The 57,551-nt window shown below is 70.1% G+C and carries 46 protein-coding genes and 1 pseudogene (2 of these 47 running past the window's edge); 33 read left to right on the top strand and 14 right to left on the bottom strand.

The window, feature by feature from the left end; genetic code table 11:
- The 19 genes from ACSFA5_RS30240 to ACSFA5_RS30150 form a co-directional block, all read left to right on the top strand.
- Positions 1-7,350 carry the 3' portion of an amino acid adenylation domain-containing protein gene (locus tag ACSFA5_RS30240; RefSeq protein WP_435447741.1) on the top strand. 6 nt of this gene lie to the left of the window's left edge, so 7,350 of the gene's 7,356 nt are visible here — the last part of the coding sequence; its start codon lies off the left edge, out of view; it ends in the stop codon at positions 7,348-7,350.
- Complete coding sequence (locus ACSFA5_RS30235; protein WP_435447740.1) at positions 7,347-12,353, top strand: amino acid adenylation domain-containing protein; 5,007 nt, start codon at positions 7,347-7,349, stop codon at positions 12,351-12,353. The genes ACSFA5_RS30240 and ACSFA5_RS30235 overlap by 4 nt, the downstream gene beginning before the upstream one ends.
- A 2-nt stretch (positions 12,354-12,355) precedes the next feature.
- A complete protein-coding gene (locus tag ACSFA5_RS30230) occupies positions 12,356-13,096 on the top strand; it encodes a 4'-phosphopantetheinyl transferase family protein (protein WP_435447739.1) in 741 nt (246 codons plus the stop codon).
- Positions 13,093-13,914: a serine aminopeptidase domain-containing protein gene (locus ACSFA5_RS30225; protein WP_435447738.1), complete on the top strand. Its 822-nt coding sequence runs from the start codon at positions 13,093-13,095 to the stop codon at positions 13,912-13,914. Before ACSFA5_RS30230 ends, ACSFA5_RS30225 begins: the two co-directional genes overlap by 4 nt.
- Positions 13,907-14,845 carry an alpha/beta hydrolase family protein gene (locus ACSFA5_RS30220; RefSeq protein WP_435447737.1) on the top strand — a complete coding sequence of 313 codons (939 nt, stop codon included), beginning with the start codon at positions 13,907-13,909 and terminating at the stop codon, positions 14,843-14,845. Before ACSFA5_RS30225 ends, ACSFA5_RS30220 begins: the two co-directional genes overlap by 8 nt.
- 56 nt (positions 14,846-14,901) lie before the next feature.
- Positions 14,902-16,131, top strand: coding sequence for a polysaccharide biosynthesis/export family protein (locus ACSFA5_RS30215; RefSeq protein ID WP_435447736.1), 1,230 nt, complete (start codon positions 14,902-14,904; stop codon positions 16,129-16,131).
- A gap of 35 nt (positions 16,132-16,166) precedes the next feature.
- Positions 16,167-18,491: a polysaccharide biosynthesis tyrosine autokinase gene (locus ACSFA5_RS30210; RefSeq protein ID WP_435447735.1), complete on the top strand. Its 2,325-nt coding sequence runs from the start codon at positions 16,167-16,169 to the stop codon at positions 18,489-18,491.
- Positions 18,488-19,213, top strand: a complete 726-nt coding sequence (locus tag ACSFA5_RS30205) for a sugar transferase (protein WP_435447734.1) — start codon at positions 18,488-18,490, stop codon at positions 19,211-19,213. The genes ACSFA5_RS30210 and ACSFA5_RS30205 overlap by 4 nt, the downstream gene beginning before the upstream one ends.
- Before the next feature lie 71 nt (positions 19,214-19,284).
- Positions 19,285-20,280, top strand: a complete 996-nt coding sequence (locus tag ACSFA5_RS30200; RefSeq protein ID WP_435447733.1) for a GDP-L-fucose synthase family protein — start codon at positions 19,285-19,287, stop codon at positions 20,278-20,280.
- Between the two features lie 42 nt (positions 20,281-20,322).
- A complete protein-coding gene (locus ACSFA5_RS30195) occupies positions 20,323-21,648 on the top strand; it encodes a hypothetical protein (protein WP_435447732.1) in 1,326 nt (441 codons plus the stop codon).
- 10 nt (positions 21,649-21,658) lie between these two features.
- Positions 21,659-22,759: a glycosyltransferase gene (locus ACSFA5_RS30190; RefSeq protein WP_435447731.1), complete on the top strand. Its 1,101-nt coding sequence runs from the start codon at positions 21,659-21,661 to the stop codon at positions 22,757-22,759.
- Positions 22,756-23,769, top strand: coding sequence for a hypothetical protein (locus ACSFA5_RS30185; RefSeq protein ID WP_435447730.1), 1,014 nt, complete (start codon positions 22,756-22,758; stop codon positions 23,767-23,769). Before ACSFA5_RS30190 ends, ACSFA5_RS30185 begins: the two co-directional genes overlap by 4 nt.
- Positions 23,770-23,822: 53 nt before the next feature.
- Entirely contained in the window at positions 23,823-24,755 is a 933-nt protein-coding gene (locus ACSFA5_RS30180; RefSeq protein WP_435447729.1) for a hypothetical protein, read from the top strand.
- Between the two features lie 17 nt (positions 24,756-24,772).
- Positions 24,773-26,041: a polysaccharide biosynthesis protein gene (locus tag ACSFA5_RS30175; RefSeq protein ID WP_435447727.1), complete on the top strand. Its 1,269-nt coding sequence runs from the start codon at positions 24,773-24,775 to the stop codon at positions 26,039-26,041.
- Complete coding sequence (locus ACSFA5_RS30170) at positions 26,038-27,273, top strand: glycosyltransferase WbuB (protein WP_435447726.1); 1,236 nt, start codon at positions 26,038-26,040, stop codon at positions 27,271-27,273. Before ACSFA5_RS30175 ends, ACSFA5_RS30170 begins: the two co-directional genes overlap by 4 nt.
- A gap of 30 nt (positions 27,274-27,303) precedes the next feature.
- Positions 27,304-28,452: a UDP-glucose 4-epimerase GalE gene (gene galE, locus ACSFA5_RS30165; RefSeq protein ID WP_435447725.1), complete on the top strand. Its 1,149-nt coding sequence runs from the start codon at positions 27,304-27,306 to the stop codon at positions 28,450-28,452.
- On the top strand, positions 28,445-29,221 hold the full coding sequence (locus ACSFA5_RS30160) for a LuxR C-terminal-related transcriptional regulator (protein WP_435447724.1): 777 nt from the start codon (positions 28,445-28,447) through the stop codon (positions 29,219-29,221). Before galE ends, ACSFA5_RS30160 begins: the two co-directional genes overlap by 8 nt.
- 55 nt (positions 29,222-29,276) lie before the next feature.
- A complete protein-coding gene (locus tag ACSFA5_RS30155; protein ID WP_435447723.1) occupies positions 29,277-30,812 on the top strand; it encodes a mannose-1-phosphate guanylyltransferase/mannose-6-phosphate isomerase in 1,536 nt (511 codons plus the stop codon).
- A gap of 16 nt (positions 30,813-30,828) precedes the next feature.
- Positions 30,829-31,080 carry a DUF6719 family protein gene (locus tag ACSFA5_RS30150; RefSeq protein WP_435447722.1) on the top strand — a complete coding sequence of 84 codons (252 nt, stop codon included), beginning with the start codon at positions 30,829-30,831 and terminating at the stop codon, positions 31,078-31,080.
- A 7-nt stretch (positions 31,081-31,087) separates the two neighbouring features.
- Here the strand turns inward: ACSFA5_RS30150 and ACSFA5_RS30145 are convergent, their stop codons facing one another.
- From ACSFA5_RS30145 to ACSFA5_RS30135, 3 genes are all read right to left on the bottom strand, one after another.
- Complete coding sequence (locus ACSFA5_RS30145) at positions 31,088-32,488, bottom strand: type II toxin-antitoxin system HipA family toxin (RefSeq protein ID WP_435447721.1); 1,401 nt, start codon at positions 32,486-32,488, stop codon at positions 31,088-31,090.
- Positions 32,485-32,883 (bottom strand): helix-turn-helix domain-containing protein, encoded by a 399-nt coding sequence (locus tag ACSFA5_RS30140; RefSeq protein WP_435447720.1) that lies wholly within the window; start codon positions 32,881-32,883, stop codon positions 32,485-32,487. The genes ACSFA5_RS30145 and ACSFA5_RS30140 overlap by 4 nt, the downstream gene beginning before the upstream one ends.
- 109 nt (positions 32,884-32,992) lie before the next feature.
- Positions 32,993-33,904: a LysR family transcriptional regulator gene (locus ACSFA5_RS30135; protein ID WP_435447719.1), complete on the bottom strand. Its 912-nt coding sequence runs from the start codon at positions 33,902-33,904 to the stop codon at positions 32,993-32,995.
- A gap of 97 nt (positions 33,905-34,001) precedes the next feature.
- Between ACSFA5_RS30135 and ACSFA5_RS30130 the strand changes: the two genes are divergently transcribed.
- The 3 genes and pseudogenes from ACSFA5_RS30130 to ACSFA5_RS30120 all read left to right on the top strand — a co-directional run.
- Positions 34,002-35,240, top strand: a complete 1,239-nt coding sequence (locus ACSFA5_RS30130) for an MFS transporter (protein WP_435447718.1) — start codon at positions 34,002-34,004, stop codon at positions 35,238-35,240.
- 166 nt (positions 35,241-35,406) lie between these two features.
- Complete coding sequence (locus tag ACSFA5_RS30125; protein WP_435447717.1) at positions 35,407-35,697, top strand: nucleotidyltransferase family protein; 291 nt, start codon at positions 35,407-35,409, stop codon at positions 35,695-35,697.
- Between the two features lie 86 nt (positions 35,698-35,783).
- Positions 35,784-36,086, top strand: a pseudogene (locus ACSFA5_RS30120) (HepT-like ribonuclease domain-containing protein); the annotation flags it as partial.
- A gap of 43 nt (positions 36,087-36,129) precedes the next feature.
- Here ACSFA5_RS30120 and ACSFA5_RS30115 read toward each other — a convergent pair.
- Genes ACSFA5_RS30115 through ACSFA5_RS30105 form a run of 3 tightly spaced genes read right to left on the bottom strand, consistent with a single transcriptional unit; the run spans position 36,130 to position 38,941 of the window.
- Positions 36,130-37,263 (bottom strand): DSD1 family PLP-dependent enzyme, encoded by a 1,134-nt coding sequence (locus ACSFA5_RS30115; protein WP_435447716.1) that lies wholly within the window; start codon positions 37,261-37,263, stop codon positions 36,130-36,132.
- 11 nt (positions 37,264-37,274) lie between these two features.
- Complete coding sequence (locus ACSFA5_RS30110; RefSeq protein ID WP_435447715.1) at positions 37,275-38,264, bottom strand: tripartite tricarboxylate transporter substrate-binding protein; 990 nt, start codon at positions 38,262-38,264, stop codon at positions 37,275-37,277.
- Complete coding sequence (locus ACSFA5_RS30105) at positions 38,261-38,941, bottom strand: HAD-IA family hydrolase (RefSeq protein WP_435447714.1); 681 nt, start codon at positions 38,939-38,941, stop codon at positions 38,261-38,263. The genes ACSFA5_RS30110 and ACSFA5_RS30105 overlap by 4 nt, the downstream gene beginning before the upstream one ends.
- A gap of 72 nt (positions 38,942-39,013) precedes the next feature.
- On the opposite strand from ACSFA5_RS30105, the gene ACSFA5_RS30100 reads away from it, so the two are divergent.
- The 6 genes from ACSFA5_RS30100 (at position 39,014) to ACSFA5_RS30075 (ending at position 44,513) form a co-directional block, all read left to right on the top strand.
- A complete protein-coding gene (locus tag ACSFA5_RS30100; protein ID WP_435447713.1) occupies positions 39,014-39,967 on the top strand; it encodes a LysR family transcriptional regulator in 954 nt (317 codons plus the stop codon).
- 93 nt (positions 39,968-40,060) lie between these two features.
- Positions 40,061-41,077 (top strand): ABC transporter substrate-binding protein, encoded by a 1,017-nt coding sequence (locus ACSFA5_RS30095; protein ID WP_435447712.1) that lies wholly within the window; start codon positions 40,061-40,063, stop codon positions 41,075-41,077.
- The gene (locus tag ACSFA5_RS30090) at positions 41,074-42,171 is read left to right on the top strand and encodes an ABC transporter permease (RefSeq protein ID WP_435447711.1); all 1,098 of its coding nucleotides are present in this window, start codon (positions 41,074-41,076) and stop codon (positions 42,169-42,171) included. Before ACSFA5_RS30095 ends, ACSFA5_RS30090 begins: the two co-directional genes overlap by 4 nt.
- Positions 42,165-42,995 (top strand): ABC transporter ATP-binding protein, encoded by an 831-nt coding sequence (locus ACSFA5_RS30085; RefSeq protein WP_435447710.1) that lies wholly within the window; start codon positions 42,165-42,167, stop codon positions 42,993-42,995. Before ACSFA5_RS30090 ends, ACSFA5_RS30085 begins: the two co-directional genes overlap by 7 nt.
- Positions 42,996-43,073: 78 nt before the next feature.
- Positions 43,074-44,231: a c-type cytochrome gene (locus ACSFA5_RS30080; protein ID WP_435447709.1), complete on the top strand. Its 1,158-nt coding sequence runs from the start codon at positions 43,074-43,076 to the stop codon at positions 44,229-44,231.
- A 75-nt stretch (positions 44,232-44,306) separates the two neighbouring features.
- Positions 44,307-44,513 (top strand): dodecin, encoded by a 207-nt coding sequence (locus tag ACSFA5_RS30075; RefSeq protein ID WP_339090707.1) that lies wholly within the window; start codon positions 44,307-44,309, stop codon positions 44,511-44,513.
- Positions 44,514-44,570: 57 nt separating this feature from the next.
- On the opposite strand, the gene ACSFA5_RS30070 is transcribed toward ACSFA5_RS30075, so the two are convergent.
- From ACSFA5_RS30070 to ACSFA5_RS30040, 7 genes are all read right to left on the bottom strand, one after another.
- Positions 44,571-45,665: an ABC transporter substrate-binding protein gene (locus ACSFA5_RS30070; protein ID WP_435447708.1), complete on the bottom strand. Its 1,095-nt coding sequence runs from the start codon at positions 45,663-45,665 to the stop codon at positions 44,571-44,573.
- A gap of 52 nt (positions 45,666-45,717) precedes the next feature.
- Entirely contained in the window at positions 45,718-47,499 is a 1,782-nt protein-coding gene (locus ACSFA5_RS30065; RefSeq protein WP_435447707.1) for an ABC transporter permease subunit, read from the bottom strand.
- Positions 47,496-48,671, bottom strand: coding sequence for an ABC transporter ATP-binding protein (locus tag ACSFA5_RS30060; protein ID WP_435447706.1), 1,176 nt, complete (start codon positions 48,669-48,671; stop codon positions 47,496-47,498). Before ACSFA5_RS30060 ends, ACSFA5_RS30065 begins: the two co-directional genes overlap by 4 nt.
- Positions 48,672-48,674: 3 nt before the next feature.
- Positions 48,675-49,877: an acyl-CoA dehydrogenase family protein gene (locus tag ACSFA5_RS30055; protein ID WP_435447705.1), complete on the bottom strand. Its 1,203-nt coding sequence runs from the start codon at positions 49,875-49,877 to the stop codon at positions 48,675-48,677.
- A gap of 206 nt (positions 49,878-50,083) precedes the next feature.
- Positions 50,084-50,707: an alkylhydroperoxidase domain protein gene (locus ACSFA5_RS30050; protein ID WP_435447704.1), complete on the bottom strand. Its 624-nt coding sequence runs from the start codon at positions 50,705-50,707 to the stop codon at positions 50,084-50,086.
- Positions 50,704-51,351, bottom strand: a complete 648-nt coding sequence (locus ACSFA5_RS30045) for a CMD domain protein (protein WP_435447703.1) — start codon at positions 51,349-51,351, stop codon at positions 50,704-50,706. Before ACSFA5_RS30045 ends, ACSFA5_RS30050 begins: the two co-directional genes overlap by 4 nt.
- Complete coding sequence (locus tag ACSFA5_RS30040) at positions 51,348-52,424, bottom strand: putative FMN-dependent luciferase-like monooxygenase (RefSeq protein WP_435447702.1); 1,077 nt, start codon at positions 52,422-52,424, stop codon at positions 51,348-51,350. The genes ACSFA5_RS30045 and ACSFA5_RS30040 overlap by 4 nt, the downstream gene beginning before the upstream one ends.
- 159 nt (positions 52,425-52,583) lie before the next feature.
- On the opposite strand from ACSFA5_RS30040, the gene ACSFA5_RS30035 reads away from it, so the two are divergent.
- Genes ACSFA5_RS30035 through ACSFA5_RS30020 form a run of 4 tightly spaced genes read left to right on the top strand, consistent with a single transcriptional unit; the run spans position 52,584 to position 56,469 of the window.
- Positions 52,584-53,258, top strand: coding sequence for an SGNH/GDSL hydrolase family protein (locus ACSFA5_RS30035; RefSeq protein WP_435447701.1), 675 nt, complete (start codon positions 52,584-52,586; stop codon positions 53,256-53,258).
- Positions 53,255-53,935 (top strand): cell division protein FtsQ, encoded by a 681-nt coding sequence (locus ACSFA5_RS30030; protein ID WP_435447700.1) that lies wholly within the window; start codon positions 53,255-53,257, stop codon positions 53,933-53,935. Before ACSFA5_RS30035 ends, ACSFA5_RS30030 begins: the two co-directional genes overlap by 4 nt.
- 6 nt (positions 53,936-53,941) lie before the next feature.
- A complete protein-coding gene (locus ACSFA5_RS30025) occupies positions 53,942-55,360 on the top strand; it encodes an MBOAT family O-acyltransferase (RefSeq protein ID WP_435447699.1) in 1,419 nt (472 codons plus the stop codon).
- A 56-nt stretch (positions 55,361-55,416) separates the two neighbouring features.
- The gene (locus tag ACSFA5_RS30020) at positions 55,417-56,469 is read left to right on the top strand and encodes an alginate O-acetyltransferase AlgX-related protein (protein ID WP_435447698.1); all 1,053 of its coding nucleotides are present in this window, start codon (positions 55,417-55,419) and stop codon (positions 56,467-56,469) included.
- Between the two features lie 6 nt (positions 56,470-56,475).
- Here the strand turns inward: ACSFA5_RS30020 and ACSFA5_RS30015 are convergent, their stop codons facing one another.
- Entirely contained in the window at positions 56,476-56,970 is a 495-nt protein-coding gene (locus tag ACSFA5_RS30015; RefSeq protein ID WP_435447697.1) for an arsenate-mycothiol transferase ArsC, read from the bottom strand.
- A 110-nt stretch (positions 56,971-57,080) separates the two neighbouring features.
- Between ACSFA5_RS30015 and ACSFA5_RS30010 the strand changes: the two genes are divergently transcribed.
- A protein-coding gene (locus ACSFA5_RS30010) for a bifunctional acetate--CoA ligase family protein/GNAT family N-acetyltransferase (protein WP_435447696.1) crosses the window boundary here: on the top strand, positions 57,081-57,551 show its beginning. It continues 2,250 nt past the right edge of the window; the window shows 471 of its 2,721 coding nt (coding positions 1-471); its start codon is at positions 57,081-57,083; its stop codon lies beyond the right edge, outside the window.

Below are 57,551 nucleotides of genomic sequence, written 5' to 3'. Positions count from 1 at the left end.
ATTCAAACTGTTTCGACGGCGCACCGCACCGCACCAGATCTGCTTCTGGGCGAGCTCTTCGTGCCGCGCGTCAATTCAGGGACACCGGATGCCCCGCACGCGCGCCACGCCGGCTCGCTCTCGCTGAACCACTCACCGACCGCCGGCCTGCTGCCCGACACCCTGTTCGCCGGCGCCTGGCTGCTGCTGCAGTCGCGCTGGCTCGGAAGCCTCTGGCCCGTGCTGCACGAGGCTGGCAGCGCGCACCGGGGGTCCATCACCGTTGCCTACGACGCCACGCGCGCAGCAGGCGACTGGCTGAGCGAACTGGACCAGGCGAGGCGCGCCGCGCATGGATCGGCGCCAGCCGCGGACCAGCCCCACGCGCTCTGGCTGCGCCAGGACATGGGCGCTGCATATATGAGCGCCACGAGCGCCGACGCCGTGCTGCGCCTGCGCTTCGACGCCGCGCAGGCCTGCCTTCACGCCGATGCCGCAGCCAGCCTGATGGACGCCGACGCACTCGCCCCCCTGCTCGCCGCCCTGGCCGACACCGCCGCCGACCTGCAGGCGCGCCCCGGCGCCGCCCTGGGCGACATCCGCACCCTTGCGGGCGCCGACAGCGCCGACCAGCTGGCCGCGTGGAACACCGCCGTCTCGCCGCTGGACCGCTCGCTCACCGTCACCGGCATGTTCAGCCTGCAGGCCAAGGCCGCGCCGCATGCCGTCGCCCTTGCGGAAGGCGACATGCGGATGAGCTACGCCGAACTGGACACCCGCTCCGACGAGCTCGCCCACCGCCTGCAGCGCCTGGGCGTGCGCGGCGGCGACGCCGTGGGCCTGCTGCTCGACCGCTCGATGGCCGCCATCGTCGCGCTGCTTGGCATCCTGAAAGCGGGCGCGGCCTATGTGCCGGTGCCGACCGACTTTCCGGCCGAACGCATCGCCTACATGCTGGGCGAGGCGCGTGCACACCATGTGATGACGACGCAGGCGCACCACCACCTCGTGCCCACGGAGCGCGGCGAACACGCTGTTCTGCTGCTCGACGAATACGCCAACAAGGCAGAACGCAGTTCCTGGAATTTCCCGGCCATCGACGCCGAATCGGTGGCCTACGTCATGTACACCTCGGGCTCCACGGGCACGCCCAAGGGCATCGAGATCTGCCACCGCGCCATCCTGCGGCTGGTGGTCGGCGTGGACTACGTCGTGCTCGCCCCGGGGCGCGCCGTGCTGCACGCCGCGCCGCTGGGCTTCGACGCCGCCACGCTCGAGATCTGGGGCCCGCTGCTGAACGGCGGCTGCTGCGTGATCCACGAGGAGCGCGTGCCCACCGGCGCCGGCCTGGCGCGCGCCGTCGCGCGCCACGACGTGCACACCGCCTGGCTCACGGCGGCGCTCTTCAATGCCGTGGTCGACGACGACCCGGCCCACCTCGCGGGCCTGCGCCACCTGTTCACCGGCGGCGAAGCGCTCTCGGTGCCGCACGTGCGCCGCGCACAGGCCGCGCTGCCGGCACTCGCGCTCAGCAACGGCTACGGGCCCACCGAGTGCACCACCTTCGCGGCCACGCACCGCATCCCTTCCCCGCTGCCCGACGGCCTGCGCTCGGTGCCGCTCGGGCGGCCCATCAAGGACACCGTGCTGCGCGTGCTCAGCCCGTCGATGGCCTTGCTGCCCACCGGCTTCGTCGGCGAGCTCTGCATCGGCGGCCACGGCCTGGCGCGCGGCTACCTGCGCCAGCCCGAACTCAGCGCCGAGCGCTTCGTGCTCGATCCGTTCGGCGGGCCGGGCGAGCGCCTCTACCGCACCGGCGACCTCGCACGCTGGCTGGGCGACGGCACCCTCGAGTTCATCGGCCGGCGCGACGGCCAGGTCAAGATCCACGGCCACCGCATCGAGACCGGCGAGGTCGAGGCGGCCATCCTGGCCCACCCCGCCGTCCAGTCGTGCGCCGTTGTCGCGCGGCCCGACGGCAGCGGCGAGCTGCGCCTGGTGGCCTACCTCGTGGCACGCGGGCAGAAGGTGTCGTGGGACGCCCTGCGCACGCACCTTGCCGCCCGGCTGCCGGCTGCCCTGGTGCCCAGCGCCCAGGTGTGGCTCGCGCAACTGCCCGTCACACCCAACGGCAAGCTCGACCGCAAGGCCCTGCCCGAACCGGCCGCCGAGCGGCCCGACCTCGCCCAGCCTTTCGAGGAGGCGCACGACGCCGTCGAACAGCAGGTGTGCGACGCCTTCGCCCGCGCGCTGCGCATCGGCAAGGTCGGGCGCAACGACAACTTCTTCGACCTCGGCGGCGATTCGCTGCTGGTGCTGCAGGTGCTGGCCGACTTGCAGCGCGGCACCGGCATGGCGCTGTCGACCAATCTTTTCTTCCGCAATCCCACGCCAAAAGCAATGGGTGCGCGGATGCAGCCGGCGGACGACAAGCCCGCCACGGCCGCTGCGGCGGGGTTCCAAGCACAACCGACCGCAGCGGCCCCTTCTTCGGCAGCGGCGACGCGCCCGGGCACCGGCCTCGACGACGCCGTGGCGCTGATCGGCACCGCCGGGCGCTTTCCCGGCGCGGCCGACGTGGAGCAGTTCTGGGCCAACCTGGTGGCCGGGCGCGACACCATCAGCTTCTTCGACGACGCCACGCTCGACGCGGGCGTGAGCCAGGCGCTGCGCAGCGACGCCACCTATGTGCGCGCACGCGGCGTGATCGACGGCATCGAAGACTTCGACGCCGCCTTCTTCGGCATCGGCCCCAAGGAAGCGCAGCTGATGGACCCACAGCAGCGCGTGTTCCTGGAGATCTGCTGGGAATGCATCGAGCGCGCCGGCTACGTGCCCGACGCGGCACCCGGTCCGGTCGGTGTGTACGCCGGCATGTACAACGCCACCTACTTCCAGCGCCACGTGAGCACCCGGCCCGACCTGGTGGAGCCGGTGGGCGAGTTCCAGGTGATGCTGGCCAACGAGAAGGACTACATCACCACGCGCGTGGCCAACCGGCTCAACCTGACCGGCCCGGCCGTCAGCGTGCACACCGCCTGCTCGACCTCGCTGGTGGCCGTGGCCCAGGCCTTCCATGCGCTGCGCACGGGCCAGTGCTACATGGCGCTGGCCGGCGGCGCTTCGGTCACCTGCCCGCCGCGAAGCGGCTACCTCTACAACGAGGGCTCGATGCTCTCGCCCGACGGCCACACGCGCAGCTTCGACGCGCAGGCCCAGGGCACCGTGTTCAGCGACGGCGCGGCGGTGGTGCTGCTCAAGCGCCTGGCCGACGCGCAGGCCGACGGCGACACCATCTACGCCGTGCTGCGCAGCGCCGCGGTGAACAACGACGGCGGCGCCAAGGCCAGCTTCACGGCGCCCAGCGTCGACGGACAGGCCGCGGTGATCCGCGCCGCGCTGGCCGCGGCCGACATCGACGCGCGCAGCATCTCCTACGTGGAGGCGCACGGCACCGCCACGCCGATGGGCGACCCCATCGAGGTCGAGGCCCTGGCCGTGGCCTACGCCGAGCACACCGACGCGCGCGACTTCTGCACCCTCGGCTCGCTCAAGAGCAACGTCGGCCACATGGTCACGGCGGCCGGCGCGGCCGGGCTCATCAAGACCGCGCTGGCGCTGCACCACGAGGTGCTGCCACCGACCGTGCACTTCACTGCGCCGAACCCGGTGATCGATTTCGCCAGCACCCCCTTCCGCGTGAGCAACCAGCTGCAGCCCTGGCCGCGCGCCGACCTGCCGCGCCGCGCGGGCGTCAGCTCGTTCGGCGTGGGTGGCACCAACGCCCACGTCATCGTGGAAGAAGCACCGCCGCGCGCAGCCTCCCCTTTGGCCTTCGGCGACCAACTGCTGTCGCTGTCGGCCCGCTCCGAGGCCGCACTGGCGGTGGCCACCGAACAGCTCGCCGCGCACCTCGAAGCCGAGGCCGGCCTGCCGCTGGCCGACGTGGCGTACACGCTCGCCGTCGGCCGCAAGGCGCACGCATTCCGCCGCGTCGTCGTGGCCAGCGACACGGCCCAGGCCGTCGCTGCATTGCGCACGCCCGATTCGTCCTGGCGCGCCAGCGGCCGCACTGCCTCGCGCGCGCCGCAACTGGTGCTGATGTTCCCCGGCCAGGGCGCGCAGTACGCCGGCATGGGCCGGCACCTGCATGCCGCCGACCCGGTGTTCGCCGCCGCCTTCGACGACTGCATGAACGCCTTCGAAGGCGCGGTCGACTTCGACCTGCGCGCGCGCATGTTTTCCAGCGACCCGCAATCGCTGGCGCCCACCGCCGCCACGCAGCCCGCCATCTTCGCGCTCGAATATGCGCTGGCCCGGCGCGTGCTGTCGCTGGGCGCGCGCCCGCAGGCGCTCATCGGCCACAGCGTGGGCGAGTTCGTCGCGGCGGTGCTCGCCGGCGTGATGCGCCTCGAAGACGCCGCGCAACTCGTGGCCCGGCGCGGTGCGCTCATGCAGGCCCAGCCGCCCGGCGCCATGCTGTCGGTGCGCCTGGGCGCGGCCGAGTTGCAGGGCCGGCTCGGCCCGCTGCTGTCGCTCGCCGCAGAGAACGGCCCCACCGCCTGCGTGGCCGCCGGCCCCTTCGATGCCATCGCGGCGCTGCAGGCAGCGCTGGAAGCCGACGGCATTGCCAGCCGCGCGCTGCAGACCTCGCACGCCTTCCACTCCGCCATGATGGACGCGGCCGTCGCGCCCTTCGAGGCGCTGGTGAACGGCGTGGCGCTGCATGCGCCGCACACGCCGATTTTCTCGACCATGACCGGCCGCCTGCTCGAAGGCGCCGAGGCCACCAGCGCCACCTATTGGGCGCGGCACCTGCGCGGCACGGTGCATTTTTCGCCTGCGGTGCGCAGTGCCATGGCGCAGCTGGCGAACCCGCTGTTCGTGGAAGCCGGCCCGCGCAACATGCTCAGCACGCTGGTGCGCCAGCACGGCGCCAGCGGCGTCGTGTCGTTGCTGCACGGCGAGCCGGCCGACGAGGCCCGCACCCTGCACCTGGCCCTCGGGCGCCTGTGGACCTGCGGCGCCGACGTCGAGATGTCACGCCTGTGCGCACGCGCCGGCGCACAACGCGTTCGCCTGCCCACCACGCCGTTCGAGCGCAAGCGCTTCTGGGTCGACATCGCTGCAGTCCCTGCCACAGGGACGCCTTTCACCGCGAGCGCGCCCGCCGCCGCCACGGCCCCCGTTCCTGCTTCTTCCATTCCAACCATTCCATCGGAGCCGATCGTGACTGCTACGCCTTCGCCACAACCTTCTGCCGCCTCGTCCGTGGATGCGCGCCTGCGCACGCTGTTCGAAGACATCTCCGGCCTCGACATGGCGCAGGCCGAAGGGCACGCCCCCTTCGGCGAACTGGGACTGGATTCGCTCACGCTGACCCAGGCCGCCACGCAGATCAAGAAGCACTTCAAGGTCAACCTCAGCTTTCGCCAGCTGATGGAAACCTACCGCAGCTTCGACACGCTCGGCGCCTTCCTGCGCGCCAGCCTGCCGCCTGAAGCCGTAGCGGCGGTCGCTGCCGCGCCTGCACCGGTTGCCGCGCCCTCGGCCGTTGCCGTGCAGCAGCCGATGGCCCTGCCGGTCTACACGCCGATGCAAGCGGGCGTTTCGGCTGGCGGTCCGTTGAATCAACTGATTTCGCAGCAAATGGAATTGATGCGCCAGCAGCTCGCACTGCTGTCGGGAACGGCGCAACCCGTGCCTGCGACGGCGCCGCAGCCCGAACCCGCGCCCCAGCCGTCGACACCCGAACCCGTGGCTGTCGCCGCCCCGGCTGCCCTCGACGACGACGCGCTGGCCAAGGAACCCGTGCGCTACGACGTGAAGAAGGCCTTCGGCGCCATCGCCCGCATCCACACGCAGCGCACCAGCGAGCCCAGCGGCCGCCAGAAGGCGCGCCTGGCGGCCTTCATGCGCCGCTACGTGGAGCGCACGCAAAAGAGCAAGCAGTTCACCGAAGCCAATCGCACGCACATGGCCGACCCGCGCGTGGTCAACGGCTTCCGCCCGGTGACCAAGGAGATCACCTACCAGATCGTCATCGAGCGCTCCAAGGGCTCGAAGATGTGGGACCTCGACGGCAACGAGTACGTCGACGCGCTCAACGGCTTCGGCATGAACATGTTCGGCTGGCAGCCCGAGTTCGTGCAGGACGCCGTGCGCAAGCAGCTCGACGCGGGCTACGAAATCGGCCCGCAGCACCCGCTGGCGGCGGAGGTCACGGCGCTGATCTGCGAGCTCACCGGCAGCGACCGCGCCGGCCTGTGCAACACCGGCTCGGAGGCCGTGATGGCCGCGCTGCGCATCGCGCGCACGGTCACCGGCCGCAGCACGGTGGTGGTGTTCACCGGCTCCTACCACGGCACCTTCGACGAGGTGCTGGTGCGCGCGGGCAAGGCCGGCAAGGGCCTGTCGGCCGCGCCGGGCGTGATGAGCGGCATGTTCGGCGACATCCGCGTGCTCGACTACGGCACGCCCGAGGCGCTGGCCTTCATTCGCGAGAACGCCGACGACCTGGCCGCCGTGCTGGCCGAGCCGGTGCAGAGCCGCCGGCCCGACTTCCAGCCGCGCGAGTTCCTGCACGAGGTGCGCGCCATCACCGAGCAGCACGGCTGCGCGCTCATCTTCGACGAGGTCATCACCGGCTTTCGCGTGGGCCTGGGCGGCGCGCAGGAGCTGTTCGGCGTGCGCGCCGACCTGGCCACCTACGGCAAGGTCATCGGCGGCGGCTTCCCGGTGGGCGTGATCGCCGGCAAGCGCGAGTTCATGGACGCGCTCGACGGCGGCCCCTGGCAGTACGGCGACGACTCCATTCCCGGCGTGGGCGTGACCTACTTCGCCGGCACCTTCGTGCGCCACCCGCTCGCGCTGGCCGCGGCCAAGGCCTCGCTCACGCACCTGAAGGAAGCCGGTCCCGCGCTGCAGGCCGGCCTTAACGCCACCACCGCCGCCATGGCTGCGGAACTCTCGGGCTGGTGCAAGGAGGTGGGCGCCCCCATCGCGATCCGCCATTTCGCGTCGCTGTGGCGCGTGAGCTGGCTCGAAGACCACCCGCTGCAGGACCTGCTGTTCGCCATGATGCGCAGCCGCGGCGTGCACATCCTGGACAACTTCCCGTGCTTCCTCACGAGCGCGCACACCGCACAGGACATCGTCTTCATCCAGCGTGCCTTCAAGGAATCGGTGGACGAGATGCAGGAGTCGGGCTTCCTGCCGCGCCGCGCCGCCGTGGTCACCGGCTTCGACCCGCGCAAACCTGCCGAAGAAGGCTCGGTGCTGGGCCGCGACGTCGACGGCCAGCCCTTCTGGTACGTGCCCGACACCTCCTCCCCCAGTCACCACCTCCTCAACGGAAAGGCCGCCGCATGAACGCCGTTCTCAAACCCACCGCTGTCGGTGACGCCATCGAATGCATCGTTGCGACCACGGAATCGCAACGTGAGGTGTGGCTCGGCGCCACGCTGAGCACCGAGGCCTCGATGGCCTACAACGAATCGGTTCTGCTGCGCCTGCGCGGCCCGCTCGAGCGCGAAGCGATGTCGCGCGCCATGACGCTGCTGGTCGAGCGGCACCAGTCGCTGCGCGCCACCATCTCGCCGGACGGCACCTGCATGCTGGTCAGCCAGCCCGGAGAGGAACCGCTGCGCCAGGAAGACCTGAGCGGGCTCGAGCCCGAAGCCCGCGCACGCGCCCTGCGCACGGCCCACGCAGCGGCGGTGTGCACGCCTTTCTCGCTGGAACACGGCCCGCTGTTTCGCGCCGTGCTGTTCCAGCTGGGCGACACCGAGCATGAACTCGTCATGTCGGCGCACCACGTGGTGTGCGACGGCTGGTCCTGGGCGGTCATCACCGAGCAGCTGGGCCACCTGTATGCGCAGGAGACCGGCGTCGGTCTGAAGCTCAAGGCCGCGCCCCTGTTCGCAGACTTTTCGGCCGAGGAAAGCACCGAGGCCGCGCTTCCCGCCATGCAGGCGCACGTGGACTACTGGCTGGAGCGCTTCTCGGGCAGTTCGCTGCCGGTGCTGGAGCTTCCGCTGGACCATCCGCGCCCGGCCACGCGCACCTTCAATTCGCGCCGCGCCGAGCGCCTGCTCGACCGCCGCCTGGTCAGCGCCCTGCGCACCACCAGCACCCGGGCCGGCGTGAGCCTGTTCACCGGCCTGCTCAGCGGCTTCGTGGCCACGCTGCACCGCCTCACGGGGCAGGACGACATCGTGGTCGGCATTCCGGCTTCGGGCCAGCTCGCGCACGACATGCCCGGGCTGGTCGGCCACTGCGTGAACCTGCTGCCGCTGCGCCTGGCCGCCGGGGCCGACCTGCGCTTCGATGCGCTGATGGAGGAATGCAGCACCGCCGTGCTCGACGCCTTCGACCACCAGGCGCTCACCTACGGCGCGCTGCTGGGCGAGCTGTCGCTGGAGCGCGACGCGAGCCGGCTGCCGCTGGTGAGCGTGGCTTTCAACGTCGACCCCGACGTGGCCGCCAGCGCGCAGTCGTTCCCGGGCCTCGAGGTCACGCAGGACACCATCGCGCGCCAGTACGAGAACTTCGAGATCTTCCTGAACCTGCGCCCGCTGGACGGCGGCCTGCAGATCGAAGCGCAATACAACACCGACCTGTTCGACGACGTCAGCGTGCAGCGCTGGATGGACATGTTCGAGTGCGTGCTCCAGTCGGCCGCCCACAACCCGGGCGAGACCATCGGCCGCCTGGAGGTGCTGTCCGCCGAAGGCGCGCGTGCGCTGGTTGCGCTGCAGCCTGCGCGCGTGCCGCTGGAAGGCGCACCGCTGGCGCACGCCGGCTTCATGGCGCGCGTGCTGCTGCAGCCCGACCACCCGGCGGTGCGAGACGGCGCGCGAAGCTGCAGCTACCGCGAACTCGACGTGCTGTCCAACCGCCTGGCGCACGCCTTGCGCGCGCGTGGCGTGCGCCGCGGCCAGCATGTGGGCCTGTGCCTGGAGCGCAGCATGGAGATGGTCGTCGCGATGATGGGCATCCTGAAGGCGGGCGCGTCCTATGTGCCGCTCGATCCCGCATTCCCGCAGGCACGGCTGGACTACTACGCGAGCGACGCCAAGCTCGGCCTGCTGCTCACCACCTCCGACATCGCGGCCGCGCCGCGCGACTGGCGTGCCGATGCGGGCGAGCGCATCTTCGAGATCGACCGCGACACCGCCTGGCGCCAAGCCAGCGCCGAGGCCCTGGCACCGAGCGCCGACGACGCGGGGCCCGACGACGCCTCGTACGTGATCTACACCTCCGGCTCCACCGGCCTGCCCAAGGGCGTCATCGCCCATCACCGGGGCGTGGCCCACCTGCTGCAGTGGATGCAGCGGCAATCGGGCCTGAGCCCCGACGACCGCATTGCGGCGGTGACCACCCTGTCGTTCGACATGGCCGTGCCCGACCTGCTGCTGCCGCTGGCGGCCGGCGCCGAGCTGGTGGTGGTGCAGCGCGAGGTCGCCATGGACGGCAACCGCCTGTCGAAGATGCTCGACGACGAAAAGATCACGCTGCTGCAAGCCACCCCCGGCATGTGGCAACTGCTGATGGACGCCCAGTGGCGCGGCGCTCCCGGCTTTCGCGGCTGGACCGGCGGCGAAGCGCTGCGCCCCAGCCTTGCGCTGGCGCTGTGCGAGCGCATGGAAGGCCTGTGGAACGGCTACGGCCCGACCGAGACCACCGTGTATTCCACGGCCTGGCGCGTTCGCCCCGAAGAGATCGCGTCGCGCGGCGTGTCGATCGGACAGCCCGTGGACAACACCGAGATCTGGATCCTGGACGCCAACCTGCAGCCCTGCCCCGTGGGCGTGCCGGGAGAAATCTGCATCGCCGGCGAGGGCGTGTCGCTGGGCTACCTCGACCGGCCCGAGCTCACCGCGGAGCGCTTCGTCACGGTGCGCGTGCTGGGCACCGCGAAGAAGATGTACCGCTCCGGCGACCGCGGCCGCTGGCGCAACGACGGGCTGCTCGACCACCTCGGGCGGCTCGACTTCCAGGTCAAGGTGCGCGGCTACCGCATCGAGCCCGGCGAGATCGAGGTGCGCTGCACCGAGGTGCCGGGCGTCTCGCGCAGCGTGGTCGTGGCCCGCGAAGACAACCCCGGCGACGTGCGCCTGGTGGCCTACCTGGCGCTCACGCCGGGCGCCAGCTTCGACCTCGACGCGCTGATGGTGCACCTGCGCAAGCACCTGCCGGCCTTCATGCTGCCGCAGCACGTGGTGACGCTCGCCGCCCTGCCCTGCCTGGCCAACGGCAAGGTGGACCGGGTCGCGCTGCCGCCGCCGCAGGCCGCGTCGCGCGACGAGGTGCGCCGCGGCGCGGCCCCGCGCAACGACCATGAGCGCAAGGTGCTCGCCGCCATGGAGAAGGTGCTGAGCCTGCCCGGGCTGGACATGCACGACGACTTCTTCACCATGGGCGGCCACTCGCTGCTGGCCGCGCGCCTCACCACGCTGCTGAGCCGCGAGTTCCAGGTCACGCTGCCGCTGCGCTCGCTGTTCGAGGCCCCCACGGCGCAGAAGCTGGCGGTGGTGATCCAGGGCCTGCAAGGCGCGGGCGTCGGCCTGGAGGCGCCCATCGGCTTGGCCGCCGGGCGCGGCAGCGCACCGCTCACGCTGCCGCAGGAACGCATCCGCTTCATGGAAGAGCTGCACCCGGGCCGCTCGGTCTACAACGCGCCGTCGGCGCAGCGCCTGGTCGGACAACTCGACGCGCAGCGCTTCGAGGCTGCGCTGCGCGAAATGATCCAGCGCCAGCCGTCGCTGCGCACCCGCATGGGCACCGACCCACAGGCCGGCAAGCCGCTGCAGCTGATTGCGCAGTCCGTGGAATTCTCCCTGCCGCTGGTCGACCTGCGCGGCCTGCCGGCCGACCAGCGCGAGGCCGAACTGGCCGAGCGCATGCAGGAGCTGGCCGACCGCCCCATCGACATCCACAAGGCGCCGATGGCCCACGCCACGCTGTTCCAGCTGGACGACAACGAGCATGTGTTCATGTTCGTGCCGCACCACCTGGTGTGGGACGGCTGGTCTTTCGACCTGCTGCAGAACGAGCTGTCGGCACTGTACGACGCGGCCGAGCGCGGCCGCCCGCACAACCTGCCGGCGCTCGCCACCACCTACGGCGACTACGCCGAGTGGCTCGCGACGTGGATGGACAGCCCCGCTTGCGAGGCGCAGGTCGAGTTCTGGCGCCGCCGGCTCGACGGTGCCAGGGCCGCACGCATGCCCCGCACCGACATGCCGCGCCGCGCGGGCAAGAGCGGCCAGGGCGGCGCGCACTGGATCACCATCGACCTGCAGACCACGCAGCGCCTGCGCGAGATTGCGCGCGACATGGACGTCACGCTCAGCATGCTGACCTTCGGCGTGTACGCGCTGACCATGGCGCGGGTGATCGGCACCGACAGCATCGTCATCGCCAACCCGGTGCGCGGGCGCCAGCAGGCCGAGACCGAAGACGTGATGGGCTTCTTCAACAACGTGCTGCCGGTGTCGCTCGCCGTCGACCTGGCGCGCCCGCTGCCCGAGTTCATGCGCTACGTGAAGCAGGAGCTGCTGTCGATGATGAACAACCAGCAGGTGCCGTTCGAGCGCCTGATGGCCGAGCCGGGCTATGCCAGCCAGATCAAGACCTCGGGCCCCTACCAGGCGATGTTCTCGTTCCAGGACGCCCGCGAGCGCGCCCGCTCCATCGGCAGCCTGCAGACCCGCCAGGTGCACGTGATGCAGCACGGCGCCACCGACGACATCGGCGTGTGGCTGATGGACAAGCCCTTCGGCCTGGAAGGCTCGCTGATCTACAACGCCGACGTGTACCTGCGCGAGACCGGCGCGCAGCTGCGCGAGCGCTACCTCGAAGTGCTGCGCCGCGTGGTGGAAGACCCGCACGCCACGCTGGCCGACATCGCGAGCGCCGAAGGCTCGACCAGCGCGGCCTACTTGCGCAAGATGGCGGCCGTCGAGCCCGACAAGGCAGACAAGGGCCTGCAGGCACCCGCGGCCGAAAGCGCGCAGCGCAAGGCCAGCCAGAGCCTGATGAACCCCGAGCACGCGCCGCTCGCCCAGATCTGGGCCGGCGTGATCGGGATCGACGTGGACGACATCCGCGCCAGCGACAACTTCTTCGACCTCGGCGGCGACTCGCTGCTGGTGCTGCGCGCGGTGCAGCAGGCGGCGCAGACGCTGGGCCACCGCGTGGAGCCGCGCCGCTACCTGTTCGAGAACCTCGGGCAGATCGCCTCCTCGCCGCGCAGCGCGCCCGAAGGCGTGCCGTCCGACCTCGCCGAGCTGACGTCGGGCACTGTGGCCAACGCGCAGCGCGGCGGCCTGCTCAGCCGCACCTTCGGCGGCTGGCTGCGCAAGGGCTGATCATGAACAGCTCCGCCTACGCAATGTCCATCGACGCGCCGGTCTGCCGGTACGTCGACCTGGACAGCTTCACCGACCTGCTGCCCGCGCAGCTGCTGTCGGAAGAAGAGTGCACGCGCGCCGCAAGCTTCCGCTTCCCGGCCGACCGGCAGCGTTTCGTGGCCGCGCACATTGCGCTGCGCCAGGCGCTGGCCGAGTACACGGGCCTGCACCACGCGGCGCTGCACCTGGCGACCGGCTCCTTCGGCAAGCCCTCGCTGTCGGGCCACACGCGCACCCAGTTCTCGTTGAGCCACAGCCGGGGCCTGGCGCTGATCGCCATCGGCGGGCGCGGCCCGCTGGGGGCCGACGTCGAGTTGCTGCGCCCGGTGCCGGACGCGGCGGCGCTCGCGGCCGAGCACTTCACGCGGCGCGAGCAGGAGGCGCTGGCCGCGCTGCCCGCGCACGAGCGCGAACGCGCGTTCCTGACCTGCTGGACGCGCAAGGAAGCGTGCCTCAAGGCCATCGGCGTGGGCCTGCTGCTGTCGCCGCAGAGCTTCGAGGTGGGCGTGACGCCGGATTGCCGCAGCGTGGAGCTGTCGGTGGCCGGGCGCATCTTGTGGCTGGTGCTCGGGCCCGCGCCCGAACGGCTGGACTGCGTCGGCTCGCTCGCGGAGTGGCGCCAGACCGAGGCCCGCGCGGGCGCCACGGCCGCATCGGGTTCCTCGGGTTCCTCGAGCCGCATGGCGGAGGCCCACGCATGAGCAACGCCACGCCACTGATGTTCGGGCCGGCCTCGCGCCAGGTCTTCGGTGTGTTCCACCCCGCGGAGGACCACCGCGCCGAGAACACCGCGGTCCTCGTCTGCCCGCCCTTCGGGCAGGAAGGCCTGCGGACGCACCGCTTCTTCAAGGTGCTGGCCGAGCGCTTCGCGCGTTCGGGCATCGCCGCGCTGCGCTTCGACTTCTACGGTTCGGGCGATTCGCCGGGCGACGAGAGCGAAGGCGAGCTCGACGGCTGGCGCCGGGACCTGTGCGCCGCGCACGACGAACTGCGCCGTCGCGCGCCGAATGCGGCCATCGTCTGGATCGGCGCGCGCCTGGGCGCCACCCTGGCCGTGCTGGCCGCGCGCAGCGGGCGCTGCGACCCGGTGCGGCTGGTGCTGTGGGAGCCGGTGATCGACGGCAAGCGCTACGGCCGCCTGCTGCGCGAAGAGCACGTGGCGGCCATCGACACCACCTTCTGCATCCCCGACCTGGCCTGGCGCCGCAGCCTGCTGAGCGAACCCGACGTCCTGCCCGAGGAAGCCCTGGGCACGTCGCTCTCGCCTGCCTTGCGGGCGCAGCTGGCGGCGCTGGTGCCCGAGTCGCTGCCGCTCACGGCGCTGCACGACACGCTGGTGCTGGCCGGGCCCGACGACGCACACACCGCGCAGTGGGCCGCCGACCAGCAGTCGCGCCACATGCCGGTTCGCCTTGCGTACTTCAGCCACCAGCTCGACTGGACGTCCGACCCCTACCCCAACAGCGCGATGGTTCCGGCCGAAGCGCTCAACCGTCTGCAGGGAGCTCTCCATGAATGACATGACACAGACGCCGGTGCGCTTCGGCCCCGGCGATGCGCTGGTGGGCATGCTCACAGCGCCCACCCACCAGGCGCCCGGCGACGTGGCCTGCCTGATGTTCAACATGGGGGCCAACCACCGCGTGGGCCCGCGCCGCATCAACGTGAAGCTGGCGCACATGCTGGCCGCGCGCGGCGTGAGCAGCCTGCGCTTCGACCTGGGCGGCATCGGCGACAGCGACGCGCTGGACACCGCACCCGACGTGCAGACCCGCGCGGTGCACAGCCTGGAGGCGGCCATGGACCTGGGTGAACGCATGCTGGGCGCACGGCAGTTCACCATCGTGGCCATGTGCTCGGGGGTCGAGCAGGCCATGACGGCGGCTGCCGCCGATGCGCGCGTGGTCGGGGTCTCGCTGTTCGACGGCTTCGCCTTTCCGGAACGTCGCTCCCGCTGGGAGCGCACCGTGCGCCGCGCGCTGGCCGCGCCCGCGCACCCCGCGTTTCCGGGCAAGGCCAAGCGCTGGCTGCAGCGTCACTTCCTCAAGGCCCACTCGACCAAGCCGATGCCCGGCTACTTCGCGCCGGCGCGGTCGGCCGCGGAAAACGCGGCCTGGTTCGCCGCGACCCTGAAGCGCCTGGTCGAACGCAAGGTGGCGGTGCAGATGCTGTATTCGGGCTCGCTGCACGTGAACGACCGCGGCCGCGACCAGCTCGGCAACTTCGCCCGCGAGCCGTACACCCAGGCGCTGCAGTACGAATTCATGCGCGAGGTCGACCACACCGTCTGCACGGAGCGGGGACAGCAGCTGTTCCTCCAGTCCGTGGGCGACTGGGTGAGCGAGCGCTGCTTCGGGGCCGCTGCCGCTGCCGGTGCCGAGCGGCGCAGCCCGAGCCGCCCGCTCGCGAGCGCCGAGCACGCCATGCCCACCACCTGGGCCGCGCCCTGACGCGCGCCGGCCCCCATCCAGTCACCCACCCTCAACCGGCCGTCAAGGAGATCACCATGCAACGCCCAGATCCAGCGACGCAGTCATGCGGCTCGCGCCCCCTCCCCGCCTGGAGCCAGGCCAAGGCCAACGCCCACAACGACGACCGGCTGCGATGGCTGGGCCTGGGCCTGGGCCTGCTGCTGTCGCTCGGGCTGATGGCGCTGTCCGGCTGCGCGCCGGGCTTCGGCGGCGTGACCCCCCTGGGCTTCACCCCTTCCACGGGCGACAGCACCGCCTCGGCCGAGGGCAACAAGATCATCCCGATCACGCCCGACCTGATCCGCTCGCAGATGGCGCGCAAGCCCACCAGCGTGCCCGACAGCGTGAAGCGGCTGTTCACCACGGCGCCGGTCTACACCATCGGGCCGGGCGACGTGGTCGGCATCATCGTGTACGACCATCCGGAGCTGCTGCCGAACGCCGGCGCGGTCATCGCGCAGCAGTCCGACCCCACCGGCGTCAGCGTGGCGCCCGGCTTCATCGTCGGCGCCAACGGCGAGATCAGCTTTCCGTACATCGGCCGCACCAAGGTGCAGGGACTGACCGAGACCGGCGCGTCGGAGCTGGTGGCGGGGCGCATCAAGGCCTTCATCAAGGACCCGCAGGTCACGGTGCGCATCCAGTCGTTCCGCAGCCAGCGCGCCTACGTGCAGGGCGAGGTGCGCACGCCGGGCCTGCAGATCTTCACCGACGTGCCGATGACGCTGTCGGAGGCCATCAGCCGCGCGGGCAGCTTCACCACGGCCGGCGACCGGGCCCGCGTCACGCTCACGCGCGGCGGTGTTTCCACCGTGGTCGACCTGCCGATGCTGCAGTCGCTGGGCCTGGAAGGCAACAGCATCCCGCTGCGCAACGGCGACGTGATCAACGTCGGCACCCGCGAGGACAGCCGGGTCTACGTGATGGGCGAAGTGCGGTCCCCGTCGTCGCTGCAGATGCGCATGAGCGGGCGCCTGAGCCTGAACGAGGCGCTGGGCGACGCGGGCGGGCCCGACCTGCTGTCGTCCGACCCCGGCCAGATCTACGTGGTGCGCAACGCGCCGGACAACCTGGACGTGCAGCAGATCTTCGCCCTGAACGCGAAGAACCCGGCGGCGCTCGCGCTGGCCGACCGCTTCGAGCTGATGCCGCGCGACGTGGTCTATGTCGACCACGTGCCGCTGGTCACCTGGAACCGCGTGATCAGCCTGATTCTTCCGGCCGCCCAGGTCGTGAACCTCGGCCGCGACACCGCGCGCCGCTGAACGCACACACCCCGCAACACGTAAAGGTGAACTTCATGAACGCGCGCTGGCAAGCTTCTCTTCCCGTACCCGCTGCCGCCCCCATGACGGTGGTGGAGACCACGGCCTGGCCGAGGGAGTCCCGCTTCAGGGAGTACCTCGACGTGCTGATCGACAACCGCTGGCTCATCGGCACCATCACGGCACTGGCGCTGCTGGTGGGCGTGAGCTACGCGCTGTTCGGGCCGCGCGTGTACGAGGCCAACATCCTGATCCAGGTCGAGGACCCCGAGCGTTCGGCCGGCAACTTTCCGGGCGACGCCAACGGCGCCGGGGCCATCAACACCAAGACGCCGACCGCCGGCGAGACCGAGATCCTGAAGTCGCGCATGGTGCTGGGCCAGGCGATGGAGAACACCAGGCTCTTCATCGGTGCCAGGCCGCACTACATCCCGGTGGTGGGCGAGTTCATCGCACGGCATTCGAGCCAGCTCTCCACTCCTGGCGTCTTCGGCATCGGCAATTTCGTCTCGGGTACCGAGCGGATCGCCGTGGCGCAGATGGACGTGCCGGCCGCGTTCGAGGGCAAGAATTTCACGCTGATCGCGGGCGACGGCGGCAACTACACGCTGAGCCAACCCGACCTGGAAGCGCCGCTGAAGGGCACCGTCGGCGTGCCGCTGGACGCCGCGGTGCCCGGCGGCACCCTGCACCTGCTGGTGGGCTCGCTCGATGCCCGGCCCGGCGGCGCGTTCGACCTGGTGCGTTACTCGAAGCAGCTCACCCTGCTGGGCCTGCAGAAAGACTTGCGCGTGGTCGAGAAGGGCAAACAGTCCGGCGTGATGGACATCAGCCTGCAGGCCGAGAACCGCGGCCAGCTGGCCGACGTGCTCAACGAGATCTCGCGCCTGTACGTGCGCCAGAACATCGACCAGAAGACGGTGCAGGCCGAACGCGCGCTGGCGTTCCTGGGCACCGAGCTGCCCAAGTTCAAGGCGCAGCTGGAGCAGTCGGAAGACAGCTACAACCAGTACCGCAACCAGAACGGCACCATCAGCCTGGACGACGAGGCGCGCAACGCGCTGTCGCAGAACGTCGACCTGCAGGCCAAGCTGCTCGACGCGAAGCAAAAGCGCCTGGACCTGGTGGGGCGCTTCACTTCCGCGCACCCGGCCGTGCAGACGCTGGACACGCAGATCGCCTCGCTGAAGAAAGAGCTCGGCTCGGTCGACGGGCGCATCCGCCGCATGCCCATGCTGCAGCAGAACTCGCTGCGCATGCAGCGCGACATCAAGGTCAACACCGACCTGTACGCCACGCTGCTGAACAGCTCGCTGCAGATGCGCCTGGCCAAGGAGGGCAAGGTGGCCAACGTGCGCGTGCTCGACCAGGCGCTGCTGGCCGAGAAGCCGGTGCGGCCCAAGCCGCTGATCGTGGTCGCGCTGGCGCTGGCGGGCGGCCTGTTCTTCGGCGGCGCCGCGGCGCTGGCGCGCAAGAACCTGAAGCGTTCCATCGGCAACCCCGAGGACATCGAGACCGTCACCGGCCTGAACGTGTACAGCACCGTCCCGCTGAGCACCCAGCAGCGCGTGCTCGACCGCGCCATCCGCGACGGCAAGCCCGGCATCAAGGTGCTGGCCGCGCTGCACGTGGAAGACCCCGCGCTGGAAGGCCTGCGCCGCCTGCGCACCGCGCTGAAGTTCGTGATGCTGGGCGCGCCCAACAACCGGGTGCTGATCTCCAGCGCCACCCCGGGCGCCGGCAAGACCTTCGTGTCGTCGAACTTCGCCACGCTGCTGGCCGCCTCGGGCCAGCGCGTGCTGCTGATCGACGCCGACCTGCGCCGCGGCAGCCTGAGCGAGGAGTTCGGCCTGCAACGCAAGGACGGGATGGCCGACGTGCTCGCCGGCGGCGTGCCGCTCGAGCAGGGCATCCACCACCACGTGCTGCCGAACCTGGACGTGATGAGCGCGGGCACCCTGCACCCCGACCCCGCCGGCCTGATGACCAGCGACGCCTTCGCGCACACGCTGCAGACGCTGTCGGCGCGCTACGACGTGGTGATCGTCGATGCGCCCCCCACCCTGCTGGCCTCCGAGACCGCGGCGATGGCGCCGAGCATGGGCACCTTGCTGCTGGTGGCGCGCGCCGACAACAGCGAGATGGGCGAGCTGCTGGAAAGCGCCAAGCGCCTGGCCCATGTGGGCGCCGCGTTCCACGGGGTGGTGTTCAACGCGGTGGACACCTCGCAACGCCAGCACCGCAGCTACAGCTACGGCTACTACGGCTATGCACCGGCCCGCCGCGATCCCGCCGTTGCAATGGACGTGGCCGACACCGTCATGCCCAAGCGCATCGAACCGGAGCACGCCACATCATGAACACGCTTCGATCCAGCTCCTCCGCGCGCCAGGGCACCGGTGGTGCGCCCGGCGCACCCGGCACCCTTGCGGCCAACACGTCCGTGTACGGCCCGCTCGGCGGCGCGGCCTGGCTGCGGCATGCCAAGCGCGCGGCCGACATCCTGATGGCCGGCTCGTTCTTCCTGTTCTTCGGCTGGGCCTATGCGCTCATCTGGCTCGGCGTGTTGTTCACGTCGGGCGGGCCGGCCATCTACATGCAGCCGCGCTACGGCCGGGACGGCCGCGTCTTCAAGTTCTACAAGTTCCGCTCGATGGTGGCGGAGTCGGACGCGGTGCTGGCGCGCCACCTGCGCGAGAACGAGGCCGCCCGGCGCGAGTGGGCGGTCTACCAGAAGCTGCAGGACGACCCGCGCATCACCCGCTTCGGCGCCATCCTGCGCAAGTACAGCATCGACGAGTTCCCGCAGTTCTGGAACGTGCTCAAGGGCGACATGAGCATGGTCGGACCGCGCCCCTGCATGTTCACGCAGAAGGACCTGTACGGCGACTACTGGGCCCACTACTGCGCCGTGCGCCCGGGCATCACCGGCCTGTGGCAGATCAGCGGGCGCAACGAGATCAGCTACCGCCGCCGCGCCGCCATGGACGCGGAGTACGTGGCGCGGCTGTCGCTGTGGCGCGATCTCGCGATCCTGCTGAAGACCTTCGGCGTGGTGACCGGCGCGCGCGGGTCGCGCTAGGCGGCCCCCTCCCCGCGCACCCGCTTCGATTTCGTCTCTCCGGTTTCTTCAACCTCTTCACGAAAGCTCCTATGCGTATCTTTGTTGCAGGTCACCGCGGCATGGTGGGTCAGGCGGCCACACGGCGCCTGAGCGAACTGGGCCACGACGTGGTCACCCGAACGCGCACCGAACTCGACCTTCTGGACCAGGCGGGCGTGGCGCGTTTCTTCGCCACGGAGCAGATCGACCAGGTCTACCTGGCGGCGGCCAAGGTGGGCGGCATCCACGCCAACATGACCTACCCCGCCCAGTTCATCTACGAGAACCTGGTCATTGCCACCAACGTCACGCACCAGGCATTCGTGGCGGGCGTGAAGCGGCTGCTGTTCCTGGGCTCCAGCTGCATCTACCCGCGCCTGGCCGAGCAGCCGATCCGCGAGGAGTACCTGCTCAACGGCCGGCTGGAGCCCACCAACGAGCCCTATGCGATCGCCAAGATCGCCGGGCTCAAGCTGTGCGAAAGCTACAACCGCCAGTACGGCGCCACGCACGGCATCGACTACCGCAGCGTGATGCCGACCAACCTGTACGGCCCCGGCGACAACTACCACCTGGAAAACAGCCACGTAGTGCCGGCGCTGGTCCAGCGCTTCCACCTGGCGAAGATCAGCAATGCGCCCAGCGTGCTGATCTGGGGCAGCGGCCGCGCGCGGCGCGAGTTCCTCTACGTCGACGACATGGTCGAGGGCTGCCTGGAGGTGATGAACCTCTCGCGCGCCGAGTACGAGCAGCAGACCGACGCCATGCGCGGCCACATCAACCTGGGCACCGGCATCGACGTGTCGATCGCCGAGCTCACCGAACTGATCCGCGAAGTGGTGGGCTACACCGGCAGCATTCGATACGACCTCGCGCAGCCCGACGGCGCACCGAGAAAGCTGCTCGACGTGTCGCGCGCCGCCACCCTCGGCTGGCACGCGAAGGTGGCGCTGGCCGAGGGGCTGCGCCGCACCTATGCGGACTACCAGAAGGCCATCCGGCCGATCGAGGAGTCCGAGCACGTGCAGGCCCCCGCGCACGTCTGAGCCCATCCGCTCAGCCCCCGCCCCATCACCGACAGGCTCACCATGCGAACCCTTTCCTTCTGGTCCGGCATCGTTTGCGCGCTGCTTTGCGGCCTGGTCGACCCGGTGTGGGGCTACGCGGCGGTGGCCGCGCTGTCGCTGGTGCAGCTGTCGATGCTGGGCGCCCCGGGCGCCAGCGTGTTCCTGCTGATCCACTACGCGGCGATCCTCACGTACTTCTCGATCGCGCCGGCGATGCAGATCTCGAACGACGTCGGGTTCTGGGACGCCGGCGTGCTCGGCACCGCGGCGCACACGCAGGCGCTGGTGCTGCTGCTGCTGTACATGGCCGGCGTGGAGGCAGCGCGGCTGGGCGTGCCCGATGCGCCGGCGCGAGCGCACCGCCACACCGTGGTGCATCCCGCGGGCGCGGCTCACCCGGCGCTGCTGCTGATGAGCTGCTCGCTGGCCGCATTCGCGGTGCTGCTGGTTCGCCCCGATCTCAACTTCGTGGCACGCGGCATCGTGGGCGACGAAGAGAGCGTGCCGGTCGACCTCATCTTCTATTCCACGCTGCCCAAGCTGATCGTGCTGGTGTGCTTCGTGGCGCTGGCGATTCACGCGGCGCGCAGCAAGACGGTGTGGTCCTGGTGCGCCGCGAGCCTGGCGGCGGCCCTGGCACTGATTGCGGCCAACCCCGTGAACACCGCGCGGCAGGTGCTGCTGATCGGGCTGCTGCCGCTGCTCATCCACGCCTTCGGGCGCGGGCGGCGCTGGCTGCTGGCCGCGGTGGTGTTCGGCGCCATCGCGGGCCTGGGTCCGGTGCTGAACCTGATCTCGCGCGGCAGCCTGTGGGGCGAAGAGCTCACGACCTTTCCGTTCAGCCAGGACTTCGACGCCCAGTACGTGGTGGCCGGCATCCTGGAGCGCGCGCCCATTCCGGACCTCGGTTGGGGCCGCTACCTGCTCTCGGCCGTGTCCTTCTTCCTGCCGCGCGACCTGAAGATGTTCCCGGACTTCGACCCGCTCGGCTGGTCGGCCATCCTGGGCAATTTCTCGCAGAGCAACCTGTCGCTGCCGCCGTTCACCACGGCCTACTTCGACTTCGGCCTGGCGGGGCCCGCCCTGCTGGGGCTGGCGATTTCGGCGGGCTTTCGCTGGGTCGACCGGGCCGTCGATCCCGACGGCCCGCTGTCAGGGCCCTACCTGTCGGCCCTGGTGCTGCTGGCCGCCTACGTGCCGTTCATGCGCGGACCCATCCTCGGCTGGGGGCCGTTCGCGGTCTCGGGCCTGATCGCGGCGCTGATCGCCGGTGTGCTGAGTTCGCGCGCCCGCCATGTCCGGCGCGCGACCCTGCGCGCGGTGCAGCGCGATGTCTCGAACGTCTGAGGACGCACACATGGCCACCTACCTGTACTACGACACCATCCGCCTGAACCAGGCGGCCGGCGGTGTGCTGAACGTGTCCGAGGTGCTGCTGCGCAACATGCGGCTGTCGCGCGACGACCGGGTCGAGGCGGTCAGCGAACGGCACCCGCGCCTGTACGAAGCGGCGCGGCGCCTGGGACTCAGCCGCTTCCTGTTCGAGACGCTGCTCTACAACTTCCACGGCCTGCGCAGGCTGCTGACGGGCGAGCAGGTGTTCTCGGTGTTTCCGAACTACTTCCTGCCGTTCGCGCTGTTCGGGCGCCACAGGGATTCGCTCGTCATCGTGCACGACCTGCAGTACAAGGCCTATCCGCAGTACTTCAGCCGCGCCAAGCGCCTGTTCCTCGACTGGAGCCTGTGGCGCGCGGCGCGCGGCGAAGCGGACGTGGTGTTCATCAGCAAGAGCAGCCAGCAGGACTTCGAACGGTACTTCGGGCGCTGCGCGCATCCGGCGGTGATCTTCAATCCGGTGGACGTGCCGCGCGCCGTCGCGGCGCCCAAGCCGGCGAATCCCGCCAACCCGGGTGGGGCGGCCAGCGATCGCTACCTGATCGCGGCCTACCACTACTACCCGCACAAGAACTTCGGCGGCATCCTGGCCCTGTTCGAACGCATGAAGCGCGCGGGCCTGGTCGACTGTCTCGACATCACCGGCAACGGGGCGGCCGATGTGGAGCGCATGGTGGCCGCGCTCGCGCCCGAGGTGCGCGGCGCCGTGCGGCACCGGGGGCTGGTGTCGCGCGAGGAGCTGATCCGGCTGTACCTCGGCGCCACGGCGTTCATCTCGCTGTCGACCTTCGAGGGCTTCAACCTCTCGGCCGCCGAGGCGGCCACGCTGGGCGTGCCGCTGCTGCTGTCGGACATTCCCGTGCACCGCGAGCTCTTCGCGGGCTACGGCTTCTTCGTGGGCAGCGCGTCCAGCGACCCCTACCGGCTCGCCAAGTACCTCGCGGGGCACGAACGCACGCACCCGGTCTGGCCGCATGCCGCCGTCTGCGCGCCCGCGGCGGTGGCCGGGCGCTACCTCACGCTCAAGCGCGGCGCGGTCTCCCTCACCCGGGCCTTGCCATGAAGACCTTTCCCGCCGTGATGGTCCGCGTGGTCGCGGCGCTGCTTTTCGGGGCGGCGCTGGTGGCGGTCATCGCACAGCCGAAGGCACCGCAAGACGCGCCGAAGGGCACGCCGGCGGCCCCGCCCTCGCAACCCATGCAGTCCGCGCAGCCCGGCGCCTCCGTGCCCGGCCTCGGCGTGATGGTGCACTACCTGCCCGACAAGCAAAGCATCCGCGAGGTGATGCGCTTCGACGTCGAGTCCTTCGCGAACCAGCTCGCCGAGATGCGGGTGTCGCACCTCATCCTGACACTGGGGCAGAACAACGGCCAGTACATCGCGCCCAACTCGGCGCTCGAGGTGCTGTGCCCCGCCAGCGCGAAGAACCGCCCGCCGCGCGACCTTCCGCTGGAAATCGGCCAGGCCCTGCGCAGCCGCGGCATCGCAATGATTCTGTACCTGCCGTTTCGCGCCCCGCAGGCCGACCGCTACCTGATGGAGTGCCTGGGCGACGTGAACGAGCAGCAGCCGCCGCCCGCGAAGTTCATCGCCGCCTGGTCGAGCGTGATCCGCGACTGGTCGGAGCACTACGGCCCGCTGGCCGCCGGCTGGTGGTTCGACGGCACCTACAACACCACGGGCGTGACGACGGCCGGCTGGGAACAGCTGTGCGGCGCCGCACGCAGCGGCGCGGCCAACCGCCTGCTGGCCTTCAACTCCGGCGAAGGCGCGCAGCGCTTCAGCCTGAAGTCGGCGCCCTGCCAGAACCTGATGGCGGGCGAATACATGGAGCCGCCCGCGCACCCGGTGCCGCCGCCCTCTGAACTCATGTTCCACGTGCTCACGCCGCTCACCGCTTCCTGGGGACGCGAGGCGCCGGCGCGCTTCACGGCCGGGCAGTTGCGCAACTGGATCTCCGAGGCGGCCGCCGCACGCGGCCTCCTCACGCTGGACATGCCCGTGGATGCCACCGGCCGCTTCATGCCCGCGCACGTCGCGCTGCTGAAGAGCGTGACCGCGCGCAAGCCCTGAACACCACCGAATCTGTCACACGTCCATTTTTCAAAAACCACCCCTCGAACACCATGAAACCCTCCCTGCCCTTCATCGTCGTGGAAGACCGCCAGAACAAGACGCTCGCGCTGTGCCGTGAATCGGCGGTGCTGGCGCAGGAACAGCTGTTCGTGCTGTCGAAGACCGACGCCGGCGCGAGCTACGAACGCTTCTGCAAGTCGTACGTGCACCTGTCGAGCAACTCCGCCGAGTTCGAGAAGATCTGCTTTCGGCGCTACTTTCTGCTTGCGCAGTTTCTGGAATCCAGCCCCGAGGTGCGCGAGTTCGTGCTGATCGACAGCGACGTGCTGCTCTTTCAGGGCGCCGCCGCCCACATTGCAAGCCTGGTGGGCAAGGCCGACTTCTCGGGCTCGTCGATGCAGTCGGCCGACGGCTGGAACCCCTGCCAGATCTCGCCGCACGTGAGCTACTGGACCGCCAACGGGCTGCGCCGCTTCGTGGCCTATGTGCTCGACAGCTACGCCACGCCCTCGGGCCGGCGCAAGCTGCGCGAAATTGCCGCGCGCTTCGCGGCGCGCGGCGTGCGAGGCGGTGTGTCCGACATGACGCTGCTGTACCTGTGGGCACGCACCACCGGCAACGACGCGCCCATCAACCGGGTGCTCGACGGCACCGTCATCGACCACAACATCAACGGCATGCAGAACCTGCTGCCGCGCGAGTTCAGGGTTCGCGGCGGCGCCAAGCGCATTGCCTACAGCGACGGCAAGGCGTGGCTGACCACCGAAGCCGGCCAGGCGACGCGCGTGGTCGCGCTGCACTTCCAGGGCAGCGCCAAGATGGCCATGCCCTATGCGCTGCGCGGCCACATGCACACCGTGGCGGCCGTGACCTACGCGCTGCAGATGGCGCGCCGCGGCAAGAACTACGCGTTCAGGGCGGCTGCGTTCACGCGCCGGCTGTTGGACACGCGCCGCGTGGCCCACGCTTCGACCGGCAAGTGACGCGCCGCAGCGACGCCATGAAGCCTTTCAACCCCTCCCTCACCCTGCCCGGCGCACGCATGGCCTGGCTCTCGGGCCTGGGCGCGCTGGCTTCGCGGCTGTATGTGTACCTGTCGGGTTTCGTGGCCGTCTTCCTGATGGCGGCGACCATTCCGCCGGCGCGCTTCGGCGAGTACTCGGTGTACCAGTCGGTCATCGAGGTGGCGCTGGTGCTGGGCACGCTGGGCAGCTCGCTGCTGTTCTCGCGCCACGCGGCCGGCGGGCCGCCCGGTGCGCCGGGCGTGACGCGCGGCGACATGGTGCGCACCCTGTCCATCGGCCTGCCGCTGGCCGCGGTGCTGGTCACGGTGATCCTGGCGGTGCAGCGCCTGCCGGTGGGCGATGCGCCCTTCGCGCTGGTGGTCGCCACGCTGGCGATCTTTTCGTTCAACAGCCTGCGCCTGTCGTTCAGCCGCGGCCTGGGCCATGCGGGCCTGCTCAACCTGGAGGCCGGCATCCGCTCGACCATCCTGGTAGCGGGCGTGAGCCTGTGCGCGGCGCTGAAGTTCGACCTGGGCGTGGCGCACCTGCTGCTCATCAACCTGTTCGCGCTGGTGGTGGTGTGCGTGGCCGTCGGCCTGCCGGGCAACGGCGCGGCGCCGCCGGCCGGGCCGGCCGCCATCGGCCTGGCCTCGCAGGGCAGCGCCACGGTGTATTCGCTGCTCATGTTCCTGCTGCGCAAGTCGGACCTGCTGGTGGTGGCGTACTTCATGCCGCTGGGCTACGTGGGCGCCTTCAAGCTCGCCTTCCTGCTGGCCGAGGCGCCTTCGCAGTTCGTGCAGGCCTTCCTGTTCACCAAGACGCGGGCCATGCTGGAGGCCGACCCGAAGCACTTCGGCGACGCGCAGCTGGGGCTGGCGCGCCATTCGTTCCTGCTCGGCTGCGGCCTGTTCGTGGGCCTGGGCTGCGTCATGGCGGTGGCCGCGCCGCTGCTCAAGCTGGGCGACGAGGCCCGCAGCATCTTCCTTTGCATCGCGCCGTATTACCTGCTGCGCACCTACACCATCCACCACGAGATGGTGCTGTCGCTGAAGACCTCGATGGGGTCGCTCGGCCGATGGGCGCTGCTGGAGGTGGCGCTGCGCTTCCTCTCGTACGGCGTGGTGATTGTGCTGTTTCCCGGCAAGCCGCACTACGTGTTCCTGCTGGCCTGCGTGTCCGACTTCGTGCTGTACGAGACGCGCATGCGCCTGGTCTTCGGCTTCTTCCCCATCCAACGGCTGCTGCGCGCGAGGTCGCTCACGTGAAAATTCTTCTCTACTCGATGAACTTCACTCCCGAGCTGGCCGGCATCGGCAAGTACTCGGGAGAAATGGCGCAGTGGCTGCATGCACGCGGGCACGACGTGCGCGTGATCGCCGCGCCGCCCTTCTTTCCGCAGTGGTCGGTGTTCGACGGCTACTCGGCCTGGCGCTACCGCAAGACGGTGTGGAACGGCATCACGGTATGGCGCGCGCCCACCTGGGTGCCGAAGAAACCGCGCACGCTGGCGCGCATGGCGCACCTGTTCTCCTTCATGCTGTCGAGCATTCCGCTGCTGTTCGCGCAGATGCGCTGGAAGCCCGACGTGGTGTTCGTGGTGGAGCCGCCGCTGTTCTGCGCGCCCTCGGTGCTGTTCTTCTCCAAGCTGGTGGGCATCAAGTCGTGGCTGCACATCCAGGACTACGAGGTGGACGCCGCCTTCGGCCTGGGCTGGCTCAGCGGCGAGCGGGTGCAGCGCTTCGCACGCTCGGCCGAGCACTGGCTGCTGGGCAAGTTCAGCCGGGTGTCGACCATTTCCACCGCCATGGTCGACAAGGCCCGCGGCAAGGGGGTGCCCGACAGCCGCGTGGTGCTGTTTCCCAACTGGGTGGACGTGAAGTCCATCCACCCCACGCCGGCCAACACCTCGCCCGACGGCTACCGCGCCGCGATGGGCATTCCGCAGGACGCGGTGGTCGTGCTGTATTCGGGCAGCCTGGGCAGCAAGCAGGGCATCGAGCTGCTGGCCGAGGCGGCGCAGTTGCTGGTGTGCTCGCACGACATCCACTTCGTGTTCTGCGGCAACGGCCCCAGCCGCGCGTCGCTGAAGGACGCCTGCCTGCGCCTGGCCAACGTGCACTTCCTGGACCTGCAGCCGGCCGACCGGCTCAACGAACTGCTGGGCATGGCCGACATCCACGTGCTGCCGCAGCGCGCCGATGCCGCCGACCTCGTCATGCCCTCGAAGCTGGGCGGCATGCTGGCCAGCGGGCGCGCCGTGATCGTCACCGCGCATGCCGGCACCGAGCTGAGCAACGTGGTGTCGGGCCGCGGCGTGGTGGTCGAGCCCGGCGACGCGGCGGCGCTGGCCGACGCCATCGAGCAGCTCGCCATGTCGCGCCAGACGCGCGAGGAAATGGGCGCGGCGGGCCGGCGTTTCGCCGAGTCCGCACTCGACCAGGACGCCATCCTGCAGCGGCTCGAGCGCGAGTTGCAGCGCTGCGTGGCCGTCGGCTGACCCACCCCCACCACCCACGGAGCACCGACCATGAGCCTGCACGACAAGATCCTGGTGACCGGCGGCGCCGGCTTCATCGGCAGCCACACCTGCGTGGCGCTGATCGAGGCGGGCTACCAGCCGGTGGTGCTCGACTCGCTCGTCAACAGCGACGCGCGCTCGCTGCAGCGGGTGGCCTGCATCACCGGTGTGGCGCCCGTGCTGGTGCGCGGCGACGTGCGCGACGCCGCCCTGCTCGACCGCGTGCTGGCGGACCCGGCGATCCGGGCGGTCGTGCACCTCGCGGGCCTGAAGGCGGTGGGCGAATCGGTGGCCGACCCGGTGAGCTACTACGACGTCAACCTCGCCGGCACGCTGGCGCTGGTGCAGGCCATGGCGCGCGCCAGCGTGCGCACGCTGGTGTTCTCTTCTTCGGCCACGGTCTACGGCGACGCGCAGCACTCCCCCATTCCAGAGAGCGCGCCTTGCGCTGCAGTCAACCCCTACGGCCGCACCAAGGCCATGGTGGAAAGCGTGCTGGCCGACCTGGCGCACGCCGACCCGCGCTGGGGCATCGCCTGCCTGCGCTACTTCAACCCGGTGGGCGCGCACGAAAGCGGCTTGCTCGGCGAGCGTCCGCACGGCCCGCCCGCCAACCTCATGCCCTACATCTCGCAGGTGGCGGCCGGAGAACGCGAGTTTTTGCTGGTGCACGGCACCGACTACGACACCGTCGACGGCACCGGCGTGCGCGACTACGTGCACGTGATGGACGTGGCCGAAGGCCATGTGGCCGCGTTGCGCCACGCCACGCGCAGCCCGGGCCTGCTGATGAGCAACCTCGGCACCGGCCGCGGCGCCTCGGTGCTGGAGGTGGTGGCCGCGTTCGAACGCGCGAGCGGCCGGCGCATCGCCCTGCGCCTGGGGCCGCGCCGCGCCGGCGATGCACCGGCCTACTGGGCCGACGCGCGCGGCGCGCGCGACGTGCTCGGCTGGCGCGCGCAGCGCGACCTCGACCAGATGTGCGCCGACAGCTGGCGCTGGCAGGCCATCAATCCGCACGGTTTCGACGACCCGGTGGCGCCGCGAATGCAGCCACAGCCACAGCCCGCCTGGGCTCCCGATACCGGGGTCGTCCCGGTCTTCGCCGCGGACATGCCGCGCTTCCACACATCCACCCTGGGGCACTCCAATGTCTGACAACGTACTTCAATCCTTCGGCGAACAGAACGACGGCCGCTCGGGGTATCCGCCGGGCATCCTGCCGCCGGCCGCGCCCCTGTGGCCCGGCTTCCTGACCGGCCAGCAGGACGCCCCGGTGCGCGTGCTGCTGGTCGACGACGACGAGTTCATGCGCCGCGTCATTGCACAGGAACTGCTGTCGGACCTGCGCATCCAGCTCGAAGGCCAGGCCGGCAGCCTGCGCGACGGGCGCCGGCTGATCGCCAGCCACGAGTTCGATGTGCTCATGGTCGACCTGCGGCTGGGCGACGGCACCGGCTTCGACCTGATCCGCGAAGCCCGCAAGCTCAACAGCACGGCCGAGGTCATCGTCATCACCGCGCTGGAGGACGAAGCCCACGTGCTGCAGGCCTTCGAGCTCGGCGCCACCGGCTACCTGCTGAAGGATGCGTGGCTGCAGAGCTTTGCGCAGGCCGTGCTGCAGGTGGTCAACGGCGGTGCGGCCATCACGCCGCGCCTGGCCCGCCGGCTGCTGTCCCGGCTGAGCCACCGGCCCGCCGGCGCGCCGCCCTCGGTGGAGGCGCCCCAGCGCGAGGCCACGCTGACGGCGCGCGAATGCGAGGTGCTGCGCTTCGTGGCGCGCGGCCATGTCACCGAGGAAATCGGCACCCAGCTGGGCATTTCGGGGCAGACCGTCAATGCCCACATCAAGAACATCTACAAGAAATTGCACGTGCATTCGCGCGCGCAGGCCGTGAGCTATGCGGCGTACTCCGGGCTGATCTGAGCCCGCCTCCTGCCCCCACTCCCCCACACACCAACCTTCTCCTACGCAGGCGATCATGAACAACACACCCATCCACCCCGTGGTTCTTTGCGGCGGCAGCGGCACGCGGCTGTGGCCGTTGTCGCGCAAGGCGCTGCCCAAGCAGTTCGCACCGCTCATCGGCGGCAAGAGCCTGCTGCACATGACGCTGGAGCGCCTGAGCGTGCTGAACCCCGACATCACCTGCATCGCGGCGGAAGACCATCGCTTCCTGGTGAAGGAAACGGTCGAGGCCGCGCAGACCACGGGCCGGCAGATTCTGGAGCCGGTGGCGCGCAACACCGCCGCGGCCATGGCCTGCGCCGCGCTGCTGGCCGCGCCGCAAGACCTGCTGCTGTTCGCGCCGTCGGACCACCACATTCCCGATGCGGCGCTGTTCGCGCGCACCGTGCGCGCAGGCGTCGATGCGGCGCTGGCCGGAAAGATCGTCACCTTCGGCGTGGTGCCGAGCTTTCCGAGCACGGCCTACGGCTACATCGAGGCCGGCCAGCCGTCGGGCGACGGGCACAGCCAGGCCGTGGTGCGCTTTGTGGAGAAGCCCACCGCCGAGGTGGCGCAGACCCTGCTGCTGCACGGCGGGTACAGCTGGAACGCGGGCATTTTCCTGGTGCAGGCGCGCACGCTGATCGCGGCACTGCGCGGGCATTCGCCCGACATCCTGCTGGCCTGCGAGCGCGCCACGGCGGCGGTGTCGACCGACGGCAGCTTCCTGCGGCTGGACAGCGCGGCCTTCCAGGCCTGCCGCAGCGACAGCATCGACTACGCCGTGCTCGAAAAGCACAAGGACATCGCCGTCGTGAAGTTCGAAGGCATGTGGAGCGACGTCGGCAGCTGGAACGCGGTGGCCGCGCTGCACCCGGCCGACGAGGCGGGCAACCGCCTGAGCGGCAAGGCCCGCGCGCTGAACTCGCGCAACACCTTCATCCACGCGCCGCACCGCCAGGTGGTGGCGCTGGGCACCGACGGCCTGATCATCGTGGACACCCCCGACGCCGTGCTGGTGGCCGGCGCGGGCTGCGCCGAGCAGGTGGCCGAGGTGGTGCGCAAGCTCTCGCTGGACGGCTGCGCCGAGGCCACCGAACACCGCCGCGTGGTGCGGCCCTGGGGCGCCTACGACAGCGTGGACAACGGCGAGCGCTTCCAGGTCAAGCGCCTGACCGTCAAGCCCGGCGCCAAGCTGTCGCTGCAGATGCACCACCACCGCGCCGAACACTGGATCGTGGTGCAGGGCACGGCCAAGGCCACGTGCGACGGCGTGGTGACGCTGGTGCGCGAGAACGAATCGATCTACCTGCCCTCGGGCGCGGTGCACCGGCTGGAGAACCCGGGCAAGACGACGCTGGAGGTGATCGAGGTGCAGACCGGCGGTTACCTGGGCGAGGACGACATCGTGCGCTTCGACGACACCTATGGGCGGTGTGCGCCGGTGCACACGCTGGCGGATGTGATGCCGGCTGTGCCGGTCGCGCCGGTGGCCCAGGTGGCGGCGGTGTCTTCGGTGTCCGCCGGGTCGGGCGCGAATGCGGTGTGGCATGCGCCCGTGGCGCACTGAGTCTCCGGCCGCGCCCATGGCCAGGTTCTTCGGCCTGGCTCTGGTGTGCGTGTTCGCCGCCGACCCCGCGTGGGCGGCGTCCGGCGCCATCGAGTTCCTCAAGGAAATGCCGGAGAAAGGGAGCGTTCGCCAGGGCGCGGTGGTCTATGTCGACGACGGACGTTGTCCCGCGGGCGAGGTCAAGAAAATCACCGGGGGGAACCAGATGACCGGCGTTGCCCGCAAGGTCGAATGCGTGAAGCGGCCGCCGACGGACGCGCCGTCCTGAAAGGCGCTCAGGCGCTGCCTGGCCCCATCGACCGCACGGCCTCGTCCCAGGCCGCGAGCAGTTCGGGCCGGCGAAGCCGCTTCGCCGCCTGCCGCAGGTGCGGATGGTTCGCCACGCGTGTCAGCAGTTGCAGCTTCTGCCGGGGCGTGAGGCCGCTGGCCACGATGGGCGCCAGCCACTGCCGGGCCGCCTGCGCCGCCACGTCGCGAACCACCTTGGCCGCACCGGCGACCTGCAGGCCCAGTTCGTTGCAGAACGCCTGCAGCCGCGCGGGGCTCAGGATGGCGTCTTCATGCTGCTTGCCGGCGCTCGGCGTGAGCCGCAGCGCATGGCCGCGCGCGCCGTTGTAGAGCACCGTCGCGGTGATGTCGTAGGCAGGCGCCAGCGCGGCGTGGTGCCGGTCGCGGTAGAGCAGCCCGATGTTCTTCAGGTGCATGTCGGCATTGCCGAGCAGCTCGTTGACCTCGATGCGGCGCAGCAGCTCGTGCACCGCCGGCTCGCCGCATTCGGGCAGGCTCAGCAGCACCGCCGCAATCGCGAGGTAGGACTCCGTGTACTTCTGCTCCGGCGGCACGCCGAAGACCTGCGCGAAGTCTTCGAAGTGGAACTTGGCGCGCCGGTCGTTCTGGGCACGGTCGAACCTTGTCACGGCCAGGAACTGGCCGTCGACCTCTTCGCCCAGGTCGTAGCGGTGCGGCGCGGCCAGCGCCGACAGGGGCACCAGCTCGAAGCGGCACACATCGACGCCGGCCAGCCCCGCCAGCGTCATGCTCAGGTTCTCGAGCTGCGGCATGCGCGCGTACTCGGACGACGGCAGCTTGGCGATGATGGCGGCATCGCCCTGGGACGTGCGGCCCACGAAGCGGCCCTCGGCGTTCTTGTTGACGCCGATCTTGGGCTGCACGCCCGAGATCGACAGCGCGCCCTGAAACGGCTCGGCCCAGACCGAGGCCTCGAGCGCGTCCTGGTTCTGCGTGACCAGGCGCTGCAGCGTGGCGCGCGAAATGTCTTCCCACTCCGCAGTCACCGCGCCTGGCATGTTCTTGCCGCAGGCCGCGATCATGCCCATGTGGTCCAGCGGATCGATGTCGGCTTCCTCGGCCACGAAGCGGCGGAACACGCCTTCGGGCAGCAGGTTCTGAAAGAACGGCGGCAGCTGGTAGTCGCCCTTGCCGCCCAGCACCGTGTTGAATTCGGGCCGGGTCACGTCGAGCCAGAACGACTGCTGCTGCGCAGGGTCGGCCGCGCGCATGGACTCCGACAGCACATCGGCGTCGTCCCACGCAAGCCGGGCGTAGCTCTCGTCGGCGACGAAACGCATCACGGGCGGCGAGGCGGGCTGCTGGTACTTGAACAGGCAGCCGATGCGCCGCCCGTACAGCTTGATCACGAGAACGGGCACGTTCATGGGCGGCTTTTCCGTGTGGCGCGAGCGACGCGGGTCACGGGGGCGGCGCCTCCCTCCTTCAGGCTGGCCAGCCTGCGCTGCACCGCCGACAGCACATGCGACGAGTTGCCAGGGGATGCCGCAGGCATTGCGCCGGTGCTGCCTGGAGGCAAGGCCGCATCGGAAAGACCGAGCTCGGGCAGTCCGCGCTTGAGCGCCCTAGGCACGGTCGCCAGGTCGAGCTGCAGCACCTCCATCACGGCCAGCAAGGTCGACACCTGCACATCGTTGCCCTTGAACAGCCGGTACACGGCCTGGCGGCTGACGCTGGCCTGCTCGGTGAGTTGTTGCCGCGTCAAGCCGCTGGCCAGCCGGGCGGCTTCCAGGCGTTGGGCGAGGTCGAGGGAGGTGCTCATGGCGTTGCGTATTCGGTCTTGGTAGGCATAACTTATCGCATTCGCAACATTCAAGCAAGTTGCGTATTCAATAAGTTTTTATAAATTTATCGTATTCGATACGACCAGGTCAGCGAATTTTCAGCACCGCGCTCAACCGCTCGACCAGCACACTCACCTTGGGAAGCGATTGCCGGCTGCGCAGCCACACCAGGCTGAGCGGCAGTCCGTCGGTCGACGCCTCGGGCAGCAGCTCGACCAACGCGCCGCTGGCGAGTTCGTCCGTGATGAGCCACGTGGCCAGTTGCCCGATGCCCCAGCCGGCAGTCACCGCAGAGGCCAAAGCCTCGCCGTGCCCCACCACCAGCCGCGCATCGACCGCGCGCTGCTCGACGGGCCGGCCCGGCGTGGCGAACAGCCACGGGCTGATGCGGCCGTCGCCTCGCCCGTACACGACCAGGTCGTGCCCGGCCAGATCGTCCAGGCTCGCGGGCCTGCCGCGCGCGGCCAGGTACGAAGGTGACGCGCAGAAGATCAGCCGCTCCAGCCCCAGCTGCCTGTAGCCCAGCGCGGCCACCGAGGGCACCGGACCGCCGATGCGCACGGCAATGTCGACGTTGTCTTCCGCCAGGTCCACGAACCGGTCCGAGAACGACAGGTGCGGGCGCAACTGGGCATAGCGCTCCACCATCGGGCGCAGCAAGGGAAGCACTCGCAGGCGCCCGAACGAGACCGGCAGGTCGAGCCGAACCTTGCCCGCGGGTTCGCTCTGTCGCTCGGTCGCCAGCACGATCTCGGCCGCCTCGAGCTCGCCGAGCACCATGGCACAGGTCTGGTAATAGACCTTGCCCGCCTCGGTGAGCGCAAGGCTGCGCGTGGTGCGCTCGAACAGCCGCGCGCCCAGGCGCTGCTCCAGCCGCGCCACGCTCTTGCTGACGGCCGAGGCCGTCAGGTGCAGACGCTGCGCCGCGCTCGCGAAACTGCCCGCGTCGGCGGTGCAGACGAAGGCTTCGATGCCCTTCAGGCGCTCGGTAGGGTTCATGCGGCTTTATTCAGGAAATTGGGGAAGTAATCACAGGAAATCTTATCGCCAACGCTCCCTTTCATCACGAATAAGCTCAGGGTTTACCAGAACCATCATGCCGATCCAGCCCTCCTCACCTTCCCTCGGTTCATCGCCGCAGCGCAGCGGCGCGACCGCCCAGCCGGCGGGCGGCATGCTGTCGATCGTGATCCTGGCCGTCGCGGCCTTCGTGATCGTGTCCACCGAATTCCTGATCGTCGGGCTGCTGCCCGCCATGGCGGCCGACCTCGGCGTGTCGGTGCCGCTGGCCGGCCAACTGGTCACGCTGTTCGCGTTCACCGTGATGCTGTTCGGCCCGCCGCTCACCCTGCTGCTGTCGCACCTGGACCGCAAGCGGTTGTTCATTTCGATCATGGTGGTCTTCGCCTTCGCCAACGCCCTGGCGGCGATGGCGCCCAACCTGTGGGTGCTGGGCATTGCGCGCTTCATTCCCGCCCTGCTGCTGCCGGTGTTCTGGGGCACGGCGAGCGAAACGGCCACGCGGCTGGTGAAGCCGGCCATGGCCGGCACGGCGGTGGCGCGGGTCTACCTGGGCATCACGGCGGCGTTGCTGTTCGGCATTCCGCTCGGCACGCTGGCCGCGGGCACCATCGGCTGGCGCGGCGCGTTCTGGGCCTTTGCGCTGCTTTCTCTGCTGACGGCCGTGTTGCTGGCCGCCTGCATGCCGGCGCAGGCCCGGCCCGAGCGCATGCGCATCGGCCAGCAGATGCGCATCCTGCGGGAGCCCGCGTTCCAGTGGCATGTGGCGCTGTCGGTGGTCGTGTTCACAGCCATGTTCACCGCCTACACCTACCTGGCCGAAACCCTCGAAAAACTCGCGGGCGTCGCACCGGCGCAGGTGGGCTGGTGGCTGATGGCCTTCGGCGCGGTAGGCCTGCTGGGCAATGCGCTGGCCGGAAAAATGATGGACCGCTCGCCCTTGCGCGCGACCGTCCTTTTCACCGCGCTGCTGGGGTTCGGCATGGCCGGCGCGGCGCTGGCTGCGGGCGGCACCATCACGTGGCTGGTCGTGGCACTGGCGGCATGGGGCATTGCGTACACCGCGCTGTTTCCGGTCAACCAGGTGCGCGTGATGAAGGCCGCACCCCAGGCGCAGGCCTTCGCGGGAACCATGAACGTGTCGGCCGCCAACGCCGGCATCGGCCTGGGCGCGGTCTTCGGCGGCCTGGCGATCCGACACCTCGGGCTGGCCAGCCTGGGCTACACGGCGGCGGGCATTGCCGCGCTGGCCGTGGTCATGGCACTGGCCATGGGACGCATGGCGCGGCGGCAGGCGGATGCAGGCGCGCGCTGAGTCGATTGCTGGCGCCCGGCCGGTTCAGACGACAGATTTTGAGAGGTCGCACCAAGCCACCGACGTGACACGCAAAATCAAGGCGTTGTGAGTCTCGAAGATAGTTTCTGAAACGCTATTCCCGATTCACTACCATTGCGATGAGTTTCGATAACAAGGGATCTCCATGCGACCTTCGGTTGCGCTTGACATGAAGCGAAGTGCCGTGCGCGAAGCGGTGAAACGCTTTCGCACGGCGAATCCGCGCGTCTTCGGTTCGGTGCTGCATGGCACCGACCTTGAGGGCAGCGACCTCGATCTGTTGGTCGATGCGCTACCGGGTGCCACGTTATTGGACTTGGGCGGTCTGCAGGACGACCTGGAAGCGCTGCTCGGCATTCACGTCGATTTGCTGACACCCGGCGACTTGCCGCCGAAGTTCCGGGCCAAGGTGCTCGCGGAGGCGCAGCCGGTATGAATGAAAACCGGCTTCCTGATTACATCGATCACATACAGCGGGCAGCAGCGGATGCATGCAGCTTCGTGTAAGGGTCGACCAAGGACGACTTCCTGGCTGACAAGCGCACCCAGCAAGCCGTCATCATGAGTCTGGTCATCGTCGGCGAGGCCGCCACGAAGGTGATGGAGAGCCATGCCGCGTTCACTCAGGCGCATCCCGAGGTGCCGTGGCGAAACATGCGCGGCATGCGCAATCGCATGGCCCACGGCTACTTCGACATCGACCTCCATGTGGTGTGGGAGACAGCACAGCAATGGCTGCCAGAGTTGCTGAAGCAACTGCCCATCGTGCGCCAGGATGCCGACGCGCTAGACAGTGACGGCCCTGAACCAAGCAAGCCATGTTGATTGGCTAAGCCACTTCTGCCCCGTTTGGAAAACCAGGGTGCGGTCACCACCCGTGGAACCGCCCCCACGTCTGCAGCCCGCCGTCTTCAGACAGCGCGTGGTACTCCGGAAACTGCGCCCCCGTCGCGCACGCATGGTTCGGCAAGATGCGCAGCCGCGTGCCGATCGGAAAGCGCGCGGCGATGTCCGTGTTCGCAGCGCCCTCTTGCGACACGATGCCGTGCTCCTGGTTCGCGCCGCCGAGCACATAGCCTTCGAGCACCGCACCGTCGAGCGTGCACACCTGGCCGTAGCCGAAGTCGCGCTTCTGCTTCTGCGTGCCCCGGTCGCGGCTCATGGCCATCCAGCCGGCATCGACGATGGCCCAGCCCTTCTCTGCCTGGTGGCCGATCACGGTGGTGAGCACGCTCAGGGCCAGGTCTTCTTCGGTGCACACGCCCACGTTGCGCATCACGAGGTCGAAGAACACGTACACGCCCGCGCGCACCTCCGTCACGCCTGCCAGCGCCTCGGCCATCAGCGCCGTGGGCGTGGAGCCCACGCTGACCACCGGGCATGGCAGGCCCGCGTCGCGCAGTCGTCGAGCGGCGCGCACGCAGCCTGCGCGCTCCTGCTCGGCCATGGCGCGCAGGGCTTCGGGCGTGTCGAGTTCGTAGCTGGAGCCCGCATGCGTCATCACGCCGCCCAGGCGCATGCCGCCGTCGTGCAGCGCGCGCGCCACGTCGAGCAGCGCGCCTTCTTCCGGCTTGATGCCCGAGCGGTGGCCGTCGGTGTCGACCTCGATCAGCACCTCGAACACCTCGCCGTTCGCGCGGCCGAAATCGGCGATGGCGCGGGCCGACGCCACGCCGTCCGTGACGATGACCAGCGTGCAGCCGCGCCGGCGCAGTTCCATCGCATGCGGCAGCCGGTGCGGCGCCATGCCGACGGCATAGAGGATGTCGGTGAAGCCGCCGGCAAAGAACTGCTCCGCCTCTTTCAGCGTGGACACGGTGATGCCCTGCGCGCCGGCCTCGCGCTGCGCCTTGGCGACGTCGATGCACTTGGTGGTCTTCACGTGCGGGCGAAAGCGCACGCCCAGCGCGTTCATGCGCTGCTGCATGCGTTCGATGTTGCGCTGCATGCGCGTGCGCTCGATGAGCGCGGCGGGGGTGTCGAGGGTCTCGAGGGTGTTCATGAAGTCGTCCATCAGTCCAGGTACTCGCCCTTGGCCTTGAGCGCAGGCACATCGTCGCGCAAGCCGCGTGCGATGAGCGCCGACACGGCCGCGGGCTGCAGCGCATCGGTGGTGGGCAGGTCCACGCCCACGCTGTGCATCTGCTTGCGAAATTCGGGGTCGGCGGCGGCGCCGGCCAGCGCGGCACGCAGCTTCTGCAGCGCGGGTTCGGGCGTGCCGCGCGGCGCGAAGACGGCGTTCCAGGCGCGCACGTCGAGCGCATAGCCCGCCTCGGCGGCCGTGCCCACGTTCGGAAGCTGCGGCAGCCGCGCCGAAGACAGCACGGCCAGCGCCTTGATCTTGCCGCCCGCCACCTGCGGCAACGCGGTGGTGGTCTGGTCGCACATGAAGTCGGTCTGCCCGCCCATCAGGTCGTTCATGGCCGGGGCCACGCCCTTGTAGGGAATGTGCGCCACGTTCTGTTTCAGCGACGACAGCAGCAGCACGCAGCCGTAGTGCGAGATCGACCCGACGCCCGCGCTGCCGAACGAGGCCTTCGCCTTGCTGGTGCCCAGCCAGGCGACGAACTCTTTCAGGTTGTTGGCCGGCAGGTCGGCGCGCGCCAGCAGCAGCATGGGCGCCGAACCCGCCAGGCCCACGGGCACGAAGTCGGTCTCGGGGTTGTAGGGCAGCTTCTTGTAGAGCGCCACGTTGGCCACGTGCGTGCCGATGGTGCCGAAGCCCAGCGTGTAGCCGTCGGGCGCGGCCCTCGCCACCTTGGCGAGGCCGATGGTGCCGCCGGCCCCCGCCACGTTCTCGATGACGACGGTCTGCCCCATCTGCTTGCCCATGTGCAGCGCGAAGCCGCGCGCCAGCGCGTCGCTCGGCCCGCCCGGCGGAAAGGGAACGATCAAGGTCACGGGGCGCTGCGGGAAGGCATTCGTCTGCGCCAGCACCGGCGCATGCAACGCGAGCGCGGCCGTCGCCGCAAGCAAGCCGCGAACGAGCGCGGCCTGCTTCATGCCTTGCTCCCGAACGACTGCAGCCACGGCAGCGCCGGTGCCAGCGTGTTGCCTTGCACTTCGGGCGACGGCGCGCCCTGCGGCAGCGACAGGCCCACGCGGTTGTGCCAGCAGGTGCGCAGGCCGACCGCCGAGGTGCCGAACATGTCGTAGCCCGAGCCGGCGACGAAGGCCGCGTCCGCCGCTTTCACGCCCAGCTTGTCGAGCGCCATCTGGTAGGGGCGCGGGTCGGGCTTGTAGAAGCCGGCCTCCTCCGAGGTGACGACCACGTCCCAGTCGATGCCGAGCCGCGCCGCCGCCAGGTGGCCGAGCCGCTTCGAGCAGTTGGTGACCACGGCCAGCTTGCAGTGCGGCTGGAGCGCCAGCAGCAGCGCGCGGGCGCCGTCCCACACGGGCAGCGTGTGCCATTGGGCTTCGAGCGCGTCGGGCGCCGAATCGGCCATGCCGGTGTTGCGCGCGGCATCTTTCACCAGCTGCTCGTAGGGCACGTAGGCGCCGCAGCCATAGGTCAGGCGCAGGTACTCGGCGCGCCAGGCGCGGCCCTTTTCTTCGGAGCCGGCGGCGGCGTTCCACACGGTCCAGGAATCGAGCAGCGCGGTGAGCAGGTCGAACAGCACGGCGCGGGGGTAGGACGCAGGGTTGTGCGGGTGGTCTTGCATGGCGGCGGGGGTGTGCATGAGCACGGACTGTACGTTTCAAGACGCTGCCTGTGCTTCAATGCGCGATCATCAATCGTTAAGCGCAAGTTAATGATCCAGGTCGAAGACATGCAGCTCGCGGCAGCCCTGCTGCGCGAGCCTTCCCTCAGCGCCGCGGCCCGCGCGCTCGACGTCACGCCGCCCGCGCTGTCGATGCGGCTGCGCAAGCTGGAGGCCACGCTGGGCCTCTCGCTGGCCACCCGCACGTCACGGCGCCTGGCCCTCACGCCCGAGGGCGAACGCTTCGCGCGAGAAGCCGCCGCGCTGCTCGGCCAGATCGAAGGCCTGCGCGATTCGATGCAGCGCGACGACCAGCGCCTGACCGGCACGCTGCGCATCGCGGCGCCCTTCGGCTACGGCCGGCAGTACATCGCGCCGATGCTGGTGCGCTTCGCCCGCCTGCACCCCGGCCTGCACCTGCAGCTGGACCTGCGCGAGACACCCTGGCCCGACCGGCACGACGCCGACGCGGTGATCCATATCGGCGCGGTGCGCGACTCGTCGTGGGTGGCGCGCACGCTGAGCGCCAACGAGCGCTGGCTGTGCGCCAGCCCCGAGTACCTGCGGCTGCACGGCACGCCCCGCGCGCCGCGCGACGTGATGGGGCACGACTGCATCTGCATCCGCGAGAACGACGAAGACGTGACGCTGTGGCACCTGCGCCCGGCGAAAGCCAAAGCAACTTCCCGCTCGGGCAAAGGCAGGGGTCAAGCCACCGTGAAACGCACCGCCGCCCGCGAGACCCTGCGCATCTCGCCCGCCTACGTGACCAACGACGGCACCGTGGCCCGCCAGTGGGCCGAACAAGGCATGGGCCTGGTGCTGCGCTCCGAATGGGACGCAGCCGAGGCGGTGGCGGGCGGCACCCTGGTGCGCGTGCTGGCCGACTGGCAGTTCGACAGCGCCCCGGTCACGCTGCTGGTGCCCAGCCGCAAGGGCCGCACGGCACGCGTGCAGGCCGTGGTCGCCTTCCTGGTCGAGAGCTTCGGCGCCGACGGAAAGTAGCTGCGCGCATATCCATAGCCGCATTCATTCGTTGTTGGCGCAAGGGGGCGCGCCAACACTGCGGGCTTCCAATATTCCGGTGGAGAAGCTCCGATGAACGTTCCCTTCGAACACTTGCCGCCCTCGCGCCGCAGCGTGCTGCAGGCCGGTGCCGCGGCCGCCGTGGTCGGCTCCGCGGCCCTGCTCGGCACGTCGGCCTGGTCGCAGCCTCGCAAGCTCACCTTCGCCTGGAGCCAGGCCGGCTTCTGCCTCGCGCCCGTGCCGGTGGCGCTGGAGCGCGGCCTGTTCGAGAAGAACGGGCTCGACGTCGAGTTGCTCAACTGGGCCGGTTCGTCCGACCAGATGCTGGAAGCGCTGGCCACCGGCAAGGCCGACGTGGGCGTGGGCCTGATCCACCGCTGGGTGAAGCCGCTGGAAGCCGGCTTCGACGTGAAGGTGGTGGGCAGCGTGCACGGCGGCTGCCTGCGGCTGATCGGCGCCAAGGCCTCGGGCATCACGTCGGACGTGGCCAGCCTGAAGGGCAAGACCATCGGCGTGTCCGACCAGAACAGCCCCGCGCGGCAGTTCTATGCGATTCACCTGGCCAAGAAAGGCATCGACATCGACAAGGACGTCGACTGGCGCGTGTACCCCGCCGACCTGCTCGACGTGGCCGTGAAGAAGGGCGAGATCCAGGTGATTGCCGACGGCGACCCGAACTTGTTCCTCATCGAGAAGCGCAACCCCGGCGTGTTCACCGAGCTGGCCAACAGCGCCAAGGGCGAATACGCCGAGCGGCTGTGCTGCATCGTCGGTGCGCGCGGCGAGTTCGCGCGCAACGACAAGCCGCGTGCCGCCGCCGTGGTGCGCGCGCTGGCGCAAGCGTCGGACTACGTGGCGGAAAACCCGAACGAGGCCGCCAGGATCTATTCGAAGTACGCCCCCAAGGTGCCGCTCGAAGACCTGCAGAAGCTGCTGGCCGAGCTCACCTACAAGCACCATCCGGCGGGCAAGGCCCTGCGCAACGAGGTCGAGGCCTTTGCCACCGACTTCCGCAACGCCGGCATCCTGAAGAAGAGCACCGACGTGACCCGCTTCGCCAACCAGGTTTCGCTGGACGTGCTCGCATGACGACCGCCGAACAACTCCTGGATGCGCCGCTGGGGCGGCACGGCGATGCGCCTGCCACGACCGCGTCACGCCCGCAACGCGCACCCGCTGCCTCGCCCAAGGCCGCGGACACCGTCGTGCTGCGTCCCGCCGTCCCCACCGGCATCTGGGCTACCGGCCTGCTGGCCGCCGCCGCCTGGCTCGCGCTGGGCCTGCTCACGCTGCTGTGGCCGAACAAGGCGGTCGGTTTCAGCGACTGGGCCTTCACCGAAGAATTCGGCATTGCCACGCTGGTGGTGGCCGCCCTGCTGCTGGCCATCGGCCTGCTCGGCTCGCGCGCGGGCAAGGTGACGCAAACGCTGCGCCCGGCCGGCCAATGGCTGGTCGCGCTGGCCGTGGGGTTCGCGGTGTGGGAGGTGGCCACCGCCAAGCTCGGTGTGCTGCCCTCGCCCTTCTTCGCGCCGCCGCAGAGCCTGATCGACGTGGTCAACGAAGACTGGCAGCGCCTGGGCCTGTCGACCGCACATTCGCTGCGCCTGCTGGCCAACGGCTTCGTGCTGGGGGCGCTGGTCGGCTTCGTCACGGGGGTGCTGATCGGCTGGTCGCGCATCGCGGGGTACTGGGTGCATCCGCTGCTGCGCTTCCTGGGGCCGGTGCCCGCGTCGGCGCTGCTGCCGCTGGCCTTCTTCTTCGCGCCGTCGAGCTACGTGGCGGCCGTGTTCCTGGTCGCGCTGGCCACCTTCTTTCCGGTGGCGGTGCTCACCTGGTCGGGCGTGGCCTCGGTCAACAAGAGCTACTACGACGTGGCGCGCACGCTGGGCGCGTCGGAGCGCTTCCTGGTGCTGCGCGTGGCCGTTCCGGCCGCCCTGCCGCAGGTGTTCGTCGGCCTGTTCATGGGCCTGGGCGCCTCGTTCTCGGTGTTGATCACGGCCGAGATGATGGGCGTGAAAGCCGGCCTGGGCTGGTACCTGCAATGGGCCCAGGGCTGGGCCGCCTACGCCAACATGTACGCGGCGCTGTTCGTCATGGCCGCGCTGTGCTCCAGCCTCATCACGCTGCTGTTCAAGGTGCGCGACCGCGTGCTGTCGTGGCAGAAAGGAACCGTCAAATGGTGAACGCCGTGCTTCCTCCCACGCCTGCGCCCACAGTCACTGCGCCCACGGGCACAGCGGCCACCGCCGTCAAGGGCGCCCACATCGACATTCGCGGCGTCAGCCACTGGTTCGAGGTGGCGGGCGGCGTGCTGCAGGTGCTCGACGGCATCGACCTGCAGGTGCAGCCCGGCGAGTTCGTGGCGCTGTTGGGGCCCAGCGGCTGCGGCAAGTCGACGCTGCTGCGCCTGGTGGCCGGGCTGGAGCCCGCCACCACCGGCACCATCACGCAGGACGACCAGACCATCACCCGCCCCGACCCGTCGCGCATCGTCGTGTTTCAAGACCCGACGCTCTACCCCTGGCGCAGCGTGTGGGACAACGTGGCGCTGGGCCTGCAGGCGCGCGGCGTGCTGAAGGAACAGCGCGGCCGGGTCGACGAGGCGCTCAAGCTCGTGGGCCTGACCGATTTTGCGAAAGCCTTTCCGCACCACCTGTCGGGCGGCATGGCGCAGCGCGTGGCGCTGGCGCGTGCACTGGTGAACGACCCGCAACTGCTGGTGCTCGACGAGCCGCTGGGCAAGCTCGACTCGCTCACGCGCATCGCCATGCAGAGCGAGCTGGTCAACCTGTGGCAGCGTGCGGGCTTCTCCGCCCTGCTGGTGACGCACGACGTGGAAGAGGCGCTGTTCCTGGCCAACCGCGTGATCGTGCTGAGCGACCGCCCCGCGCGCATTGCGGCGGAGATCGTGGTCGACCTGCCCTACCCGCGCCACCGCGGCGACGCTCGCCTGGCCGAACTGCGGCACGAAGCGCTGAAGCACCTCGGGCTCGACGCCACGTGGTGAGATGAGCGTCGCGCCGGGCCGCCTACAGCGAGCTGAAGCTCAAGTTCGCATCGCGGTGCGAAGCACGGAGGCATGCCGTTGAGCAGCGTTCCCGAGGCCGATTGGCTCAACCTGCTGATCGGCCTGCTGCAAGGGGCGCAACTGCAACTGCTGCGCGTGCTCGATGCACTGGGGCTGGTCGTGCAGGCGCACGGCCAGCCGGCTTGGCCGTGGGCCCGGCGGCTGTCGGGCGAGAACCTGTTGATCGACCTGGGCCAGGCGCGCCGGCTCGGCATCACGGTCGTGGTGCTGGCAGCGGCCTTGCTGGTTCTGTTGGTCGCGCTGGCGTGGCGCCGCCGCCGTCTGTGGCTGGTGGCGCTGACGACACTGCTGGTCGTGCTCGCGCCCTGGCCCGACGCCAGCGTGGTGCTGGTGCCTGCGTACCCGACGAGCTTTCAGCAATCTCCCACGGGTTTCACCGCCGCCAGCATCGATCGCGGGCGCGTGCTCTATGCCGCGCAGTGCGTGGCCTGCCACGGCACCGACGGCAAGGGCCAGGGGCCGCTGGCCGCGGCGCAGCCGGTGTGGCCGCCCAACCTCGCCGGCCCGCTGCTGTGGCGGCGCGCCGACGGCGACGTGCTGTGGCATGTGCTGAACGGCGTGCGCGACCGGCACGGCGCCACCACCATGCCCGGCTTCGGCCCCGCGCTGCGCGACGAAGACGCCTGGGCGCTCATCGATTTCATGAAGGCGCAGGGCGCCGGAGAAAGCCTGCGCGCGGCCGGCCTGTGGACCCAGCCCATTGCGCCGCCCGACATGGCGGTGCAATGCAAGGGCAAGCCGCAACGCATGCTGAGCAGCTGGCGCGGGCAGCGCCTGCGCATCGTGGCGGCCGGCGGCGAGCGGCTGCTCGAAGACCCGCGCATGGTCACCGTGTTCCTGAAGCCGGATGCGCGCGCAGCCGATGCGCAACTCGGCGATTGCGTGGCGGATGCCCCGGCCGCGTGGTCGGCCTTCTCGCTCATCGCCGCCACCGACAAGCTTGCCGGCACGCAGCTCATCGTCGACCGCGACGGCTGGCTGCGCGCGCGCGGCGAGCCCGGCAAGGGCGAATGGAGCGACGACGACCTGCTGTGCCGCACCGATTCGCCGGTGCGTGCCGATTCACGACCCTTGCCGCCCGACGGCCTCGGCGCGCTCATCGCCCGCATGGACGCCGAGCCCGTGCGCTTCGTCAAGGGCGGCTTCGTCCATTGAGGCCCGCACCAGGCAACGACAGGACTACGATGTTTTCCGGGCCGCTGGCCCATCAACCTGAAGGAGACCCCTCTCATGTCCAACCACGTCTACAAGACCCTCGAACTCACCGGCTCGTCGCCCACCGGCATCGAAGACGCCGTGCAGACCGCCATTGCCAAGGCGCACGAGACGGTGCGCAACATCCAGTGGTTCACCGTGACCGAGACGCGCGGGCATGTGGTCGAAGGCAAGGTGGCGCACTGGCAGGTGTCGCTGAAGATCGGGTTCACGCTGGAGTGAACAAAAAAAGGCGCACGGCCTGAACGGCCGCGCGCCCTTCCTTGACAACGCCCCTGATCAGCGCGCCAGCAACTGGTTGAGCTTCTGCTGCGCGTATTCCTCGTTGGTGGTGCCGTCCGGTGCCTTGGCGCCCCAGAAGTCGGCGTTCCACTTGATGGCCTTCTTCTCGACCTCGGGGCTGTTGGTCCAGTAGTCGCGCAGCTTGGGGTCGGCGGCCGCGTACACGCGCGGCGACGGCAGCGCCACGCTGGTGGCTTCGGCGACACGGGCGGCGCGCTCGGCGTCCAGGCGGTACGACAGCAGCTTGAGCGCGGCGTCGTAATGCGGTGCGTCCTTCGGAATCGAGAAGAAGTCGTAGTAGGTGAAGGCCTGGTCCCAGGTCAGCTCCAGCGGCGCGTTGGCGTCTTCCTTCTTCAGGCGCGCCACCGGGCCGGTGTACGACAGGCAGGCGGAGGCTTCCCCGTCGAGCAGCAGTTGCGGCGCCTGCGAATTGGTCAGCCACCACTTGACCACGTGCGGCTTGATCTCGGCGATCTTGCGCAGGGCGCGGTCGAAGTCGACCGGGTAGATCTTGTCGGCCGGCACGCCGTCGGCCAGCAGCGCCGACTCGAACACGAAGCGCGACCACTGCGGCAGGCAGCGCTTGCCCGGAAAGTCCTTCACGTTCCAGAAGTCGGCCCAGGTCCTGGGGTACTTCTTCGACGGAAACGCCTCCTTGTTGTAGACCAGCGCCACGCCGATGACCTGCAGCGCCACGCCCTTGGGCCGCACGGCCTCCTTGGGCAGCGACGCCACGGTCTTCTGCGCCTCGGGCGAGAGCTTCTTGTAGTCGATCTCGGCCAGGTAGGGGTCGAGCTGGCGCACCTCCTGGTCGAAGATGAAGCTCAGGTCCCACTCGGTGCGCCTGGCCTCCACCTGCGCCTTGACGCGCGGCCCGCCGCGCGCCTCCTGCACGGTCAGCACCTTGATGCCGGTTTCCCTGGTGAAGGGGTCGTACACCAGGCGGCGCAGGTTCTCGCCGTAGGTGCCTCCCGGGTCCTGCGTGACGACTTCCTTGGCCTGGCTCCAGGCCGGGCCGACGCCGCAGGCGCTGCCCAGGGCGATCGCCAGGGCGAGCAGGGTCTGCAGCGGGCGGGGATTCGATGGCTTCATGCGGATGCTTTCTTTCTTCAAATGACAAAAGGACATGGAGCGGCTCGGCGCTTCAACTGCGCTTGCGCGCGGCCCAGGCCGAGCGCGCGAGGAACAGGCCGGCGACGATCAGCACCACCTCGAAGGTGGCCACCACCGCCGGCACGGGGTCGAGCTTGTAGTTGACGTTGCCCCACAGCCGCAGCGGCAGCGTGGTCATGCGCGCGCCGCTCAGGAACATGGACAGCACCAGGTCGTCGAACGAATGCAGGAACGCGAAGAACGATGCCGCCAGCACGCCCGGGCGAATGGCCGGCAGCGTGACGAACCAGAACACCCGCAGCGGCGACGCGCCGTGCACGGCCGCGGCCTGCTCCTGGCGCAGGTCCACCGCCTGCAGGCTGGCCGCGACGATCACCAGCACCAGCGGAATGCCGCCGATGGCATGCGCAGCCGCCAGGCCGGGAATGCTGCCCGCGAGACCCGCGCGCAAGAACAGGCTGTACAGCGACAGGCCCAGCACCACGCCCGGCACGATCAGCGGGCTGACCAGAAAGGTCATCCATGCCGTCTTGCCCGGCAGCGACGAGCGCACCAGGCCGAACGCGGCCGCCGTGCCGAGCACCACCGAGATGCCGGTGGCCAGCAGCCCGACCGCGACCGAAGTGCCCAGCGAAGACATCCACACCGGGTCGGACAGAAACTTTTCGTACCAGCGCAGCGAATACGCGGGCGGCGGAAAGCGCATGTAGGCCGAGTCGCTGAACGAGATGAGCGCGGCAACGGCGATGGGCAGCAGCAAGGTCAAAAAGGCCACGGCCGCCAGCGCCCCCGACACCGCCCGCCCGAGCCACGCCGGCACCGCGCCGAGCAGGCGCAGCAGCGGCCAGCCGAGCAGATCGGCGGCGCGCTCCAGCACGGCGCGCCGCCATGAAGCGACGGGGCCTTGCGTCGCTTCACGGCTGGGCTTGCTCGAGCGCTGCCCGCCCCAGATGAACTCCAGCCCCAGAAAGCGCGCCGCCACCGCGACCACCAGCAAGGTCACCACCAGAAGCACGGCGGCCAGCGACTGCAGGAAGCCGCCGCTCGCCAGAAAGTCCGCCTGCTGCGTGATGTGCATCGCGAACATCTGGTCGGCCGGGCCGCCCAGCAGCGACGGCGTGATGAAGAAGCCCAGCGCCGAGATGAACACCAGCAGCACGCCCGCCAGCAGCCCCGGCAGCGTCTGCGGAAACAGCACGCGCCAGAACACCGCCAACGGCCCTGCCCCGCTGGCCGTGGCCGCGCGCTGCACCAGCGGATCGATGCGCGCCAGGCTGCCGCCCACGGTCAGCACCATCAGCGGCAGCAGCACCGCACCGATGGCGATGAGCACCGACGCGCGGTTGAAGATCAGCGGCAGCGGCGCATCGACGATGCCCAGCCCGACCAGCAGCTTGTTGATGGGCCCGTTGCGCCCGAGCAGCACCATCCACGAGTAGTTGCGGATCAGCACCGAGATGAAATAAGGCAGCACCACGGCGGCCGTCAGCACCAGCTTCCAGGTGCCGCGCGCGCGGTGGATGAGCAGCGCGGTCGGGTAGCCGAACAGCGCGCACAGCGCTGCCACCGCCGCCGCGATGCCGAAGGTGCGCACCAGCGATTCCCAGTACAGCGGCACCGCGAACACCCGTGCGTAGTACGACAGACCTGCCTCGCCCGCCACGCTCAGGTGCAGCAGGTCGGCCAGCGGCAGCACGTAGAAGAAGGCGAAGAACAGCAGCGCGGGCGCGAGCAGCCACGCAGGGTTGCGCAGGTCGACGCGGGCCGTCCAGCGCGGGCCCGTGGCCACATTCGATGCGCTCGATGCGCTCACGCCAGCACCCAAGCGTCGCCGGCCTGCCAGGCCAGGTGCACGGTGTCTCCGATGGCAGGCCGACGGCCGTCGCGCGGGTCCAGGCAACGCACCTGCACCTTGCCGCCGCCGGGCAAGGCGGCGTCGATGCGCAGGATCTCGCCGAGAAACACGGTCGATTCGACGGTGGCCGCCAACGTGCAATGCCTGTCCTCGGTGCCCGGGGCCACCAGCGACACGCGCTCCGGCCGCACCAGCACCTTCACCTGTCGACCCACGGCCAGCGGTGTGCCGCCGTGCCTCGCCTCGAAGCTGTGGGCATCGCCGGCCTGCAGCACCGCGGCATCGCCTTCCACGCGCAGCACGCGCGCATCGAGCACGTTCGACTCGCCCACGAACCGCGCCACGAACTCGTTGCCGGGCTCCCGGTACAGCGCACCTGGCGTGCCGACCTGCACGATGCGCCCCTGGTCCAGCACGGCGATGCGGTCGCTCAGCGCCAGCGCCTCGCCCTGGTCGTGCGTGACGAAGACGATGGTGGTGCCCAGCGTGCGGTGCAGCGCGCGAATCTCGATCTGGATGGCCTCGCGCAACCGCCGGTCGAGCGCGCTCAGCGGCTCGTCCATCAGCACCACGCGCGGCCGGCGAACGATGGCGCGCGCAATCGCCACGCGCTGCTGCTGGCCGCCGCTGAGCTGCGCGGGCAGCCGCCCGGCGTACTCGCCCAGGTGCAGCAGCTCCAATGTTTCGCCGATGCGGCGCGTGCTCTCGGCGCGGCCCAGGCCCGCCATGCGCAGCGGAAAGCCGACGTTCTGCGCCACCGTCATGTGCGGAAACAGCGCGTAGTGCTGAAACACCATGCCGAAGCCGCGCTGGTGCGGCGGCACGCCGCGCACCGAGCGGCCGTCCACCAGGATGTCGCCCTCGTCCACCGCCGCGAAGCCTGCGATGGCGCCCAGCAGCGTGGTCTTGCCGCTGCCGCTGGGGCCGAGCAGCGTGACGAATTCGCCGGGCTCGATCTGCAGGCTGACGTTGTCCACCGCGGTGAAGCGGCCGAAGCGGCGGCTCAGGCCGTGAATGGCGATGCGGCTGCCGATGGACGACGACGACGCGGCGCTGCGCACGCCGGTTGCCGCACGCAGGGCACGGGCGGCGGGTGTGCCCAGGGGAATGTCGGTGCCGATGGAACTCATCTGTCAGCCGTAGCCATATGGGTTGGGCGCGTCGCCGGCCAGCAGCCACGCGCCGATGCTCTGGTGCCGGTAGTCCAGCGGGTCGTGCAGCGTGTGCACGCGCACGTTGCGCCAGTAGCGGTCGAAGCCGTGGCGCGATGCGGTGGCGCGCGCGCCGACCAGTTCGAAGATCTGCGAGGTCACGTGCAGCGCGGTGCGCGCCGCCTGCGTGCGGGCCGAGGCCACGTCGATGGCCAGCGCGGCGCGCTCTTCGGCCGTCAGCGCGGCGCCGCGCTCCCAGGCCTGCTGGAAGCGCGCGTTGGCGTGGTTCGACAGCGCCGTGGCGGCCTGCAGGCCGGACCACATTTCGCCGGCGCGCAGTTGCAGCATGCGGTCGTCCTGCGCGCGCTCCACGCCGGCCTGCGGCCAGGGCTGGGTCTGCGTGCGCAGGTACTCGATGGCCGCGCGCAAGGCGCCCAGCGCGTTGCCCAGGTAGATCTCGGTGAGCACGACCTGGCCGATGAGGTTGCGCAGCGTGGCACGCGCGCTCGACGCCACGCCAGGCGAGCCGAGCACCTCGTCGTGCGCGATGCGCACATGGTCGAACTGCACGCTGCCGCTGTCGGTCTGGCGCTGGCCCATGTTGTCCCAGTCGTCGTTCACGCGGATGCCCGCGCGCGACGTCGGCACCACGGCGAACACGCGGTCGGTGGGCTCGGGGCCCAGCACCACCGACACGTTGAGCACGTCGGAGTCGGTGGCGCCGGAGCAGAAGGCCTTGACGCCGTCGATCTCGAGGCCCTCGGGCGTGCGCACGGCGTTCAGGCGCGTGTCGCGCGCGTTCACGGCGTTGCCCCAGAACCAGCGGTGTTCCACCGCCTGGCCGAGGAAACGTGCCTGCTGCGCCTGGGAGCCGAACAACAGCACGCTCGCGACCTGCAGGTGCTGGAAACCGAACAGGTGCGCCAGCGAACTGTCGGCCTGCGCAAGGCGACGCAGGATGCGCAAGATCAGCGGCCACGCCGCCTGCTGGCCACCGAACGCGGACGGAATGGCCAGCGTCAGCAGGCCGCTCTGGCGCAGCAACTGCCGCTCGGCGAGTGCGGTGCCGCCGGCACGGTCGCGCTCGGCGGCGGTGGCGGCCAGCGACTCGGCCAGTGCGTTGACCGTGGAAGTGAATTCTCCGAAGTCTTCGGCGAAAGGGTCCGAAGAAGCGGAAACAGACAAGGGGGAGGAAGACAAAGAAGACAAGGCGATTCCGGCGAGCCGCAAAGGCGGCAGTGGAGCGGGGAAACGAGGAAGCGAGAAGCCGCCAGGCGATGAAGCCACGGAGTCTAGAAACGGAAGTGTTCACCTGGAACGAAGAAAAGCGCATGAGCACATGCGAACTTCGTTGCGGCCAGGCGCGCACGCCCGGCCGGCCTGTGATGCATTCAGGCAGCCGGCGCGTTTTCCTGCGGCTCGCCCAGCGACAGCATCAGGCGGTTGGCCCAGTTGAAGAACGCCGCGCCGTGGATCACGTCGGCAATGGCCAGGTCGTCCAGGCCTTGTGCGCGCAGGCTGTCGATGTGCGTGCCGTCGAAGGTCGAAGGCGTGGACGACAGCGCCACCGACGCGGCGACGATCGCGTTCCAGCGCTCGCCGAGTTCGGCCAGCTCGCCATTCACGCCTTCGTCGAGCAGGCGCTGCACGTCGTCGGTGCGGTGCGAAAAATGCGAGGCGAAGCGCGCATGCACCGACGCGCAATAGATGCAGCCGTTGTAGCGCGAGGCCGCGGCGGCCGACAGTTCGCGCTCGGCGCGCGGCAGACCGGCCTCGGGGTTGTAGAAGATGTCCTTGTCGGTGCGGGTGCGCGCGCCCAGGATGTCGGGGTCGCGCGCCAGCAGGCGGAAGTACGGCGACTTGGCGCGCGCGGCGTCCACCAGGCCCGCGAAGTGGCGCTCGGTCAGTTCGGCCTCGGGCAGCGGCGCCAGCCAGGGCAGCCATTCGAGCTGCGCCTGCGTGAATGCCGTGGGGGCCGTGTTGCCGGCATGGGTCAGGGTCGATTCGGTCGTCATGGGGTACAGGCGATGTGGGCTGCGGGCCGTTGCGCCAGGGCCTTCAGGCCGGTGACGACGCGGATCTGGAACGCGAGGAAGGCCACGAGCTGCGACAGGGTCACGACCTCGGTGCTGCTCCAGCCGGCGTCGAGCAAGGCCTGCAGCGCCGCAGGGCTCGCGTCGCGCGGATGAAAGACCAGCAGGTGCGCATGCACCAGCGCCGCCGAGAGCCGGCCGCCGAGCACTTCACGGTGCGCATCGCTCACCGTGTACGACGGGCCTGTCGCGTCTTCCACGCTGAGCCGGCCCGCGGGGTAGCTGCCGTACGGCCCTTGGGCCTTCTTGCCCAGCTTTATCTCGCCGGCAATGGCATCGGCCACGCCGGCGCGCGCGCCCTGCCCGGCCAGTTGCTGCGCATAGAAACGCGCCGCGTCGGCCTGGCCATGCAGGCCCGCGACGAAGGCTGCGACGGCGAACCGGTCGGCGATGTCGAAATGCCCGAACACCGGCGGGGTGGGCGCGAACAGCGACAGGTAGCTCTGCTGCGCGTTGATGCGCGCCTGCTCGCGCTGCACGCGAAGCCGGTCGATGGAATCGCCCGGCGCGATGCCGACCAGTTGGTCGATCACGTCGGGAACGGGGGTGGGTGCAACGGCGTTCATGCGGCCTCGAGAAGTGAAACAGGTGATGCGGAAGAAGGAGCCGCCGCGTCGCGCACCCAGCCCAGGGCCGGCGCGACCACGGTGGCGGTCAGTTCGATGGAGCGCAGGATCGCGGCGTGCGGCGGATCGACTGAGTGCACCTGGCACACCAGGTCGGTCACGCGCGCCAGCGTGCTGTCGGCGCGCAGCGAGGCGATCACGTCGTCGGGCGAGCCGACGTGCACGTCGTACGCGGCAATGAGTTGTTCGAGCGTGGCGTCGGGCCCTGCGCGGTCCGCGAGACCGGCCTGCCCCGACGCGGCAAAGCGCGCGGCCGAGCGGCGCAGGCCGATGTCGGCCAGGCGCAGCGCCTCCTGGCGCGTATCGGCCACGAACACGCTGCGCGAGCCCACGATGCGCGGCGCCCTGCCGGCCGGCAGCGCGGCCAGGTAGGCATCGACGATCGGGTTCTGGATGTCGGCGAGCGTGGCCTCCAGCGCATCGACGGGGCGCGGCTGCGTGCGCGACAGCATCAGCCCGTCGCCTGCCTGCCCGGCCCGCGTGCCGCCGGCCACGGAGAAGGTGGCTTGCCAGATGCGGTCGAGCAACTGCGAGCCCGCGGGGTACAGCGTGTCGCCGCCGGCGAGCGGCTGGCCGGCCCAGGCGGCGCGCACCGCGTCGAGTTGCCGCGCGAACAGCGCCGAGCGGTCGTTGCCGCCGAGCCCGAAGGCCGCGAACGATTCAGGCGTGCCGCCCGTGCCCACGCCCACGTCGAGCCGGCCGCCCGAGAGCAGGTCGAGCACGACGGCGTCTTCGGCCACGCGCACCGCGTTCTCCAGCGGCAGCGTGACGATGCCGGTGCCCAGGCGGATGCGCCGTGTGCGCGAGGCCACGTACGAAAGAAACACGAACGGCGACGGCAGGCCTCCCTCATGTTCATGGAAATGGTGCTGCGCGACCCAGGCGGAATCGAAGCCGAAGGCCTCGGCATGGGCGATCTGCGCGGCCACGAGGCGGTAGCGCTCGGCCGCGCCGGTGTCGTCGAGCAGGCGGCTGAAGAAGCCGAGGCGCAAGGGAGTTCTGGAGGCGGACAAGGTGCGGCGCGGAGTGCTGGGAAAGCGCCGATTGGGCCCGCAACGCCGCGCATGCGGAACGCCTGATTTCGCGTTTGCTTATCCGTTTTTCGTCGGTGCCGGGCGCCAGGCCATCGACGCTGGTACATTTCCCCGGCCTCAGAAACCAAAGGGACATCGGTGTCACTCGCAGCGGCCTTGGCCGGTCTTTCCATCCTCGTCATCGGGGACAGTCATCTCGCACAACCCAGCTACCTGATGTCGTCGCTGCATGACGAACTGCAGCGCCAGGGCGCGCAGGTGCATTCGATCGGCGTGTGCGGCGTGCTGCCCTACGACTGGACCGTGTCCAAGCCCGGCACCTGCGGCGGCGCGGAGCGCATCGGCAACCGCGCGCCCACCACCAGCAGCACCGGGCGCATCACGGCGGTGGCGCAGCTCGTCAAGGCGGAGCACCCCGACCTGGTGCTGGTCGTGCTCGGCGACACCATGGCGGCCTACAAGCAGCCCGACTTTCCGATGAACTGGGTGTGGCAACAGGTGAGCACGCTCACCGGCGCCATCGCCGCGACGGGCACGCGCTGCGCGTGGGTCGGCCCGGCCTGGGGGCAGGAAGGTGGCAAGTACGGCAAGACCTATGCGCGCGCCGAGCTGATGAGCCGCTTCCTGGCGACCAACGTCGGTCCCTGCACCTACATCGATTCGCTGGAGATGTCCACGCGCGGCCAGTGGCCGACCGTCGACGGGCAGCACTTCAGCTCGAACGGCTACCGCGCCTGGGGCAACGGCATCGCGAAGGCGGTGATGCGGCTGCCGCTGCCGAACGCCAACGCGGCAGGCGCCACGCGGCCATGAGGCGCGGACCCGGCCTGCCGCTGCTGGCGGCCTTGTTCGCCTCGTTGCCCTTCGCCTCCCGCGCGGCGGCACCCCGGCTGTACGACACCGGCCCCTCGCAAGACCTCGCGCTGGTGCGTTTCGTCAACGCAGGCACGCAGCCGCTCGCGGTGCAAAGCGGCGGCGCCGGCAAGGCCAGCCTCGCGGTGCCGCCCTCGGCCCCCGTCACCGACTACCTGCCCGCGCGCTCCGACGCGCCCGTCACCGGCCAATGGCAGCTTGGCGGCAAGAAGCTGCCCATCTCGCTGCGCGTGGCCTCCGGCGGCTCGGCATCGGCGGTGGCGTGGCCCGAGGCCGACGGCACCCTGGCCGGCGCGAGCTTCACCGAGGCACCCGCGCAGTTCGACCCGCTGCGGGCTTCGCTGGCCTTCTACAACGCCGATGCGCGCTGCACCGCGGGCCTGCAGGCCGCGAGCCAGGCCGGCGCCGCCATCTTCGAGAACCAGGCCGCACTCGCCAGCGCGCGCCGCGCCGTCAACCCGGTGAAGCTGGTGGTGCAGGCCACCTGCAACGGCCGCGCGGTGGAGGGCACGGTCGACCTCGGCTCGCTGCAGGCCGGCCAGCGCTACAGCGTCTTTCTGGTTCCCGCCGGCAAGGGCAGCCGGCTGATGGGCCTGCAGGACCGCGTGGCGCGCTGACCGGCCGTGGTCTTTGCGTCGCTGGAATTCCTCTCGGTCTTTTTTCCGGCGTTCCTGCTGCTGTACGCGCTGACACCGGCGCGCGCGAAGAACACTGTGCTGCTGCTGGCCAGCTGGCTCTTCTACGGATGGTGGAGCCCGCTGTTCCTGCTGCTCTTCATCGCCCTGACGGCGCTGGCCTGGGCGGGCGGGCTGCTCGTGGAGCGGGCCGGGCCGCATCGCAAGGCGGTGATGGCCGGGCTGATTGCCCTCAACCTGGGCGTGCTCGCGTGGTTCAAGTACGCCAACATCGTGGTCGAGACCTTCAGCGCGGCCCTCGTGCACACGGGCGCGATGCCCATCGAGTGGCAGCGCATCGCCCTGCCCATCGGGCTGTCGTTCACGGTGCTGCAAGCGATTTCGTACTTCGTCGACATCTACCGCAGCAAGTTTCCGGCCGAGCGCCGCCCCATTGATTTCGCGACCTACCTGGCGATGTTCGGCCACCTGGTCGCGGGGCCGATCATTCGCTACGACTGGATCCGCCAGCGGCTCGCGCACCGGTCGATGCGGTGGTCGGGCTTTGCCAGGGGCGCGCGCCGCTTCATGATCGGCATGGCGATGAAGGTGCTGGTGGCGGACACGCTCGCGCCCGTGGTGGAGCAGGTGTTCGCGTCGGCCCAGCCCAGCTTTGCCGACGCATGGCTTGGCTGCCTGGCCTACACGCTGCAGCTGTTCTTCGACTTCGCGGGCTACAGCGCGATGGCGATCGGCATCGGGGCGATGCTGGGGTTTCGGTTTCCGGAGAACTTCCACGCGCCCTACCTCGCGCGCAACGTCGCCGACTTCTGGCGCCGCTGGCACATCTCGCTGTCGTCGTGGCTGCGCGACTACCTCTATGTGCCGCTGGGCGGCAGCCGGCGCGGCAACGCCCGCACGGTGGCGAACCTGATGCTCACCATGGGCATCGGCGGCTTGTGGCACGGCGCGGACAGCTGGAACTTTCTGTACTGGGGGCTGGCGCATGGCGCGGCGCTGAGCGTGGTGCACCTGTGGCGCGGCCGCGGCCCGCGCCTGCCCGCGCCGCTGGCGCATGCGGCCACGCTGCTGTTCGTGATGCTGGGCTGGACGCTGTTCCGCTCGCCCGACCTCGAAACGGCGGGCGCCATGCTGGGCGGGCAGTTCGGGCTGCAGGGCATGGCGCTGGGCCCGGCGCTGTCGAACATGCTGCGCGTGCCGGTGGTGCTGGCCTATGTGCTGGGCATCGCATGGGTCGCGGCCCCGGCGCTCGTCACTCGTAGCCGCCCTGCGGGCATCACGCGTAGCCGCCCTGCGGGCGGCGTGCGCGCCGTGGCTGCCACGTTCCTGCCCGTCGCCGGCTTCCTGTTGTCGCTGGCGCTGGTGGCGAGCCGCGGCACGGTGCCTTTTCTCTACTTCCAGTTCTGACGATGGCGCGCCCCTCACGACGTTTGCGAGCCTTCCTGCACTGGACCCGTGCAGCGGTGTTGCTCGCGACCCTCGGCATCGCCTTCGTCGCGACATGGCCGAACATGGGCAGTGTGCGGCCCCACATGAACGCCTCGCTGCTCGACGACGCCTCCGCGCGCCGCGAACTGACCCGCACGCTCGTGACCACGCCGGTCACCGACGCCCTTGCGCGCTGGCAGCGCCAGGCCGCCTGGCTGGTGCTGCGCGACCTCGGGCCCGAGGTGAAACGGGGCGAAGACAACTGGCTGTTCCTGGACGAGGAGCTGCGGGTTCACCGCGATCGCACGGCCCATGCGGGGGCGCGCGCCAAGGCGGTGTCGGACATCGCCCGCGCCCTCGCCGACAAGCACATCGCGCTGCTCGTGGTCGTGGTGCCGGACAAGAGCCGCATCGAAAGCGCGCACCTCGGCGCGCTGCGCCGCCCGAACGAGCTCGACGCCCGCGTGCGCGACTGGACCGCGAAGCTGCAGGCCTCGGGCGTCGAAGCGCTCGACCTGTCGACCGTGCTTGCCGGGGCGTCGCCCTCGCCCTTCCTGCGCACCGACACGCACTGGAGCGAGCACGGCAGCTGGCTCGCCGCGCACGCCGTGGCACAGCGCCTGCAAGGCATGCATGCCCTCGAAGGCGACCCCGTTCCCTCGGTCGTCGTGTCGCGCCAGCGCCATGCGGCCTGGGGTGACCTGGTGCACCTGGCCGGCATCGACGGCCTGCCCGCGTCGCTGCGGCCCGCGCCCGACACCGACACGCAGTCGGTGGTGGAAACACGCAGCGACAGCACCGACCTGTTCGGCGCCGCGGCCGTGCCTTCGACGGTGCTGGTCGGCACGTCGTTCTCGCGACGCGGCAATTTTCTGCCGTTCCTGCAACTGGCCGGCCGCGCGCTGGTGGCCGACTTCGCCATGGACGGTGGCGACTTCGCGGGCGCCGCGCAACGCTACTTCACGAGCGAGGCCTTCGTGAAGAACCCGCCGCGCAGCATCGTGTGGGAGCTGCCCGAGCGCGCCATCGAAGCGCCCGTCGGCGACACCGAGGCGCGCTGGCTGAGTCGGCCCTCGATGCCGCGCTGAAGCCCGCTACCGCAGGTAGCCCAGGTCCCGCACGTCGGAGCGCACCGCTGCGCGGTCGCCGCCGTGCAGCGGCAGGCTCACCAGCAGTTCGAGCCGGCGCCGCAGCGAATACAGCAGTTGCACCGCGTCGTGCGCCACCTTTCCGGGGTCGTCGCCTGCCGCCACGTCCGGGTAGGCCCACAGCGCCGCATCGGGCTGGCCGGGCCAGGGCGGCTGGCGTGACTCGGTGGCCGCATCGAGCGTGATGACGAAGTCCGCCATGGGGCTGCCGGAGCGCGCCAGTTCGTCCCAGCTGCGGGGCGCATGAAGGGGAACCGGAATGCCGGCGCTGTGCAAGGCATCGATGGCTGCGGAATGAAACTCCTGCCTCACATGGCCGTGCTGTCCGCAGGAGGATGCCGAAAACCGCTTCGGGTCTAGGTGCGAAAGGCACGCTTCGGCAAGGATGCTGCGCAATGAATTCCGCCGGGAGACGAAGATCACGCTGATACGTTTTTGCATGGAAGCTTCACTATAGCCAAGCGCGGTGAGTTCGTCATGACAAGCGCCGCCGTCCGCGAAGGCAGGGGCCGGCCCTGCACAGCGACGGCCGAACGGTGCAGACTTGGGGCATGGACAAGCATTTTCTGACGCCGCTTTTCGCACCTTCTTCCGTGGTGGCCTTCGTCGGCCAGGCCGACGACGCGGCCGGGCAGACACCCGCCGGCCGCACGCTGCGCGAGGCCTTTCGCGCCGACCGCTTCGACGGCACCCTTCGTTTTCTGGACGTGCGCACCAAGGGCACGCTGGAAGAACTTTCGCAAACCCATGCCGACCTGGCGCTGATCGCCCTGGCACCGCGCGACGTGGCGGCCGCGCTGGAAATCGCGGGCCGTATCGGCTGCACCGCGGCGGTGGTCATCTCCAGCGGCATCGGCGCCGACCAGGCTGCGCAGTGGCGCAAGATTGCGCGGCGCGAAGGCGTGCACCTGCTGGGGCCGAATTCGCTGGGCTTTCAGCGCCCCCTGCTGCACCTGAACGCCAGCGTGGCCGGCCCGCTGGCCAGGCCGGGGCCGCTGGCGCTGGTGTCGCAATCGGGCGCG

The organism is Variovorax monticola, from assembly GCF_051216855.1.
In the GTDB taxonomy this organism is placed as follows: Bacteria; Pseudomonadota; Gammaproteobacteria; order Burkholderiales; family Burkholderiaceae_C; genus Variovorax.
Note: the sequence above shows the minus strand (reverse complement) of the source record. Positions and strands in the feature narration are given on the sequence as shown.

Bases quoted from the DNA above. Each gene is read 5' to 3' on its own strand.
- ACSFA5_RS30235 (WP_435447740.1), top strand. From the start codon at position 7,347: ATGAACGCCGTTCTCAAACCCACCGCTGTCGGTGACGCCATCGAATGC.
- ACSFA5_RS30225 (WP_435447738.1), top strand. From the start codon at position 13,093: ATGAGCAACGCCACGCCACTGATGTTCGGGCCGGCCTCGCGCCAGGTC.
- ACSFA5_RS30140 (WP_435447720.1), bottom strand. From the start codon at position 32,883: ATGAGCACCTCCCTCGACCTCGCCCAACGCCTGGAAGCCGCCCGGCTG.
- ACSFA5_RS30180 (WP_435447729.1), top strand. From the start codon at position 23,823: ATGAAACCCTCCCTGCCCTTCATCGTCGTGGAAGACCGCCAGAACAAG.
- ACSFA5_RS30230 (WP_435447739.1), top strand. From the start codon at position 12,356: ATGAACAGCTCCGCCTACGCAATGTCCATCGACGCGCCGGTCTGCCGG.
- ACSFA5_RS30160 (WP_435447724.1), top strand. From the start codon at position 28,445: ATGTCTGACAACGTACTTCAATCCTTCGGCGAACAGAACGACGGCCGC.
- ACSFA5_RS30050 (WP_435447704.1), bottom strand. From the start codon at position 50,707: ATGACGACCGAATCGACCCTGACCCATGCCGGCAACACGGCCCCCACG.
- ACSFA5_RS30210 (WP_435447735.1), top strand. From the start codon at position 16,167: ATGAACGCGCGCTGGCAAGCTTCTCTTCCCGTACCCGCTGCCGCCCCC.
- ACSFA5_RS30135 (WP_435447719.1), bottom strand. From the start codon at position 33,904: ATGAACCCTACCGAGCGCCTGAAGGGCATCGAAGCCTTCGTCTGCACC.
- ACSFA5_RS30130 (WP_435447718.1), top strand. From the start codon at position 34,002: ATGCCGATCCAGCCCTCCTCACCTTCCCTCGGTTCATCGCCGCAGCGC.
- ACSFA5_RS30155 (WP_435447723.1), top strand. From the start codon at position 29,277: ATGAACAACACACCCATCCACCCCGTGGTTCTTTGCGGCGGCAGCGGC.
- ACSFA5_RS30090 (WP_435447711.1), top strand. From the start codon at position 41,074: ATGACGACCGCCGAACAACTCCTGGATGCGCCGCTGGGGCGGCACGGC.
- ACSFA5_RS30175 (WP_435447727.1), top strand. From the start codon at position 24,773: ATGAAGCCTTTCAACCCCTCCCTCACCCTGCCCGGCGCACGCATGGCC.
- ACSFA5_RS30220 (WP_435447737.1), top strand. From the start codon at position 13,907: ATGAATGACATGACACAGACGCCGGTGCGCTTCGGCCCCGGCGATGCG.
- ACSFA5_RS30075 (WP_339090707.1), top strand. From the start codon at position 44,307: ATGTCCAACCACGTCTACAAGACCCTCGAACTCACCGGCTCGTCGCCC.
- ACSFA5_RS30195 (WP_435447732.1), top strand. From the start codon at position 20,323: ATGCGAACCCTTTCCTTCTGGTCCGGCATCGTTTGCGCGCTGCTTTGC.
- ACSFA5_RS30085 (WP_435447710.1), top strand. From the start codon at position 42,165: ATGGTGAACGCCGTGCTTCCTCCCACGCCTGCGCCCACAGTCACTGCG.
- ACSFA5_RS30095 (WP_435447712.1), top strand. From the start codon at position 40,061: ATGAACGTTCCCTTCGAACACTTGCCGCCCTCGCGCCGCAGCGTGCTG.
- ACSFA5_RS30215 (WP_435447736.1), top strand. From the start codon at position 14,902: ATGCAACGCCCAGATCCAGCGACGCAGTCATGCGGCTCGCGCCCCCTC.
- ACSFA5_RS30115 (WP_435447716.1), bottom strand. From the start codon at position 37,263: ATGAACACCCTCGAGACCCTCGACACCCCCGCCGCGCTCATCGAGCGC.
- ACSFA5_RS30190 (WP_435447731.1), top strand. From the start codon at position 21,659: ATGGCCACCTACCTGTACTACGACACCATCCGCCTGAACCAGGCGGCC.
- ACSFA5_RS30150 (WP_435447722.1), top strand. From the start codon at position 30,829: ATGGCCAGGTTCTTCGGCCTGGCTCTGGTGTGCGTGTTCGCCGCCGAC.
- ACSFA5_RS30200 (WP_435447733.1), top strand. From the start codon at position 19,285: ATGCGTATCTTTGTTGCAGGTCACCGCGGCATGGTGGGTCAGGCGGCC.
- ACSFA5_RS30015 (WP_435447697.1), bottom strand. From the start codon at position 56,970: ATGCAAAAACGTATCAGCGTGATCTTCGTCTCCCGGCGGAATTCATTG.
- ACSFA5_RS30205 (WP_435447734.1), top strand. From the start codon at position 18,488: ATGAACACGCTTCGATCCAGCTCCTCCGCGCGCCAGGGCACCGGTGGT.
- ACSFA5_RS30105 (WP_435447714.1), bottom strand. From the start codon at position 38,941: ATGCACACCCCCGCCGCCATGCAAGACCACCCGCACAACCCTGCGTCC.
- ACSFA5_RS30060 (WP_435447706.1), bottom strand. From the start codon at position 48,671: ATGAGTTCCATCGGCACCGACATTCCCCTGGGCACACCCGCCGCCCGT.
- galE (WP_435447725.1), top strand. From the start codon at position 27,304: ATGAGCCTGCACGACAAGATCCTGGTGACCGGCGGCGCCGGCTTCATC.
- ACSFA5_RS30185 (WP_435447730.1), top strand. From the start codon at position 22,756: ATGAAGACCTTTCCCGCCGTGATGGTCCGCGTGGTCGCGGCGCTGCTT.
- ACSFA5_RS30070 (WP_435447708.1), bottom strand. From the start codon at position 45,665: ATGAAGCCATCGAATCCCCGCCCGCTGCAGACCCTGCTCGCCCTGGCG.
- ACSFA5_RS30125 (WP_435447717.1), top strand. From the start codon at position 35,407: ATGCGACCTTCGGTTGCGCTTGACATGAAGCGAAGTGCCGTGCGCGAA.
- ACSFA5_RS30145 (WP_435447721.1), bottom strand. From the start codon at position 32,488: ATGAACGTGCCCGTTCTCGTGATCAAGCTGTACGGGCGGCGCATCGGC.
- ACSFA5_RS30110 (WP_435447715.1), bottom strand. From the start codon at position 38,264: ATGAAGCAGGCCGCGCTCGTTCGCGGCTTGCTTGCGGCGACGGCCGCG.
- ACSFA5_RS30100 (WP_435447713.1), top strand. From the start codon at position 39,014: ATGATCCAGGTCGAAGACATGCAGCTCGCGGCAGCCCTGCTGCGCGAG.
- ACSFA5_RS30045 (WP_435447703.1), bottom strand. From the start codon at position 51,351: ATGAACGCCGTTGCACCCACCCCCGTTCCCGACGTGATCGACCAACTG.
- ACSFA5_RS30030 (WP_435447700.1), top strand. From the start codon at position 53,255: ATGAGGCGCGGACCCGGCCTGCCGCTGCTGGCGGCCTTGTTCGCCTCG.